General features: G+C 52.5%; 49 protein-coding genes, 8 tRNA genes, 3 rRNA genes and 1 pseudogene (2 of these 61 only partly in view). 16 read left to right on the forward strand and 45 right to left on the reverse strand.

Features of this window, described 5'->3' with window-relative positions; all coding sequences use genetic code 11:
* The 6 genes from ACK2JC_RS13010 to ACK2JC_RS13035 all read right to left on the reverse strand — a co-directional run.
* Positions 1 to 561: the beginning of a MalY/PatB family protein gene (locus ACK2JC_RS13010; protein ID WP_320938010.1), read on the reverse strand. It extends 621 nt beyond the left edge of the window; only the first 561 of its 1182 coding nucleotides appear in the window; the start codon lies at positions 559 to 561; its stop codon lies beyond the left edge, outside the window.
* 36 nt (positions 562 to 597) lie between these two features.
* Positions 598 to 2016, reverse strand: a complete 1419-nt coding sequence (locus ACK2JC_RS13015; protein ID WP_320938011.1) for a TIGR00366 family protein — start codon at positions 2014 to 2016, stop codon at positions 598 to 600.
* An 11-nt stretch (positions 2017 to 2027) separates the two neighbouring features.
* Positions 2028 to 3197 carry a M20 family metallopeptidase gene (locus ACK2JC_RS13020; RefSeq protein ID WP_092362979.1) on the reverse strand — a complete coding sequence of 390 codons (1170 nt, stop codon included), beginning with the start codon at positions 3195 to 3197 and terminating at the stop codon, positions 2028 to 2030.
* 347 nt (positions 3198 to 3544) lie between these two features.
* A complete protein-coding gene (locus ACK2JC_RS13025; protein ID WP_227169753.1) occupies positions 3545 to 3973 on the reverse strand; it encodes a MarR family winged helix-turn-helix transcriptional regulator in 429 nt (142 codons plus the stop codon).
* A 130-nt stretch (positions 3974 to 4103) separates the two neighbouring features.
* Entirely contained in the window at positions 4104 to 4556 is a 453-nt protein-coding gene (gene def, locus ACK2JC_RS13030; RefSeq protein WP_368272132.1) for a peptide deformylase, read from the reverse strand.
* Positions 4531 to 4791, reverse strand: a complete 261-nt coding sequence (locus ACK2JC_RS13035) for a helix-turn-helix transcriptional regulator (RefSeq protein WP_092362985.1) — start codon at positions 4789 to 4791, stop codon at positions 4531 to 4533. The genes def and ACK2JC_RS13035 overlap by 26 nt, the downstream gene beginning before the upstream one ends.
* A gap of 213 nt (positions 4792 to 5004) precedes the next feature.
* On the opposite strand from ACK2JC_RS13035, the gene ACK2JC_RS13040 reads away from it, so the two are divergent.
* Positions 5005 to 6042: a PD-(D/E)XK nuclease family transposase gene (locus tag ACK2JC_RS13040; RefSeq protein WP_368272131.1), complete on the forward strand. Its 1038-nt coding sequence runs from the start codon at positions 5005 to 5007 to the stop codon at positions 6040 to 6042.
* Between the two features lie 71 nt (positions 6043 to 6113).
* Here the strand turns inward: ACK2JC_RS13040 and ACK2JC_RS13045 are convergent, their stop codons facing one another.
* The 11 genes from ACK2JC_RS13045 to ACK2JC_RS13095 form a co-directional block, all read right to left on the reverse strand.
* Positions 6114 to 7772 carry a DUF4153 domain-containing protein gene (locus ACK2JC_RS13045; RefSeq protein ID WP_368272130.1) on the reverse strand — a complete coding sequence of 553 codons (1659 nt, stop codon included), beginning with the start codon at positions 7770 to 7772 and terminating at the stop codon, positions 6114 to 6116.
* Entirely contained in the window at positions 7769 to 7999 is a 231-nt protein-coding gene (locus ACK2JC_RS13050) for a helix-turn-helix domain-containing protein (protein WP_024737817.1), read from the reverse strand. The genes ACK2JC_RS13045 and ACK2JC_RS13050 overlap by 4 nt, the downstream gene beginning before the upstream one ends.
* 14 nt (positions 8000 to 8013) lie before the next feature.
* Positions 8014 to 8460 carry a DUF2975 domain-containing protein gene (locus tag ACK2JC_RS13055; RefSeq protein WP_092362991.1) on the reverse strand — a complete coding sequence of 149 codons (447 nt, stop codon included), beginning with the start codon at positions 8458 to 8460 and terminating at the stop codon, positions 8014 to 8016.
* Between the two features lie 239 nt (positions 8461 to 8699).
* Positions 8700 to 10091 (reverse strand): group II intron reverse transcriptase/maturase, encoded by a 1392-nt coding sequence (ltrA, locus tag ACK2JC_RS13060; protein ID WP_411338496.1) that lies wholly within the window; start codon positions 10089 to 10091, stop codon positions 8700 to 8702.
* Positions 10051 to 10269: a hypothetical protein gene (locus ACK2JC_RS13065; protein WP_166434608.1), complete on the reverse strand. Its 219-nt coding sequence runs from the start codon at positions 10267 to 10269 to the stop codon at positions 10051 to 10053. The genes ltrA (ACK2JC_RS13060) and ACK2JC_RS13065 overlap by 41 nt, the downstream gene beginning before the upstream one ends.
* Before the next feature lie 328 nt (positions 10270 to 10597).
* Complete coding sequence (gene ltrA / locus ACK2JC_RS13070) at positions 10598 to 11989, reverse strand: group II intron reverse transcriptase/maturase (protein WP_411338489.1); 1392 nt, start codon at positions 11987 to 11989, stop codon at positions 10598 to 10600.
* Positions 11949 to 12167 (reverse strand): hypothetical protein, encoded by a 219-nt coding sequence (locus ACK2JC_RS13075; RefSeq protein ID WP_166434608.1) that lies wholly within the window; start codon positions 12165 to 12167, stop codon positions 11949 to 11951. The genes ltrA (ACK2JC_RS13070) and ACK2JC_RS13075 overlap by 41 nt, the downstream gene beginning before the upstream one ends.
* Before the next feature lie 300 nt (positions 12168 to 12467).
* Positions 12468 to 13343 (reverse strand): alpha/beta hydrolase, encoded by an 876-nt coding sequence (locus ACK2JC_RS13080; RefSeq protein ID WP_368271777.1) that lies wholly within the window; start codon positions 13341 to 13343, stop codon positions 12468 to 12470.
* Between the two features lie 25 nt (positions 13344 to 13368).
* Entirely contained in the window at positions 13369 to 14658 is a 1290-nt protein-coding gene (locus ACK2JC_RS13085) for an SLC13 family permease (protein ID WP_320936753.1), read from the reverse strand.
* 27 nt (positions 14659 to 14685) lie between these two features.
* Positions 14686 to 15861 (reverse strand): mandelate racemase/muconate lactonizing enzyme family protein, encoded by a 1176-nt coding sequence (locus ACK2JC_RS13090; protein ID WP_320936754.1) that lies wholly within the window; start codon positions 15859 to 15861, stop codon positions 14686 to 14688.
* 19 nt (positions 15862 to 15880) lie between these two features.
* Positions 15881 to 16957, reverse strand: coding sequence for a mandelate racemase/muconate lactonizing enzyme family protein (locus tag ACK2JC_RS13095; protein WP_320936755.1), 1077 nt, complete (start codon positions 16955 to 16957; stop codon positions 15881 to 15883).
* Between the two features lie 215 nt (positions 16958 to 17172).
* On the opposite strand from ACK2JC_RS13095, the gene ACK2JC_RS13100 reads away from it, so the two are divergent.
* A complete protein-coding gene (locus ACK2JC_RS13100) occupies positions 17173 to 18105 on the forward strand; it encodes a LysR family transcriptional regulator (RefSeq protein WP_024737815.1) in 933 nt (310 codons plus the stop codon).
* Positions 18106 to 18208: 103 nt separating this feature from the next.
* On the opposite strand, the gene malQ is transcribed toward ACK2JC_RS13100, so the two are convergent.
* From malQ to ACK2JC_RS13115, 3 genes are read right to left on the reverse strand one after another with little or no spacing between them, the layout of a single operon-like run.
* Complete coding sequence (gene malQ, locus ACK2JC_RS13105; protein WP_320936756.1) at positions 18209 to 19711, reverse strand: 4-alpha-glucanotransferase; 1503 nt, start codon at positions 19709 to 19711, stop codon at positions 18209 to 18211.
* A 1-nt stretch (position 19712) separates the two neighbouring features.
* Positions 19713 to 20666 (reverse strand): endonuclease/exonuclease/phosphatase family protein, encoded by a 954-nt coding sequence (locus tag ACK2JC_RS13110; protein ID WP_320936757.1) that lies wholly within the window; start codon positions 20664 to 20666, stop codon positions 19713 to 19715.
* Between the two features lie 9 nt (positions 20667 to 20675).
* Complete coding sequence (locus tag ACK2JC_RS13115) at positions 20676 to 22916, reverse strand: PTS transporter subunit IIBC (protein WP_320936758.1); 2241 nt, start codon at positions 22914 to 22916, stop codon at positions 20676 to 20678.
* A gap of 259 nt (positions 22917 to 23175) precedes the next feature.
* Here ACK2JC_RS13115 and ACK2JC_RS13120 point away from each other — a divergent pair, with 259 nt between their 5' ends.
* Together ACK2JC_RS13120 and ACK2JC_RS13125 are read left to right on the forward strand one after the other, a co-directional pair.
* Positions 23176 to 24213 carry a LacI family DNA-binding transcriptional regulator gene (locus ACK2JC_RS13120; protein WP_320936759.1) on the forward strand — a complete coding sequence of 346 codons (1038 nt, stop codon included), beginning with the start codon at positions 23176 to 23178 and terminating at the stop codon, positions 24211 to 24213.
* Complete coding sequence (locus ACK2JC_RS13125) at positions 24210 to 24671, forward strand: GyrI-like domain-containing protein (protein ID WP_007708340.1); 462 nt, start codon at positions 24210 to 24212, stop codon at positions 24669 to 24671. Before ACK2JC_RS13120 ends, ACK2JC_RS13125 begins: the two co-directional genes overlap by 4 nt.
* Before the next feature lie 57 nt (positions 24672 to 24728).
* On the opposite strand, the gene ACK2JC_RS13130 is transcribed toward ACK2JC_RS13125, so the two are convergent.
* Both ACK2JC_RS13130 and ACK2JC_RS13135 read right to left on the reverse strand, forming a co-directional pair.
* On the reverse strand, positions 24729 to 26162 hold the full coding sequence (locus ACK2JC_RS13130) for a sensor histidine kinase (protein ID WP_368271773.1): 1434 nt from the start codon (positions 26160 to 26162) through the stop codon (positions 24729 to 24731).
* A complete protein-coding gene (locus ACK2JC_RS13135; protein ID WP_273147934.1) occupies positions 26159 to 26860 on the reverse strand; it encodes a response regulator transcription factor in 702 nt (233 codons plus the stop codon). The genes ACK2JC_RS13130 and ACK2JC_RS13135 overlap by 4 nt, the downstream gene beginning before the upstream one ends.
* A gap of 168 nt (positions 26861 to 27028) precedes the next feature.
* Here ACK2JC_RS13135 and ACK2JC_RS13140 point away from each other — a divergent pair, with 168 nt between their 5' ends.
* Positions 27029 to 27511 (forward strand): hypothetical protein, encoded by a 483-nt coding sequence (locus ACK2JC_RS13140; protein ID WP_081734629.1) that lies wholly within the window; start codon positions 27029 to 27031, stop codon positions 27509 to 27511.
* 84 nt (positions 27512 to 27595) lie between these two features.
* Here ACK2JC_RS13140 and thrS read toward each other — a convergent pair whose 3' ends face one another.
* The 3 genes from thrS to ACK2JC_RS13155 form a co-directional block, all read right to left on the reverse strand.
* Positions 27596 to 29350, reverse strand: coding sequence for a threonine--tRNA ligase (gene thrS / locus ACK2JC_RS13145; protein ID WP_024737809.1), 1755 nt, complete (start codon positions 29348 to 29350; stop codon positions 27596 to 27598).
* A 407-nt stretch (positions 29351 to 29757) separates the two neighbouring features.
* Positions 29758 to 30867 carry a hypothetical protein gene (locus ACK2JC_RS13150; RefSeq protein ID WP_320936761.1) on the reverse strand — a complete coding sequence of 370 codons (1110 nt, stop codon included), beginning with the start codon at positions 30865 to 30867 and terminating at the stop codon, positions 29758 to 29760.
* Positions 30864 to 31409, reverse strand: coding sequence for an ECF transporter S component (locus ACK2JC_RS13155; protein ID WP_024737807.1), 546 nt, complete (start codon positions 31407 to 31409; stop codon positions 30864 to 30866). Before ACK2JC_RS13155 ends, ACK2JC_RS13150 begins: the two co-directional genes overlap by 4 nt.
* 472 nt (positions 31410 to 31881) lie before the next feature.
* Here ACK2JC_RS13155 and ACK2JC_RS13160 point away from each other — a divergent pair, with 472 nt between their 5' ends.
* The 3 genes from ACK2JC_RS13160 (at position 31882) to ACK2JC_RS13170 (ending at position 33644) form a co-directional block, all read left to right on the forward strand.
* Positions 31882 to 32304 carry a DUF3842 family protein gene (locus tag ACK2JC_RS13160; RefSeq protein WP_007708357.1) on the forward strand — a complete coding sequence of 141 codons (423 nt, stop codon included), beginning with the start codon at positions 31882 to 31884 and terminating at the stop codon, positions 32302 to 32304.
* Complete coding sequence (locus ACK2JC_RS13165) at positions 32292 to 32525, forward strand: hypothetical protein (protein WP_007708358.1); 234 nt, start codon at positions 32292 to 32294, stop codon at positions 32523 to 32525. The genes ACK2JC_RS13160 and ACK2JC_RS13165 overlap by 13 nt, the downstream gene beginning before the upstream one ends.
* 216 nt (positions 32526 to 32741) lie before the next feature.
* Complete coding sequence (locus ACK2JC_RS13170; protein ID WP_024737806.1) at positions 32742 to 33644, forward strand: helix-turn-helix transcriptional regulator; 903 nt, start codon at positions 32742 to 32744, stop codon at positions 33642 to 33644.
* Positions 33645 to 33666: 22 nt separating this feature from the next.
* On the opposite strand, the gene ACK2JC_RS13175 is transcribed toward ACK2JC_RS13170, so the two are convergent.
* Positions 33667 to 35505 (reverse strand): DUF5050 domain-containing protein, encoded by a 1839-nt coding sequence (locus ACK2JC_RS13175; protein ID WP_320936762.1) that lies wholly within the window; start codon positions 35503 to 35505, stop codon positions 33667 to 33669.
* A 163-nt stretch (positions 35506 to 35668) separates the two neighbouring features.
* Between ACK2JC_RS13175 and ACK2JC_RS13180 the strand changes: the two genes are divergently transcribed.
* Positions 35669 to 35857 (forward strand): hypothetical protein, encoded by a 189-nt coding sequence (locus ACK2JC_RS13180; RefSeq protein WP_034590592.1) that lies wholly within the window; start codon positions 35669 to 35671, stop codon positions 35855 to 35857.
* A gap of 255 nt (positions 35858 to 36112) precedes the next feature.
* On the opposite strand, the gene ACK2JC_RS13185 is transcribed toward ACK2JC_RS13180, so the two are convergent.
* Positions 36113 to 36196: transfer RNA gene (locus ACK2JC_RS13185), tRNA-Leu, on the reverse strand.
* Between the two features lie 94 nt (positions 36197 to 36290).
* The gene (locus ACK2JC_RS13190) at positions 36291 to 37880 is read right to left on the reverse strand and encodes a sensor domain-containing diguanylate cyclase (protein ID WP_024737804.1); all 1590 of its coding nucleotides are present in this window, start codon (positions 37878 to 37880) and stop codon (positions 36291 to 36293) included.
* A gap of 182 nt (positions 37881 to 38062) precedes the next feature.
* Between ACK2JC_RS13190 and ACK2JC_RS13195 the strand changes: the two are divergent.
* Together ACK2JC_RS13195 and ACK2JC_RS13200 are read left to right on the forward strand one after the other, a co-directional pair.
* Positions 38063 to 38296 (forward strand): annotated as a pseudogene (locus ACK2JC_RS13195) (transposase zinc-binding domain-containing protein); the annotation flags it as partial.
* A 144-nt stretch (positions 38297 to 38440) separates the two neighbouring features.
* Entirely contained in the window at positions 38441 to 39193 is a 753-nt protein-coding gene (locus ACK2JC_RS13200; protein WP_368275016.1) for a transposase, read from the forward strand.
* A gap of 206 nt (positions 39194 to 39399) precedes the next feature.
* Here ACK2JC_RS13200 and ACK2JC_RS13205 read toward each other — a convergent pair.
* The 10 genes from ACK2JC_RS13205 to ACK2JC_RS13250 all read right to left on the reverse strand — a co-directional run bounded on the left by ACK2JC_RS13205 (position 39400) and on the right by ACK2JC_RS13250 (position 45638).
* Positions 39400 to 39472 (reverse strand) — tRNA-Phe (locus ACK2JC_RS13205).
* A gap of 4 nt (positions 39473 to 39476) precedes the next feature.
* Positions 39477 to 39549: transfer RNA gene (locus ACK2JC_RS13210), tRNA-Lys, on the reverse strand.
* Positions 39550 to 39578: 29 nt separating this feature from the next.
* Positions 39579 to 39652, reverse strand: a tRNA-Met gene (locus ACK2JC_RS13215).
* Positions 39653 to 39704: 52 nt separating this feature from the next.
* Positions 39705 to 39786: transfer RNA gene (locus ACK2JC_RS13220), tRNA-Tyr, on the reverse strand.
* Positions 39787 to 39828: 42 nt separating this feature from the next.
* Positions 39829 to 39901, reverse strand: a tRNA-Val gene (locus tag ACK2JC_RS13225).
* 37 nt (positions 39902 to 39938) lie between these two features.
* Positions 39939 to 40012, reverse strand: a tRNA-Asp gene (locus ACK2JC_RS13230).
* Between the two features lie 74 nt (positions 40013 to 40086).
* Positions 40087 to 42976: ribosomal RNA gene (locus ACK2JC_RS13235) — 23S ribosomal RNA — on the reverse strand.
* Positions 42977 to 43350: 374 nt separating this feature from the next.
* Positions 43351 to 43468: ribosomal RNA gene (gene rrf / locus ACK2JC_RS13240) — 5S ribosomal RNA — on the reverse strand.
* 64 nt (positions 43469 to 43532) lie between these two features.
* Positions 43533 to 45062 (reverse strand): 16S ribosomal RNA (locus ACK2JC_RS13245).
* Together the 16S, 23S and 5S rRNA genes with 7 tRNA genes alongside form the textbook arrangement of a ribosomal RNA operon.
* Positions 45063 to 45550: 488 nt before the next feature.
* Positions 45551 to 45638 (reverse strand) — tRNA-Ser (locus ACK2JC_RS13250).
* Between the two features lie 360 nt (positions 45639 to 45998).
* On the opposite strand from ACK2JC_RS13250, the gene ACK2JC_RS13255 reads away from it, so the two are divergent.
* Positions 45999 to 46370 (forward strand): hypothetical protein, encoded by a 372-nt coding sequence (locus ACK2JC_RS13255; RefSeq protein ID WP_411338497.1) that lies wholly within the window; start codon positions 45999 to 46001, stop codon positions 46368 to 46370.
* Here ACK2JC_RS13255 and ACK2JC_RS13260 read toward each other — a convergent pair.
* From ACK2JC_RS13260 to dnaA, 7 genes are all read right to left on the reverse strand, one after another.
* Positions 46351 to 47064 (reverse strand): lysophospholipid acyltransferase family protein, encoded by a 714-nt coding sequence (locus ACK2JC_RS13260; RefSeq protein WP_007705113.1) that lies wholly within the window; start codon positions 47062 to 47064, stop codon positions 46351 to 46353. The two genes, ACK2JC_RS13255 and ACK2JC_RS13260, sit on opposite strands and share 20 nt — an antisense overlap.
* Before the next feature lie 94 nt (positions 47065 to 47158).
* Complete coding sequence (gene gyrA, locus ACK2JC_RS13265; RefSeq protein ID WP_007705114.1) at positions 47159 to 49711, reverse strand: DNA gyrase subunit A; 2553 nt, start codon at positions 49709 to 49711, stop codon at positions 47159 to 47161.
* A 46-nt stretch (positions 49712 to 49757) separates the two neighbouring features.
* The gene (gyrB, locus tag ACK2JC_RS13270; protein ID WP_007705115.1) at positions 49758 to 51674 is read right to left on the reverse strand and encodes a DNA topoisomerase (ATP-hydrolyzing) subunit B; all 1917 of its coding nucleotides are present in this window, start codon (positions 51672 to 51674) and stop codon (positions 49758 to 49760) included.
* A 32-nt stretch (positions 51675 to 51706) separates the two neighbouring features.
* Positions 51707 to 52792 (reverse strand): DNA replication/repair protein RecF, encoded by a 1086-nt coding sequence (recF, locus tag ACK2JC_RS13275; RefSeq protein WP_320938174.1) that lies wholly within the window; start codon positions 52790 to 52792, stop codon positions 51707 to 51709.
* Positions 52793 to 52807: 15 nt separating this feature from the next.
* Complete coding sequence (locus ACK2JC_RS13280; protein ID WP_320938173.1) at positions 52808 to 53017, reverse strand: RNA-binding S4 domain-containing protein; 210 nt, start codon at positions 53015 to 53017, stop codon at positions 52808 to 52810.
* A 12-nt stretch (positions 53018 to 53029) separates the two neighbouring features.
* Positions 53030 to 54151, reverse strand: coding sequence for a DNA polymerase III subunit beta (gene dnaN, locus ACK2JC_RS13285; protein ID WP_007705121.1), 1122 nt, complete (start codon positions 54149 to 54151; stop codon positions 53030 to 53032).
* 283 nt (positions 54152 to 54434) lie between these two features.
* Positions 54435 to 55805 (reverse strand): chromosomal replication initiator protein DnaA, encoded by a 1371-nt coding sequence (dnaA, locus tag ACK2JC_RS13290; protein ID WP_007705123.1) that lies wholly within the window; start codon positions 55803 to 55805, stop codon positions 54435 to 54437.
* 451 nt (positions 55806 to 56256) lie between these two features.
* Here dnaA and ACK2JC_RS13295 point away from each other — a divergent pair, with 451 nt between their 5' ends.
* The 4 genes from ACK2JC_RS13295 to yidD form a co-directional block, all read left to right on the forward strand.
* The gene (locus ACK2JC_RS13295; RefSeq protein WP_024736752.1) at positions 56257 to 56880 is read left to right on the forward strand and encodes an ECF transporter S component; all 624 of its coding nucleotides are present in this window, start codon (positions 56257 to 56259) and stop codon (positions 56878 to 56880) included.
* A 108-nt stretch (positions 56881 to 56988) separates the two neighbouring features.
* Positions 56989 to 57123: a 50S ribosomal protein L34 gene (gene rpmH, locus ACK2JC_RS13300; RefSeq protein WP_003503697.1), complete on the forward strand. Its 135-nt coding sequence runs from the start codon at positions 56989 to 56991 to the stop codon at positions 57121 to 57123.
* Between the two features lie 126 nt (positions 57124 to 57249).
* A complete protein-coding gene (rnpA, locus tag ACK2JC_RS13305; protein WP_092362405.1) occupies positions 57250 to 57594 on the forward strand; it encodes a ribonuclease P protein component in 345 nt (114 codons plus the stop codon).
* Between the two features lie 7 nt (positions 57595 to 57601).
* On the forward strand, positions 57602 to 57671 hold the beginning of the coding sequence (yidD, locus tag ACK2JC_RS13310) for a membrane protein insertion efficiency factor YidD (protein WP_007705129.1). It continues 146 nt past the right edge of the window; 70 of the gene's 216 nt are visible here — the first part of the coding sequence; the start codon lies at positions 57602 to 57604; the stop codon falls past the right edge of the window.

The raw sequence follows: 57671 nt of genomic DNA on the forward strand, positions 1-57671 counted from the left end.
CAGACGTCCCAGTTCCTCCACGGTCCACACCCGTCCAACCGGGTTGTGGGGGCTGCAGAGAATCATACCCTTGACCGCCTCGTCGGCGAACTTTTTCTCCAGGTCCTTATAATCCATGCGGTAGTCGCCATTCTCATAGATCAGGGAACTGTTGAAGATTTTCCTGTTATTTCCATTGATTTTGTTGGTAAAGGGATAATACACCGGTCTCTGGATAATGATCCCGTCCCCCTCGCTTGTCAGGGCCTGAAGCAGGAACGCCAGGGCCGGCACCACGCCGGGGCTGAAAAATACGTCCTCTTTAGCCACTTCCCAGCCGTATCTGCGCCTGAACCAGCCGGTCACGGCATGTTTTAAGTCCTCGTTGTCGTAGATGGTGTATCCGAAAATCTTCCGGTCAATGCGCTCGTGCAGCGCCCTGATAATGGGCTCGGCGCAGGCAAAATCCATATCCGCAACCCACACGGACAGCGCATCCGACGGCGCGCCCTCGGGCATCTGGTCCAGTTTGCAGGAGTAAGTGCCCTTCCGGTCCACAACCTCGTCAAAATTGTACTTCATAATCATTCAACCTCTTTTCTACAAAATCTCCATATTTTAGAATGCGGTCCAGCCGCTCTCTGTCAACACATACATTATAACAAACGAAATCAGGATAAACGCAATTACTTTCGGGAAAACCCATTTAAACCACTTCGGGAACGGCACGCCCGCCATCACGCAGGAGCCAACGGTCCAGCCCAGGAACGGGGAAACCATGTTGGTGAATCCGTCGCCGTACTGGAAGGCCTGCACCGCAACGTTTAAATCCATATTTAAGGTCTCCGCGATGGGTTTTAAGATCGGTACCAGGATCGCGGCCTTGGAGGTAGCGGAGGGGATCAGCAGGTTGACCACACAGATGATAGCGGTCATTCCAATACTGGATACCGCGCGGCTTAAATCCATCAGCGGCCTCGTCAGCACATAAACCATGGTGTGGATCACCATACCCTCGGCCAGCACCAGGGACATCACCTTGGCAAGACCGATTACAAAACCTACGAATACCAACCCCTGCAGGCCCTTTACAAACTCGTCGCCCACCTTGTCAAAGGAGAATCCGCCGATAAAGCCGCAGACAATGGCTACAAACAGCGCCAGCGCCGTCATCAAATGCTGGAGATAATTCCCGTCTCCGCCTAAAAGCGGGTAAGCCACCAGAATTCCGTACTGGCCCAGGAACAGGACCAGGATGGCGATGGTTCTGCCGGAAAGTTTGGTTCCCTGGCTCAGCTTCGCCTCCTCCTCGGCGGTCACCTTCATGTTGGCGGGGTTCCAGCCCTCGCTCCACATCAGGGACTTGGTGGGATCCTTGCGGATCTTTTTCACATAGCGCAGCAGCAGGAACAGTCCCAAAAGCATAAAGAAATTCATGCTGATAAACATAGTGAAGAAAGCGCCGTACACCGGCACGCCCATCATCAGCTGGGTGATAAACTGCTTGGTAGGTCCGGTTCCGAATCCCAGCAGCGTGGCGTAGCTGGAAACGCCGATGGCGCAGATGGGATCCAGCTTCAGTTTCTTTGTAAAGATCACGCCGATGGGCACCACCGCGATCAGGGCGTCCGTGCCGCCGAAGCCGCCCAGATAAACCATCAGCACGAACATGATCGTAATCAGAATATTTTCGCTCTTATCCTTTAACTTGTAAATAGCCCAGTTGAGCAGCTCGTCGATGGCGCCTGTAGCCATGACCACCGCTGTCATCGCGCCGGAGGTGAGAACCGTCCAGATCACCAGGCCGGAATCGCCAAGGCCCTGAAGAATCAACATGAACATCCGCCAGGGAGCCACCGGATTCTGGTGCCCCAGGTAGGAAAACTGGTCGCCCAGAATCTTTCCGTTCTCATCCACGGCAAACTCGCCTGCCGGGATTATGTAGGTCAACAGACATGCAAACAGCAGCAGTCCCATCATAATCCAAAACAGATGGGGCATCTTAAAACCTTTCTTCGCCTTTTCCCCTGTACTCATCTTTTTTCCCCCTATTCAGCATTTAAAAAATCAATGGCAAACCTCGCCATAAACTCGGAACCCTTGCGGAACGCCTTCTCATCCAGATCGAACTTGCAGTGGTGCTGGGGATAAACCGTGTCTCCCGCCTTTTCAGCGCCAAGCACCCCGTAAAAACCCTTATACTTCTCCAGAATATACCCGAAATTATCGCCCGCACAGATGGGATCCGTCTGCTTCGCCAGCTCAAGGCCGTCCACATCCTTCACCAGGCCCTTCGCCCGGCTGATCAACTCTGCGTTGTTGCTCACCGGCGGAACGCCTCCGTTGATCACCAGCTCGTAATCCACCCCGTACATGGCGCAGACGCCCCTGGCAATCTGGTGCATCTTCTCCAGAATCACTTTATCCCCGCCGGGCTTATACCAGCGGAAGCCGCCGTAGAGCTTCGCCTCCGAAGGGAACACATTGCCGATGGTTCCGGCCTCGATGCGCCCCACGTTGACCACGGAGTGATCCAGCACATCGTAGAAATTGCTGGGAATGGACGCGAACTTTAAAACCATCTCGCAGGCCGCCTTGATGGGATCCTTCACCAGATCCGGCCTTCCGCCGTGGCCGCCCTCGCCCTTCACCGTCAGGTCGTATCCCACGCCGCCCGCAAATACGGAATTGGGAATCAGCAGGATCTCTCCCTCCGGAAGCGTGCTCCAGATATGAAGTCCGATCACGCTGTCCACGCCGCCGATGGAGTCGAAATAGTCCAGCACTTCCTTGTAGCCGAAGCCCGTCTCCTCCGCCACCTGGAACACGCAGATCACAGTGCCCGCCAGCTCCTCCTTCACCTCGTTCAGCACCTTGGCCGCTCCCAGCATCATGGCGATGTGGGCGTCGTGGCCGCAGGCGTGCATCACGCCCTCGTTCTCAGAGGTAAATTCCAGCCCCGTCTCTTCTTTCACAGGAAGCGCGTCGATGTCAGCGCGGAGCGCGATGGTCTTCCCTTCCTTTCCGCCCTTGATGGTGGCGGCTACCCCGCAGTTGGGAGCCAGCACCTCAAAGGGAATCCCCATGCCCTGAAGCTCCTCCTGAATCTTGCGGGAAGTATTCTGTTCCTTCAGAGAGAGTTCCGGGTGCCTGTGAAACCATCTTCTCATCTCAATGATGTAAGCCTCATAGTCGTCGTACAATTTCTTTACATCCATGTTTGTGCCTCCTGTTAAGAAATCTGCTTAATTGATAATAAGCTTAATGTTTAAGCTACTTAACTGATGTAAACAGAATATCACTTATTGTTTAATCTGTCAATATATCTTTTAAAATTTTGCATTGACTTAACATTATTAACCATCATAGAGTCTTTTAATATATTTTATGTGGTAATATTTACTTTTTATTCAAGGAACGTCCCTGCTCAATTCGCGGGGTCCAGCCGGAACATTCCCTCTTTTTCAGAGGTGCAAAATATAAGCGGGATAAAATTCAAGCCGCCCCGCTGCCTTTGCAGTGGGACGGCCCTGCCGCCTGATCCCTGATCAAATTGTCCGGTCAATCACTTGCTGCTGTTGACCTGCAGCATCTTACTCTCCTCCACATCCAGTTTGAAGGATTCGTTGAGCTTCTTCTGAATCCGGATATAGGTCTCCAGCTCCTCCTCCGAGAACTCGTCCAACATCCGGGCCGAGCGCCTGTAACAGGCCTCCTCGAATTTAAGGTGGTAATTGTAGATCTTCTGCCCCTCCTCGGTGAGGTGCAGATTGTACTCCCGGTTGTTGTCGCTGTTTCTGGTCTGGATCAGCCAGCCCTTGTCCTTCATCCGCCGCATCAGCTGCGAGCAGGCGCTTCGGGTCTTGTCAAAATAGACCGCCAGCTCCGTGATGGTGATCCCCGGTTCCTGCCCAATCTTATGGATAAACTGAGATTCCGCCTGGTACATGACCACTCCATTGTAATCGTGCAACAGGGAGTTATAGTCGTTCACAAACTTACACCCCCGGTCAAACGAATCGATCAGTTCACAAAATAATGAAAATCTTTCTTCAGCCGTCATCTCTGCTCTTCACCCCTGTATCTGGTATTCCTGTTAAGATTACATGAAATATAAGGGTTTGTCAAGAATGCACCTCCACCGCCTTGTCCAAAAATACCTCCCCGTCCAAATGCTCCAGCTCGTGGCAGAAGCATTTGGCCATTTCGCCCTCGCCGGTGAGCAGAAGTTCTTCCCCATTCTCATCCAACGCCTGCACGGTCACGCTCTGGGGGCGGATGGTTTTGGCGATGCGCCCGGGAAAGCTCAAACACCCCTCCAGGCACTCCTGGACGCCGTCCCGCCCCACAATCACCGGGTTTACCAGCTTCAGCACATACCCGCAATAATCGATCACCACCAGACGTTTCAGAATTCCCACCTGGTTTGCGGCCAGGGCCGCGGCCCCGTCCGTGGCGTGCAGGGTATCCATCATATCGTCCAACAGAGCGCGGACGCGCTCATCCACTGTTTTCACTTCCTTGCAGCGCTTCCTCAGCGCCTCGTCCCCCTCAGTCCGTATGCTTCTGACCACCATTATTTTCCCTCCTGCTGCTCTCAGACCTGGATTTGCGCGCGCTCTCCCCGAACAAAAATACCTCCTCGATGGAGCAGCCGAACACTCTGGAAATGTCGTAGGCCAACCAGATGGACGGCTCAAACTTTTCCGTCTCAATGGCATTGATCGCCTGTCTGGACGTCCCCACCATCTCTCCCAGCTGTTCCTGGGTCATGCCCCGCCGCTCCCGCAGCTCTTTGATGCGGTTCTTCATGATCTGATTTTCCCTCCCTCTGTAAGGTTAACATTACAATCAGTATAAATCACGAGGAAAGTAAAGTCAACCTTACATTTTACCCAGTGGAGAGCGACGAAAAAACCGTTGAAAGCCGTTATTAAATATGTTAGAATCTTTTAACATTTCTTTGCAGAGTTCTTCTGCAAACATTCTAGTTCATCTAATTTCATATCCAGGAGGAAAATGTCTATGAAATTCACTCACACGCAGGAAATGTCAATTAACCGGAATCCGGCACAGATGGAGGCGGTTCGCTGGATGGAGCGGTTTCCGGATGTATTCGGGCCGCGCAGCACCAGGGAGGAGGTTCTGGCGGAATTAAAAACCGACGAAACGCTCTTTACTTTGTTCGACAAGCTTTCATGGGAGCTGAAGGAGGAATTTGTGAGCTTCTGCATGGGAGTGCGCGGGATGCGCATCACCTATGATCCCATGTTTAAATTTGTCTTTGACCCGGAACTTAAGCCGGAGCGTCTGGAAGAATTCCTAAGCCTCTGCCTGAAGGAAACGGTGCGGATTCTCCAGGTGATTCCCAATGAATCCAAACGTCTGACGGAGGAAAGTTCCCTGCTGGTCATGGATATTCTGGTCCGCCTAGCGTCTGGCGCTTTGGTTAATGTGGAAATCCAGCGGGTGGGCTATCTGTTTCCCGGCGCCCGCTGCGCCTGTTATTCCAGCGATCTGATCATGCGGCAGTATTCCCAGGTGCGCGAAAACAAACGGCAGTCCGGCCAACGCTTCTCCTACCAGGACATCAAACGCGTCTATACCATCGTACTGATTCAACAAAGCCCCTCTGAATTTCACCGGTTTCCGGACCAATACCTTCACTATTCCAGGCAGACGTTCAACACCGGCCTGGAGCTGGATTTGCTGCAGGAATACCTGTTGATCCCGCTTGACATTTTCCGGAAAAACCATCACAATATAAGTAGTAAGTTAGATGCGTGGCTCATGTTTATCGCGTCCGATCAGCCCCGGGATATCCGCGAGGTAATCGAGACATACCCGGAATTTCAGGAACTGTACCGCGAGGTATTTCATTTCCGCTATCACAAGAAGGAGTTGGTAAGTATGTTTTCAGAGGCACTTAGAATTCTGGACGCAAACACAACACAGTACATGATCGAAGTGCAGCAGGCGCAGATTGAGGCGCTGCAGGAGGAAAATCGCAGACATAAGGAAGAAATTGAACGCTTGCAGGAACTCCTGGCTCAGAAAGAATAATCAAATATACGCCTTCGGGCTGCAAACCAGAAAAAGTGCGGATTCCAAAAGGGGTCCGCACTTCACAATTTTTACCGTCTGCTTTGATCTAAAATCTCCAGGGCCTTCGCAAAAGAAACATTATACCTCCGAATCTCAACTCCCCAGCCGCAGTTTTTCTCATAATCAAATACATATTTTTCCAGCAGTCTCTGTTTCCCGTCCGACTCCCCCATCAACTCCGCAACCGCCGGGGCCGCGTCCGCGGACAGCCGGGTCAGATAATCCACTCCGTCACGGCTGTAATAATCACTCTGGTACACGTCCGTGATCACCGCGCCCTCACCGGCAGCCGCCAGGTTATACCGGGCGATCTGATAATCCGGCTTCATCCAGGCCAGAGCCAGATAGAACACCGAAATCACCGCCAGGCAATGCCAGAACAGCGGGAACCGGTTCCTAAAGATCAGCGCCACCACCCCAGCCATCAATACAGCCAGCATAGGCAGAAACCACAGCACCAGAAGGCGCAGATAGGTCAGGTGATACTGCTGCACATAAAGCACCATGCGGTAAAACGCCGAGGCGACCATCACATAGGTACACAGGCTGATCACCAGAAGCACACCATTTAAAACCGCGCTCCGCCGGAAATATTTCAGGCACATCAGAACCATCACCAGATTAAGAACCGCCACAAACAACAGCTGGAAAAATCCCTGTCTGGCGTACTCCGCATAGGTCAGCCCGTCGGGGAGCTGTCCCCTGCCCATAAAGAGATACACCACCTGAATTCCGCAAAACAACAGATAAATCGCCCCAATGAACGCCATAAAGGCGACGGCAATCAGCGGCTCCGCGTTCCGTTTGTCCTTTACCTCCTCCGTGATCTCCCCTGCCCAGGCGGAGCAGATCAGACAATACATGGAAATAATTCCAAAGAAAATCTGGAATACAATGGGGATTACGGTAAAGGGATTCAAAAATTCCGAAATTCCCTTACTCAGTACGGATTCAAACACCCGGTCCGCTGTGGCCAGCAAAATGGACAGAATAATCACAACTGGCACAGCCGCGCAGATTCCGGCAAGAACCCATACCACATTTTTGTATTTCCGGTTGTGGATGGATTTGAGGAACCGGGTTCCGTGTCGGAAGGGGCAGCCCAGAAATCCCAGGGCCCGGCAGAGAAAAAGCACAATCGCGGTCATATACTTTCCAATATTCCACTGGCCGTCCCGGTAGCGCTGGTGCAGCACAAACACGCAGAGCAACAGAAACAGCGCCAGCTTGTTGAGACCGTGGATCGTGGTATCTGCGGTCATACAGGTGGAAATGCCGATCAACAGCGATACCCCGATCAAAAACCAGGAACCGCGCTTCATGTGGATCCCCCTCCTGCGCAGAATCATCCAGCTGAATCCGTAAACCATGACCACAAACAGTGGAAATGTGATGCCGCTGGGATTTTTGTACAGAAAAAATGTCCCGATCAGACCAAACGCCAGGCAGAGCATCCCGATAAACCCAAAGTCCGCCTCCACAATCGCCAGGCGCTTCCTCTGGCGCTCCTCACGCCGCATTTCCTCGCTGGTGGCCTTCCAACCGGTGTTTTGAGAGACGTTTTGGGGCATCCCCGATTCTCCCGGCACATCCGTTAATTCCGGCATACCTGCTGTTTCCGCCGCCCCCGGCTCCTCGTTTTCAACCGGCTCCCCCGTGACTTCCGCTCCACAATACAGATCACTCATTCTGCCTCATCTCCTTTCCCGTCGTCCTTAACATAGCACAGAATATCGCCCGGCTGGCAGTCCAGCGCTTCGCAAATCGCCTCCAACGTGGAAAACCGCACGGCTTTTGCCTTATTATTCTTCAAAATGGACAGGTTTGCCATGGTGATGTCCACTTCCTGTGAAAGCTCCGTGAGGCCCTTCTTCCGTTTCGCCATCATCACATCAAGATTTACAATTATTCCCATTTCTCCCGTCCTCTCTATATGGTCAGATCATTTTCTTCCTTGTACTGGATTGCCTTCTCGAACACCTGGCAGAGCACAAAGCAGAAGAGTCCGGCAATGGAGAACACAATAATCACCACCGCCGTGGCCGGAGTCGGCGCCAGCGGCAGACGCACCACCGAGAGCAGCGCGATTAGAAAGCTGCACTTTCCCATCCGTTTTAGGGAAGCCGCGTTCTCCCACACAAAAGCCTGGTCCTTTAACACCGTGGCGAACATTTTCCGCAGCTCCGCCACAATCAGCAGCGCCAGCACGCCTGAAAGCATATAGAGCACGCACTGGATCAGGTAATACTTCCGAAACGCTTCAATATACCCTCCGATCACATAAAAAATCATGGGAATCCCCACCGTAATCCCAATTCCCACCACAAACATCACATCCAACAGCCATTTCGTAAAGCGAACCAACCGCATATTCATCCCTCACTCCGCCTTTCCACACATCATCCGCCTCTTTATCCCAGCGGTTCCTTTATCTGGAATATAGCACAACCCTTATCTTTTTTCAATATCTATTTATCGAAAATCAATAAATTAATATTGTTATATGATAATTCTTAATAAAATATTCAAATTTATGCCATTATAATCGAGTAGGAGGGAGTGATTAACTCCCGTCCTCTCACACCACCGTGCGTACCGTTCGGTACACGGCGGTTTCAATAGTTGACGTGCACGGACTGATAGGCAGTAGCTAAATCATAAAAGCCACTGTTTATCAGTCTTTCTTGTGTTAATGCTCTGTTGACCGATCCCATTCCCGTTACATACCAGTATTTCCTGCGGCTGTTTGCCGCCTGATGTGCAAAATATTCAGGTATCCCGAGTTTTATAAGGTTTCTTTTCCTTGTTTTGGGTAACTTCCATTGTTTCCATATGCACATTCGAATACGGTGATACAGCCATGAGTTTAGTTCGTCTATCCTGTTCTTCATATCCGCAATCCCATAATAATTCAGCCATCCACGCATGAATACTTTTATCTTTTCCAATGAAGGACGTATACTCTGACAAGACCTTCGGGAACTGAGCTCTTTCAGTTTTGTCCTCATCTTCTTCCATGACTTCCCATGAACCCGGACATATATGCCCTTCCCGTTCTTTCCCAATGTGAAGCCAAGAAACTTAAAATTTCGGATTGCAAACACACTTACCACACGACTTTTCTTTTGATTCACTTTCAGTTTCAGTGTTTTCTCCAGATATTTCGTGCTGGATTCCAGTAATCTCTTTGCGGCTCTCTCACTTTTAGCTAACAGCACAATATCGTCTGCATAGCGTACAAATGCCACTCCCCGCTTCTCAAACTCCTGGTCGAACTCGTTCAGATAGATATTTGCCAACAGTGGCGAGATGTTTCCGCCCTGCGGCGATCCTTCTTCTGTTTCCATGACTATACCGTTTTCCATGACACCACTCTTTAAGTATCTCTTAATCCACTGGATTACCCTTTCGTCCTTTATATTCCTTCGCAAGATATTCAGGAGCATTTCGTGGTTAAGTGTATCAAAGTATTTCGACAGGTCTAATGTCACTGCATGGGTATATCCCTGTTCTGCATACTCCTTCACTTTCAGAATGGCGTCTTTTGCGCTTCTCCCCGGTCGATAACCATAGCTGTTTTCCGAGAATGACGGCTCATAGACCGGCATGAGCTGTTGTGTTATGGCTTGCTGGAAAATACGGTCTTTGACGGTTGGAATACCAAGCTTTCGTATTCCACCGTCTGGCTTTGGGATTTCCACTCGTCTTACCGGGTCGGGAGTATATTTCCCCCTTTTGATTCTCCCGATAAGCTCTTTCTGGTTCTCCCGAAGGTATGCTCCGGCTTCCTCCACGGTCATTCCGTCGATTCCCGGCGCACCCTTGTTTGCCTTTACTCTTTTGAACGCTCTGTTCAGGTTGTCCTTATCCAGTATCTTCTCTAAGAGCTCCGGTTGTGCACTGTCCCATTCTTTCCATATCCGACGGAAAGAACGGTGCGCTCTCACATACCCTTCACGTTCCGCGCTATCTCTTTGCAAGCAGCTTTCTCTGTTTTCTGCACCCAATGTTCTTTCCTCCTTTCCCGGTTGTACTAAGGACTCCTATTGATTCGGTCCTTCGCCTCTCGGCTACTATGACCTCGGCTGACTTCTGTACGTTCAGCATTATCTCACGATGATGGTTATCCCTTTCAGGACATATCGTACAGACCTCCCCGGGTACCACACGTTTCTTTCTCTCCATCTATCTGCCACATTTACCATACATGATTCCGTGTAGTTATTGGGCTTCAACTTGTGGGGCAGTCTTACCCTCATGCATAGCCTGATGTGATTTCTGTTCGTCAGACCAGAGATTTGCCCATGGGTTAGTATGTTCCCCATATCCGGCTTCCTTCAGATTCCACCTCACGATGGACACCCTTGCCTTCGGCTATATCCTTCCCACTACCGGGCGGATTCCGGACTTGCACCGGTTAGAAACGTGCGCCGCCGGGCGCAATCGAGTAGGAGGGAGTGATTAACTCCCGTCCTCTCACACCACCGTGCGTACCGTTCGGTACACGGCGGTTTCAATAGTTGACGTGCACGGACTGATAGGCAGTAGCTAAATCATAAAAGCCACTGTTTATCAGTCTTTCTTGTGTTAATGCTCTGTTGACCGCTCCCATTCCCGTTACATACCAGTATTTCCTGCGGCTGTTTGCCGCCTGATGTGCAAAATATTCAGGTATCCCGAGTTTTATAAGGTTTCTTTTCCTTGTTTTGGGTAACTTCCATTGTTTCCATATGCACATTCGAATACGGTGATACAGCCATGAGTTTAGTTCGTCTATCCTGTTCTTCATATCCGCAATCCCATAATAATTCAGCCATCCACGCATGAATACTTTTATCTTTTCCAATGAAGGACGTATACTCTGACAAGACCTTCGGGAACTGAGCTCTTTCAGTTTTGTCTTCATCTTCTTCCATGACTTCCCATGAACCCGGACATATATGCCCTTCCCGTTCTTTCCCAATGTGAAGCCAAGAAACTTAAAATTTCGGATTGCAAACACACTTACCACACGACTTTTCTTTTGATTCACTTTCAGTTTCAGTGTTTTCTCCAGATATTTCGTGCTGGATTCCAGTAATCTCTTTGCGGCTCTCTCACTTTTAGCTAACAGCACAATATCGTCTGCATAGCGTACAAATGCCACTCCCCGCTTCTCAAACTCCTGGTCGAACTCGTTCAGATAGATATTTGCCAACAGTGGCGAGATGTTTCCGCCCTGCGGCGATCCTTCTTCTGTTTCCATGACTATACCGTTTTCCATGACACCACTCTTTAAGTATCTCTTAATCCACTGGATTACCCTTTCGTCCTTTATATTCCTTCGCAAGATATTCAGGAGCATTTCGTGGTTAAGTGTATCAAAGTATTTCGACAGGTCTAATGTCACTGCATGGGTATATCCCTGTTCTGCATACTCCTTCACTTTCAGAATGGCGTCTTTTGCGCTTCTCCCCGGTCGATAACCATAGCTGTTTTCCGAGAATGACGGCTCATAGACCGGCATGAGCTGTTGTGTTATGGCTTGCTGGAAAATACGGTCTTTGACGGTTGGAATACCAAGCTTTCGTATTCCACCGTCTGGCTTTGGGATTTCCACTCGTCTTACCGGGTCGGGAGTATATTTCCCCCTTTTGATTCTCCCGATAAGCTCTTTCTGGTTCTCCCGAAGGTATGCTCCGGCTTCCTCCACGGTCATTCCGTCGATTCCCGGCGCACCCTTGTTTGCCTTTACTCTTTTGAACGCTCTGTTCAGGTTGTCCTTATCCAGTATCTTCTCTAAGAGCTCCGGTTGTGCACTGTCCCATTCTTTCCATATCCGACGGAAAGAACGGTGCGCTCTCACATACCCTTCACGTTCCGCGCTATCTCTTTGCAAGCAGCTTTCTCTGTTTTCTGCACCCAATGTTCTTTCCTCCTTTCCCGGTTGTACTAAGGACTCCTATTGATTCGGTCCTTCGCCTCTCGGCTACTATGACCTCGGCTGACTTCTGTACGTTCAGCATTATCTCACGATGATGGTTATCCCTTTCAGGACATATCGTACAGACCTCCCCGGGTACCACACGTTTCTTTCTCTCCATCTATCTGCCACATTTACCATACATGATTCCGTGTAGTTATTGGGCTTCAACTTGTGGGGCAGTCTTACCCTCATGCATAGCCTGATGTGATTTCTGTTCGTCAGACCAGAGATTTGCCCATGGGTTAGTATGTTCCCCATATCCGGCTTCCTTCAGATTCCACCTCACGATGGACACCCTTGCCTTCGGCTATATCCTTCCCACTACCGGGCGGATTCCGGACTTGCACCGGTTAGAAACGTGCGCCGCCGGGCGCACCCCCAAAAGCGCCGCCCCTCCCGGAACGGCGCTTTCTCGCCTCTAACTCACATGTTGTTTTATAAACCTTACAATCAGCGCCTCTGCCGCCTCCCACTCACACCTGCGGTTGATGACAAATCCGTGAAGGCTGTCGGTAAACCGTCTCAGCGTCACCGTAACGCCGCTGCGAGCCAGCCTCAATGCAAACTCCTCATCCTCCACACACAAGCTGTCCTCACCGGCTGAAATTACCAGCGTATCCGGCAGCCCTGCGAGCATACGCTCCGGCGCGTACACCGGACTGGCGTAGGGTTCTCTGCTGCGCTCCGGCGGGATATATTGCCGGTTATATTCCCGTACACGCTCTACGGTCATATCACAGCTGGTTCGCTCCTTTTCCGCCGGGTCCGTGGCCAGATCCATCGGCGGATAATCCAAAACCAGACAGGCAGGGCGAAACAATCCCGATTCTCCCAGCCGCATGCCGACTCCCGCCGCCAGATTTCCTCCCGCGCTGTGCCCGATCAATACAATCTTCCCAGGATCAAATCCCAGCCTTTCCCTCTGTTCCCAACACCATCGAACCACTTCCCAGGATTCTTCCACAGCAGCGGGATACGGATACTCCGGAGCCAGATGGTAGTCAAGATCCACCACAACCGCTCCCAGCAGATTCGCCATTTTCCGGCAAAACAGTTCGTCCCGGCGGTTTCTCCCCTTAACAAACCCACCTCCGTGGAAATTGATAACCAACGGACGCTCCGTCGAAAAATCACAGTTTTCATAAACATAAACCGCCGTACTTCCCAGAGATGTTTCAATCCTGATTTCCGCCTCTTTTGCCGGGTAACGATCCAATTCCAGCTCCGTCACCTCCCCCATCTTCCCCCGGCCAATCATTTCCCTGAACGCAGCGCGCTGTTCCTCTGTCATCATACCCTTTTCCTCTCCACAAACCACATTACCCCAGTGGGAACACCGTCATAATCCATCCCACCGAGACAACGCAACAGATAATTGCAAACAACCAGGACTGTTTAAACATGGATCTCTGGTCATAACCTCCGCACTCCATCATATACGGAATCGCAGCCGTGGCCATCGGAGTCATGAACGCAGACAGACACGCCGCCTGGATCAGGATCATTAATCCCACCGGATTCGCCCCAATAGACGCACAGGTCGCAATGGCTATAGGATGGAAAATCAACATCGTTCCACGATTCTGCATCACCTGCGTCATGACAAACGGAATGATAAAGAAGATAAAACCTATGATATAGGAATTTCCATTTACGGAATCCACAATCCCCGCAATGTGTCCGCCAATCAAATCTCCTGCGCCGGTAGAGCTTAACGCCCCCGACATGGCCAACGCTCCCACAATCAGCAGCAGCATACTCACGGGCATAGACGCCGTGGCCTCCCTCGGCTTTAGAACGCCGCACAAAACCATTGCCAGCGCGCCGATCACTGTGATTTCCCAGTTCTGCATACCGATCTGTTTGGCGCACATCAGAGCCACGGCATCGGCAAAAAAGATGAAGATACCCGCATACTCCTGAAACGGCTTCAAGGCTACCCGCCCGGCGCCCTGTTTCACTTCCGTGATGGATTTCACAATGGGCTCGTCCGGCGCGAATTTCGTAGCAAAGAACGAACAGTAGATCACACAGATCACCAACAACGGCAGACGCCCGACCATGGGGTCCAGAATTCCTACCATATGATCCAGATAACCGTAACTCTCCAGATAGCCGTTTAACTCAGCGGCAACCGTAGCTCCCGCTCCCACCGGAAGGGTACAGCAGGTCACCACCGTGGCCACTCCCAGCGGAAATACTACCTTGCTGGATTTAAGCCCCATGCTCTCAGCCGATGCCAGCAGCATTGGTGTCACAATTCCCATGGCCACAATCGGGCTTTGGATAAACTGGCTCAGCAGCATACCGATCAAAACATATCCAAACATCATTTTGTTCAGACTGCCCTTTGAAACCCTGGAAATGCCGTTGGCTACATTGGTACAAAATTGCGTGCGGTTAAATCCGGCCGCCACAACGCACATACCGGCAATCATAATCACATTATTGTTGGAAAAATAGGTCAGCGCAGCCTTGGCGTCCATACATCCGGTCAGGACCAGTGCCATCATGGAAACCAGCGAAATCGTAGCCAGACTGTATTTGCCGCTGCAAAAGCCAATGACCATCAACGCAAATATAATCAGACAAATTGTTAAGGGACTCATATGTATACCTCCTCTGATTGACAAACTCTACTGATCACAGATGGAACCGTCCAGGTTCAGCCGTGTCAGGATTTTATGGGGGCGGAAGGGAAAACACTCTTCCAGATCCGGGACCAATTCAATGCCGATTCCATTTTCCTCCGGCACAGGCAGATACCCATTCTTCATTTCAGGAATATGGTCCACCATATCGCACTGACGCAGCTTTACGCCGCTGACGGTCAGGTGGTCCGCGGTGGATGCCGCGTAAGGATTCGGATACTCGCAGATCGCCACATTGTCGGTGGCAGCTGCAAAATTCAGCACCGCGTTGGTCATCACCGGGCTCAACGGATTATGGGGCACCAGGCTTACATGGTGGGATTCCGCAACCGCCGCAATCTTTTTGGCGCCGGTAAATCCGCCGCAGACTCCCATGGAAACGCGCACATAACTGCACGCTTCCCGCGCTAACAGCATCTCGAACTCGTGGGACGTGTGAATGCGTTCCCCTGTGGCAATGGGAATCCGGCATTTGCGCGCAACCTCCCCCATAGCGTCGAAATTATCCGGCCGTATGGGATCCTCCAGAAACATGGGGTTATATGGTTCCAGCCGGGCGCTAAGCTGCACGGCCAGTCCAGGCTCCAGACGCCGGTGAAGTTCCAGGCAAAGATCGATTTCCTCTCCCACCGCCTCCCTGATCCTGGCAATTCTGCGCTCCGCCTTGTAGAGCATCGCCGTATTTCCATCCCCATAGGGCTGAGTCCGCGGTTCGTCCAGATAGGGATTTAAATGGCCCAGGGCCGTATACCCCTCCTCCACTCCCTTTTTCGCGTTCTCAATCAGCTCCTCCTCAGTCCGGCCGGCCGTGTGGTTGTAAACACGGACCTGTTCCCGGCATTTTCCGCCCAGAAGGCGGTATACCGGCACATGGTAGTATTTTCCCGCCAGATCCCAGAGCGCGATATCAATAGCGGACAGCGCTCCCATGACAGCCGCTCCGCGGAAATGCGAAAACCGGTAAAGATACTGCCAATGGTGCTCGATATTCAGGGGATCCCGCCCCACCAGATATTCCTTCATTACCAAAATCGCCCGTGCGGAGGCTTCCAGAAATCCCCAGGTCCCGCTCTCGCCCAAACCTGAAATTCCTTCGTCCGTTTCAATCCGGCAGAACACACTGCGGTTTGCGCATATCACCCGAACATCTGTTATTTTCATAGACATTCCCCCCTTCCCTTTACTGGATGCGATACGGAGCCAACAGTTCCCGGTTGATATCCAGACCCGCTCCGGGAGCCTGGCTGGGGCTGACTGTCCCGTCTTTATTGAAAACCACGGGGTTGACAAATGCCTCATACACCTTGGCGTCATACTGGGGAGGATAAAATTCCGCCAGGTTGACATTCGGAGCCGCACAGTCCAAATGCACATGCAGCTGCTGTTGTCCGTGGGGGCTCATCACCAGCCCGTTGGCGTCCGCGTAACCCGCGATCTTCATAAACTCCGTTACCCCGCCCAGGCTTGCCGCATCGGGGTTTAAAATGCTGACGGCCTGTGTGTTGATCAGATCCCTGAATCCGAAACGGGTCACCTCGTTTTCCCCCGCGGCAATGGGAATATTGCTCTTGGCCGCCACCTTCCGGTATCCATCGTAGTCGTCGGCATCCACCGGCTCCTCCAGCCAGTAAGGGTGGTATTCCTCCACCATCCGCGAGAACTCGATCGCTTCAAAAAACCGGTATGCGCAGTTAGCGTCAAGCATCAGCTTCACATCGTCTCCCAGGACCTGCCGCACAGCCTGAACCCGTCTGGCGTCCTCTTTCAGGGACAGCGCCCCCACCTTCATCTTAACCGCCCGGATGCCCCAGCTTACATACTCCTCCATCTCCTTTTGCAGCTGTGTAATCCCCTTATTCTCAGCATAATACCCACCGGCCACATAGCAGGGAATCCGTTCCCGGAATCCGCCTAACAGCCGGTACAGCGGCATTCCCGCCACCTTTGCCTTGATGTCCCAAAGTGCAATATCGATAGCTGAAACCGTCTTACAGCTGGTCCCCCGCCGTCCGATAAATTTGGGAACATAAATCTTCTGCCAAAGCCGCTCATGGTTCAGCGGATCTTCGCCGATAATCGCCTTCCCCATGCTCTCCGCAAATTCAATCGCCCAGCTGCAGCCATACCCGCTCACGCCCGCATCCGTGTCGATAATTAATAAATTGAGCTCATTGTGCGTATATACATGCTTTCCGTTGGCAATGGGCTTTTCCTTAGGCCACCGGTAACGCTCCACGCGCACGTCCGTTATTTTCATGCGTTCCCTCCATCTTTATCAATTTGTTAATCCCATGCTAACACGTGGTTCCGGCACCGTCCAATATTGATTCCTCATCAGAATATTAAGGTTTTTAATGCCATAAATTTTTTTTATGGGAACTGGGGAAGGTCATTTACTTTTCGTGTAAAGGTACTTATAATGGGAACTGAAACCTGTACAGATTGACGAGGAAATGTGAAAGGTAGATTTGCATGTTATATGAAAAATTAAACTACATTATTGCCATCGCGGAGGAGCGGAACCTGACTCAGGCCGCAAAACGCCTGTATATCTCACAGCCCACGCTGACCCTTTACTTAAACCGTCTGGAAAATGAACTGGGCGTAAAACTGTTCGACCGCAGCAAATCCCCCGTCACGCTGACCGACGCTGGCGCGTACTATCTTGAAAAAATGAAGAAAATCTATGCCTCGGAACAAGCGCTGCGCAGCCAGATCCACTTTATCGCCAACCCCACCCAGACGCTGCTGGTGGGAATCGGCCAGGTACGCGGCCACCACTGGCTCCCCCTGTTTCTGCCAACCTTCTGCTCCATCCATCCGGATATCAACGTCCAGATCGTCCAGGAAACAGAGCAGCAGATGTATGAAGATCTTCAAAAGCAAAAACTCGACGTGGGCATCGGAGTATTTCCCGCTTCCACGGACATTGAGATGGTGGAGATTATGGAAGAAACGCTGTTTTTCGCCGCCCACCGCAAATTCGGTCTGATACCCGACCACCTTCGCGGTAAACATGATATGAAAAATCCCTATATCGTGCAGCCGGACCAGTTGAACGGCCTGCCCTTCATCATCCCCCAGGTATCCAACGGACTCTACGACACCTACGAAACGATTCTTCAAAATAACCAGATTCATCCATCCCGCACAATCTCCATCAACAATCTCAGCACGGGCCTGCTGCTAAACGTAAAGGGCCTGGGCGTACAGCTGCTCTCCGGCTCTGTCGTGTACTTCAGCCACGAACCCGGCGTTAACCAGCTCGATTTGTTTCTACTGGAAAACATGCCGGAAACCCGAAAATGCACGGCCATCTACCAGGGCGGCAATATCAAACAAAAGCTGATACAGGATCTGATCCGCACTCTGAAAAATGAGGTCCTGCCCTGGTGTCCATTCTAACAATCGCCCGCAAACTGCGCCGGCGGCCCATTGCATTCAAAAAGCGGGATACTCCGCCATATCAGGCGTTGTATCCCGCAGTATTCTTATATTCTTACATTTGTTACTCCCAGTTCCACCTCCCATACCTCCTCGTCACCATCCCAATCTCCTCTATCACAGCCTCCGACACCTGTCCCGGAACCAACCTCCATCTCCAGTTCTCCCCCACCGTGGAAGGCGTGTTGATCCGGCAGTCATTTCCCAGCCCCAGATAATCCTGCAGCGGAATCATACACATCCTGGCCTGGCTTCGCATAAGCAAGCTGATAAACGGCAGGTGCAGCTCCTCCACCGGCGTATAGTGGTCGCAGAGATAATCCCTGGCCAATTTCTGCTCCTCCGGCTTAATCGATTCAAACCATCCGGCAATGGTCTCATTATCATGTGTTCCCGTATAAGCCACGCAATTTTCCGGGTAATTGTGGGGCAGATAATCGCTGGCGCACCCGGAATCCCGGGAATCAAATGCGAACTCCAGTACCTTCATACCCGGATATCCCGTCTCCGCCACCAGGCGGCGCACCGAGTCCGTCACATAACCCAGATCCTCCGCGATAATCTCCTTTTCCCCCAGCGCTTCCTTCACCCTGCAGAACAAATCGATGCCCGGCCCCTGCTCCCAGTGTCCGCCCACCGCATTTTCCGCCCCGGCCGGGATACTGAAATACTGGTCAAATCCCCGGAAATGGTCGATGCGCACCACATCGTACAGCCGGTAGCAGTAAGACAGCCGTTTAATCCACCACTCATACCCCGTTTGCCGGTGGTAATCCCACCGGTAAAGAGGATTTCCCCAGAGCTGCCCCGTCGCGGAAAATCCATCCGGCGGACAGCCCGCCACGGCCTTGGGCACATTATTTTCATCCAGCTGGAACAGCTCGGGACTTGCCCAGGCGTCCGCGCTGTCCAGGGCCACGTAAATAGGAATATCCCCCACAATGCGGATTCCCCTGCTGTTGGCGTACGCCTTCAGCCTGTTCCACTGGTTCATAAACAAATATTGCAGGTACTGATGAAACTCAATGTCAAAATACAACTCACGCCGGTAATAATCCAACGCGTTCTGCCACCGCAGCCGGATGTCCTCCGCCCACTGCGTCCAGGCCGTCTGATCAAACCGCGCCTTCACCGCCATGTACAGGGCGTAGTCGTCCAGCCACCAGGCATTTTCCGCCTTAAACCGCAAAAACTCCGGGTCTTTTCCCGCTTTGCTGCGCTCATAGGCTTTGCGCAGCAACGGGAAACGGTTCTCATACAGCTTCTCATAATCCACCAGCCCGGCATCCGCTCCCAGATCCGCCGCCTCGCACTCCTCCCTGGTCAGAAGCCCCTCGTCCACCAATGCCTCCAGGCTGATATAGTATGGATTTCCCGCAAATGTGGAAAAGGACTGGTAGGGCGAATCCCCGTAACTGGTAGGCCCCAGAGGCAGAATCTGCCAGTAGGACTGTCCCGCCGCCTTTAGCTGGTCCACGAACTCGTAGGCCTCTTTTGAAAAACAGCCGATCCCGTACCGCGACGGCAGGCTGGCAACCGACAGCAAAATCCCGCTCTCTCGTCTCATATCACAATCTCCCTCTGCCCGGACATTTTTCCGGCTCGCACTCAATCATCACACCGTAATGATCCGAAACCACCGGGCCGTTTATTCCATTACAAATCACCTGAGACCTCAGAACCGGTATCTCCCGGTTGACCCAGATATAGTCGATGCGCATTCCATTTTCATGCGCGCCCTCCGCGCCCGGCGCCGGACCGTCAGCGTTTTGCGGACTGTCCCTCCAGCCATCGATGACGCCGCCAACCGTGACCCCGTTGTCCTTCGCCGCGGCCAGCCCGTAAGTGTCCAGCCAGCCGGAACCGCTCACCAGCTGCCATCCCTCACCCTGTATTCCGGCCGGTGAGTTAAAATCTCCCATCAAAAAGCACAAATCCCCGGACTCGTTTTTCAGATAGCCGGAAAGCCGCTCCCACTGACCGGCAAAAGGCTCTTCCCCGTCCTTCCACCAGCCCATATGAAGGCTGAAAAAGCGGCAGCGTTTTCCGTGAAAATCCAGAATCATTTCCAGAGCCTTACGGGTTTTCCAATTTTTGTAATCCCGGCTTCCCGTCAAATAAATCCATCCCGTCTGCGCTACGGGAAGGCGCGAAAACAGCGCCGTCCCCTCGTCATATCTGCCATAGCCGATCTTGGCCGGAACCCAGGTCCAGAAATAAGGCGCTCCGCCTTCCGCCAGCAGCCCGGCCAGCCGGTAAGCGTGATTGTCCGCCCGGACAGGAATTACCGCGCCCCGCGCCCCGGCTTCAACCTTCGACTCATTTCCGCGCTCCTCGCACTCCACAAACCCCAGCGCCCCCAGCCGCTCCTGCCCCACCGCCGGTTCTCCCATACTCTGGTTGACCTCCTGCAGCGCGACCACATCCGGCCGCTCCCGGAGTACCGCCTCCGCAAACAATTTCAGCTTATTCTCATAATCCGCTTCCACCAGACTGTGTGTGTTCAACGTAATCAGCTTCATAGCAGCTCCTTACAATAGATCGTTGATATCGGATTTCAGCACGTCGGCCTTGGGACCGTATACCGCCTGAATCCCCTCGTCCTTCTTAATCAGCCCCATGGCTCCCTCTGCCTTCCAGGCGGTAAGCTCCGCCACCTTGGACACATCCTTCACCGTAACCCGCAACCGGGTCATACAGGCGTCCACAAAGGAGATATTCTCCCGGCCGCCCAAGAGGCCGATGATCCGCTCCGCCTGGCTGTCCTTCCCAACCGCGCTGCCATTCCCATTTCCCGCCGCCGGACTCTCATCCCCAGCGCCGTCATCTGTGTAATTGCCCAAACGCCCAGGCGTCGCAAAATGGAACTTTCCAATCATAAAATACGCCACCGCGTATCCCACGGCAAAGAACACCGCCACACAGATCACAAAATTGATCAGATCGCCCGTAAGCCCCGCCTTCACAGACATGGGAATTCTGGTCAGAAACTCCAGATTTCCAAAGGAATGCAGCCGCAGGTGAATCAGTCCCGCCATGGCAAACGCGCATCCCTGAAGCACCGCGTAGACCACATACAGCGGCAGCGCACAGAACATAAACATAAACTCCAGCGGCTCCGTAACGCCGGTCAAAAACACCGCCAGCACAGTGGAAACAAACATGGAACGGTACTTCTGGCGCTTGTCGGCGTCCACTCTCCGGTACATCGCCAGAGCGATTCCCAATAACAGGCCCGTAGCCCCGATCATCTGTCCCACCTTAAACCGCGCGGGCGTCACAGTAGTCAAAAGCTGCTGATAACCGGCCATATCCCCTGCGCCCTTCAAATTAATCAAATCCGTTGCCCATGCCAGCCACAGCGGGTCCTGACCAAACACCTGCGCCCCCGCGTTTGCCCCGGTAAGCATCGTATAAGTTCCGCCGAAGGACGTATAATTCATCGGAATGGTCAGCATATGGTGCAGACCAAAAGGAAGCAGCATCCGCTCTAAAGTCCCGTAGATAAACGGAGCCAGCACCGGTGAGGTATCCGAGGAATTGGCAATCCACACGCCGAAGCTGTTGATCCCGGACTGCACCACCGGCCACACCACGGCCAGCACCACGGAAATGATCACGGACCACAGAATCACCACCATGGGCACAAAACGCTTGCCGTTAAAAAACGCCAGCGCGTCCGGCAGCCTGCGGTAATTATAATACTTATTATAAATGGTACCGCCCACAAATCCGGAAATAATTCCCACAAACACGCCCATATTCAGAGCCGGCGCTCCCAGCACCGAGGTGAAATACCCGTTCACCAGTATTTCCTTTCCAAACAGCGTGTGGGTCACCGCCGCCGGATCAGCCAGATCCGCGCTGCTGACCCCAAAGATCGCTCCCGTGACCACGTTGATCAGGATAAATGCAATCACAGCCGCAAACGCGCCGCCCGCCTTCTCCTTCGCCCAGGAGCCGCCGATGGCTACCGCGAATAAAATGTGCAGATTATTGATCACCGCCCAGCCGATGGTCTCCATTGTGCTTCCAACGGTCATGACCACGCCCATATCCGCCCCGGCCATCTGCACCAGCTTACCCACGCTGATCATCAGCCCGGCCGCCGGCATAACGGCGATCACCGTCATCAGCACCTTACCCAGTTTTTGTAAGAAATCGAAATTGATCATGGATTTTTTCTTTTTCTTCTCTGTCTGGTTCCCGGCCTTTCCGTCACGACCGTCTCCCGCTGCGCTTCCTCCACCGGCCGTTTCAGCTCCCGTCCCCGCGCTCTCCTCAACGCCGCACTCATCCAGCAACGTAATAATGGTCGTCTCTCCAGCCTTCACCGCGCCCAACTCTGCATTCATGGCACGCCCTTCCATACCACCGCAAATCAGCACCGGCGTAATGGTCTCCACCTGTCTCTCCTTCAGCCCTTCCAGATCCGCCTCTGCGACCAGATCCCCAGCCTTCACCTGGTCCCCGACCTTCACATGACATTTAAAATACTCCCCTTTGAGCGCCACCGTCTCCAACCCGAAATGCACCAGCACCTCAACGCCTTCCCGGCTGCGAAACCCATACGCGTGCAGCGTCTCCGCCACAGACACCACCTCGCCGTCCACCGGGCTTACAATCCTGCCGTCCTCCGGCGCCACGGCGACCCCGTCCCCGATAATCTTCTGGGAAAACACCGGATCCGGCACCTGATCCACCGGCACCGCGTTTCCCGTCACCGGCGAGACAATGCGGATTCCCTCGCAGCCATCCATTCTCTGTTTCATATCCATCCTCCTGAAATTCATTTGTGCAACTTTGTGCAACCGCTTGCATTAAATATAGAATAGCCGCTCAATAAATTCAACTATTTTTTCCAACATTTTCGCTTTTCTACCTTTTATCCAAAAACACCGCTCTCTTTTTGTGCATTTTTATAACGCAAACCAACGCTACAACTTATGCAAACAATGCAAATCCATTTGACAAATTTTGCATAACCCGATAAAATAGAACTAAATCAAAAGTCCAATCAGGAGGCCGCCTATGCCCGTAACCATAAAAGATGTCGCCGCCCTTGCCGGCGTATCCCCCTCAACCGTATCCCGCACCTGCAAGGATCACCCGTCCATCAGCCGCCAGACCAAGGAAAAAGTACGCCTGGCCATGGAGCAGCTGGGATACGAGCCGAATTTCCAGGCCAGCAGCCTGGCCACCCAGAACTCCCGCACCATCGGCATCATTCTCCCCCCGTCCCAGAAGGAAGCCTACGAGAACTCCTTCTATCTGGAAGTAATCCGTGGAATCAGCCAGCACTGCAACCAAAAGCAGTACATCAACACCGTGATTACCGGACAGAACGAGGAGGAAATCCTGGACGCCGTCAAGATTATGGCAAAAAAAGGCCAGGCCGAGGGCCACATCGTGCTCTACTCAAAAGAACAGGACCCGGTAATCGATTATCTCTATGACGATGGCCTTTTATACGTGCTCATCGGAAAAGCCTACCGGAACGTCAATCAGACCATCTATGTGGACAACGACAACGTACTGGCTGGCAGGGAAGCCGCGGACTACCTGTTTGGGCTGGGCCACCGCCGGATCGCCTACCTGTCCGGGGACCACTCCCTGCTCTTCAACAACGACCGGAAGTCCGGCTACCTGCTGTCACTGGCGGAGCACCAGGTCCCCTTCCGCCCCGATCTGTGCATTGAGGCGCCCGAAGTACCCGAGGAACGAAATTTGGCCCTGGAAACCCTTCTGACCGCCAAAGACCGCCCCACCGCGGTTCTGGTCAGCGACGACATTCTGGCCATGGCCCTGGAAAAGACCTGCGCCGAACTGGGAATCTCCATCCCGGGAGACCTATCCATCATCTCCTTCAACAACTCCCTCTTCGCCCGCCTGACCTACCCGCCCCTTACAAGCGTGGACATCAACTCCTTCCAGCTGGGCATCGAGGCGGCCGCCCAGATGATCAGCCATATCGAGACCCCGGATCTGATGGCCACCAAAACCATCGTCCCCCACCACATCGTGGCGCGGGAGAGCTGCAAAGCCGTAATCGGAGAAACATGCGTATGAAAATAGAACGGTATGAAAAAGGATCCTTCGCCGTAATCGGAAAAGAAGGATCCACCACAGACGGAACTGGATTTATTCAGCGGTTATGGGAGGATGCCAATTCCCATTTCGAAGAAATTCAACACCTGGCCAAGAAGGGCAGAGACGGAACGATCGCCGGCATATGGGGCGCAATGTCTGATTTTTCCCGTACGTTCAATCCCTGGGAGGATTTCAGCCGGGGACTTTATCTCGCGGGAGTCGAATGCGAACTTGACGCCGAAGCCCCCGACGGATGGACAAAATGGATCGTTCCCGGCTACGAATATATATCCGCGGCGTGTGAGACCGAACACACCTTTTCCGATACGATTCAATATTTACACGAACACAATCTGACGCTGGCAGGCGCTGTCCAGGACTTCACCTGCCCGCAGACCGGAATCAATTATATGCTCTTTCCCATCCGGAAGCTGTAGACTCACGCTCTGCGGCTTCCGTTTTAATTCCCCCTTTTCGTCGGATGCCTCTGCCCATTATTTTCTCTTCAGCGGCAGCCACAAAACAAACACCGCCCCATGCCCCGGAGCCGTCCGGTTGTACGCTTCCACCCTTCCCCCCTGATATTCCATCGCCGTGCGCGCGATGGACAGCCCGATGCCGAAATTGCCTCCCTGCCCTTTATAAAACCGCTCAAAAACATGGGGTAAATCTTGCTCCGGGAAACCGGGCCCGTCGTCCCCGATTGTGACCGCGGCCCACCCGTCCCGCACCTCAGCCTTCACCTCCACCAGACCCGCGGCATAGCGCACGCAGTTGGATATCACGTTGCGGAACGCCCGTTCCAGCAGCTCCCGGTCGGCCAACGCCATTACCGGTTCCAATCCCTCCCGCATCTGAAACTGAATCTGCTCCGCAACCTCCATCCCCTTCAGGGAAGTCAGCTCATCCCGGATAAACCCGGCCAGGTCCATTTCCCGGCAATTTAACTCCACCCTTCCCCCGTCCAGCTTCGACATCGTAAGAATTCCGTCCACCAGCTCCTTCATCCGCATGGCCTCCTCCAGAATAATCCCTGCGGCCTCCTGATGATCCGGGAATACACCGCACTGTATCCCCTGAGCGTAACCGCAGATGGACATAAGCGGCGTGCGCAGCTCGTGGGACGCGTTCTGGAAAAATGCCGTCTGCTGCCGGTTTAGCTGTTCCAGCTCCCCGGCCATCCGGTTAAAATCCCGTCTCAGCTCCTCAATCTCCCGGATGGAACACGGCCGTTCCATCCGTGTAAACCGCCCCTTTCCAATACTCCGCGTGTGGCAGCACAACGCCTGAAGCGGCTTTGCGATGCTCCCGGCGACCACCCAGGCCGCGGCCAGCGCCAAAAGGACCAGCGCGCCGGCGATCAGCAGCAAAAGCGCTCCGGTGTAAGAGAGCAGCGCCTTCGTATCCGGGACCGCCACATAACAGAACAGATACTTCCCCCGGATATTGGTATGGCTCTCCGTCTCATACAGGCTGATCAGATAACGCCCATCCCCTACTCTGGCTTCCTGTATGTCCTCCCAACCCTCCTTCCCCTGTTCACGGCTCAGGATCATTTCCCGGCAGACCTCATAGATGGCCTGGGTATCCGGCTGGTAGTCCCCTGTCTTGGGGTAAGTCAGCTTCAACCGCGAATTGACGGCCAGAAGCTGGGCCCTGGGCCTGTCCTTGCGGATAAACGCCCTGATCTGGCTCAAAAAATCCTTGGACAGCTCCTTCTCCTCATCCATTGACAGCTCCTCATCCCCGCTGTAAAGCCGGTCCCCCATACTCCGTATCTGGCCCATCATCGCCTCCAGACTCTGTCTGGAAAGCCGGTTCATATACCAGTCCGAAGCGGACGAAAAAATCCCCCAGGACAGCAGGGGAAACAATAAAATCAGAAACAGCATTGGAATGAAAATGCGCATGCGTATGCGGGAAATCATGTTTCACCCTCCTTCCCGCCCTCCAGGCGGAACCCGAACCCCCAAACCGTCTTAACTGATGCGCTGCAGCCCGACTCCTTCAGCTTTCGGCGCAGCCGTTTCACCAGATCGTCCGCCACCCGCGTGTCCAGCTCATAATCCGGCAGCTTCCAGATCTCTCGCATCAGCTCCTGCTTGGACACAGCCTGACCGGCGCGCTCCAACAGATAGGAAAGAAAATCGAACTCCGTTGGCGTGACCGAAAACGCTTCCCCGCCCACCGTAATGGTCCGCGCCCCCTGCTCCAGCAGAAGATTCCCGCATTTAAACGCCGCGGGAGCCTCCGTCTGGCTGTACTCCGCCCGCCTGAACAGGGCCTTGACCCTGGCCACCAGCTCCAGCGGCAAAAACGGCTTCACCATATAATCGTCGCTTCCCAGGGTAATTCCCGTCACCCGGTCCAGCGGACTGTCCTTGGCGGATACAATCATGATCGGCACCCGGCTCTCCCCGCGGATTCTGGCGCACAGGCTCAGGCCGTCCGTGCCCGGCATCATGATATCCAGTATGATCAGATCAGGACAGCGCTCACTAAACGCCTGAAACAGGCTGTCTCCATCCGCAAACGTCCTCACTTCATACCCCTCGTTGGCCAGAAACGTCTGGATCAGGTTGCGTATATGCAGTTCATCGTCCGCCACGTAAATGGATTTCGCCATATTTCCCTCCACAAATTCGTATTTATGGCTATCTTACCATCCAGTCAGGAATTCGTAAACCGCTGCCACAATTTTGCCACAGCTTGAAACTGTTATAGCCGCCATGTACTATGCTATTATATCATTGTAGAACAGATACCATTCTAAATTGCCCAGGAGGAATCACAGATGAAACTGAAAAAGACAGCTACGCTGCTCTGCACGGCCGCCCTGGCCTGCACCATGAGTTTCCCCGCATTTGCAGCCCAGACGAAAGCCGAGTACCGGGACGAGTCGGCCCAGACCCGCCAGGAGCTGGAGACCACGGGGAACGAGATCTCGCGCATCAAAGACGAGAACAAGACCGCCTCCACCCAGTGCCGGGAAATCCGCAAAGCCCAGAAGGAAGCCGGACAGTTGAAGGAGAACAAGGACGCCTGGAAACAGGTAAAAGAGCTGAAAAACGACATCACCGGAATCCAGGTATCCTACACGGATGCGTCCGGACAGGTCAGGCTCTTAAAGGCCCAGGCCAGAGCGGACGCCGCCGAGGGACGCTACGACGAAGCCCTCGCCAAGCTGGACCAGGCCCTTGACCAGAAAAAAGAAGCCCTGAACTATATGGAACAGATTCAGGACATCTGGGATCAGATCGACCAGCTGATCCAATAAAATAAAACCATCGGCCGCAGATAAAATCCCCCGGGCCGCAACAGACGTTCCTCTGCCGCACCCCGGGGGCTTTCATTCATCTATTTACATCTCTTTCGTCTCAATCATCCGCTTCACATCGCCGATAAACGCCTCAAGCTGCGCCGCGCCCAAATCGCCCTTGTCCCGGCTGCGGACTGTAATCGCGCCCTCTGCCGCTTCCTTCTCGCCCAGAACCAGCATAAAGGGAACCTTCTCCAGCTGAGCCTGGCGGATCTTGTAGCCCACCTTCTCGTCCTTGTGATCCAGCTCGGTACGGATGCCCGCCGCCTTCAGCTTCTCGTAAACTCCCGTAGCGTAATCCATGGACTTCTCGGACACCGGAATCACCTTCACCTGCACCGGAGCCAGCCATACCGGGAACTTGCCCGCGAAATGCTCGATCAGGATGCCGATAAAACGCTCAATGGACCCAAAGCATACCCTGTGAATCATGATGGGACGCTTTTTATTGCCGTCCTCCGCCGTGTACTCCAGATCAAACCGCTGCGGCATCTGGAAATCCAGCTGAATGGTTCCGCACTGCCAGGTTCTTCCCAGAGAATCCCGCAGGTGGAAATCGATCTTGGGGCCGTAGAACGCGCCGTCGCCCTCGTTGACGATATAATCCAGGCCCATGTCCTCCAAAGCCTTTCTCAGGCCGTTTGTGGCCATCTCCCAGTCCTCGTCGGACCCCATGGAATCCTCCGGCCGGGTGGACAGCTCCACAAAATACTCAAAGCCGAACTGGCTGTAAACCTCGTTGATCAGCCGGGTAACGCCCTTGATCTCGTCCTCGATCTGGTCATCCCGCATGAAAATATGCGCGTCGTCCTGGGTAAAGCAGCGCACCCGCATCAGGCCGTGAAGCTGTCCGCTCTTCTCATGGCGGTGTACCAGTCCCAGCTCGCCCACCCGCAGGGGCAGCTCCCGGTAGGAGTGGGGCGTATTCTTGTATACCAGCATGCCTCCGGGGCAGTTCATGGGCTTAACCGCAAAATCCTCCTCGTCGATCACCGTGGTATACATATTGTCCTTGTAGTGATCCCAATGACCGGAATTCTCCCACAGCTTGCGGCTCAGGATAATGGGCGTGGAAACCTCCTGATACCCCTCTCTCAGATGGATTTCCCTCCAGTAGTCGATCAGCGTGTTTTTCAGAGTCATGCCCTTGGGCAGGAAAAACGGGAATCCCGGCCCCTCGTCCGCGAACATAAACAGGCCCAGCTCCTTGCCCAGCTTGCGGTGGTCGCGCTTCTTGGCCTCCTCCATCATGGTCAGGTACTGCTCCAGATCCGCTTTATTGGCGAATGCCGTTCCGTAAATTCTGGTCAGCATCTTGTTCTTCTCGCTGCCTCTCCAGTAAGCCCCCGCGATGCTGGTCAGCTTAAAGGCCTTCACGCCCTTGGTGTACATGATATGGGGGCCTGCGCACAGGTCCGTGAACTCGCCCTGGGTATAAAAGCTGATGGTCTCCTCATCCGGAAGATCTTCAATCAGCTCCACCTTGTAAGGCTCGCCCTTTTCCTCCATAAACTTAATGGCCTCGTCCCTGGGCAGCACAAAGGGCTTCACCGGAAGATTTTCCTTGACAATCTTGGTCATCTCCCCTTCCAGCTTCTCCAGATCCTCAGGGGTAAATCCGCCCTCGCGGTCGAAATCATAGTAAAATCCGTCGTCAATGGCCGGTCCGATGGCCAGCTTGGTCTCCGGGTACAGGCGCTTCACAGCCTGAGCCAGCACATGGGAGGCGGTGTGGCGGATCGCCCGCAGCTCGTCCTCCGCTTCCTGAACGCTTCCGTCCGGTAAAATAATCTTCATTGTACAAATCTCCTTTCATCCGTTTGGATTCTTGTCCGTGAAATGCCTCCGGCCGCATCTCAGCGTTGTTCAAAACGCGGCAGGCCCGCCGGAATCAAGCCGCTTTCGCGGCCTGGGCCTTCGCGCAAAATGTGTTCCCGGCGGTCCGCTTCATTCAACAAAAAAACCCCTGGACACATTCCTGTATCCAAGGGTGCATGCACACGGTTCCACCTTGATCTTTCACTCATTATCCCTTAACGCGGGGGCACGGCGCCATTTCAACCGGAATCTGCCTGCGGTCTCCCTGGCACGGCTCAGGACTGGTTTTCATCAGCCTTCTGCATACGGGCCTTCCACCGACTGCGCCCGCTCTCTGGATACATCCCGCTGATTACTGGTTCCTTCAAAGCCTTTGTCTGGTTCGATTATAGCATTTGATCCCGGTTTGTCAAGACCATTTGGCTGTTTTCCCGGATATTACAAGCCGTAAAATAGGCGTTTTCCATAGGAATCCATTCCTCCTCAAAGCGTCTCAGCATAAATTCCCCGTTGCGCCTGCGGATGCGTTCTCTCTGCTCGTCCTCCCCCACCTCCAGAAACACCCGCAGATCATAACAATTTCCAAAATAAGGGTGCTGACTGTAGGAACCCTCGATCACATTGAAGGCCCGCCGGGGAGCGCGCACCGTTTTCGAAAGCCGCTGCGCGCCGCAGTCATAGACCTGGTATTCCACTCCCTGCGGGCTGTCCAGACAATCGATGACCTGGGTTTTAAAGCGCTCGTAATCCACATTGCCCCCAGGCTCACGGAAACGCTCAGGAACCCGCTGAAAGGGCTGAAGGAAGAAGTCGTCCATATGAAACACATTACAGCCGTATAGGCCCGTTAAAAGCTTTGCAAGCGTGCTCTTTCCGCTGCCGCTCATGCCGTCCACCGCGATGTTTACAGTGCGGCCGCCGGCCTCGCCAAGCAGGCGGTCGATGCGCACAAACAGCGGAAGAAACCGCCCGTACATGGCGTTCACAATCCGGTACGACGGATGATAGGCTTCCCGGTACGCCGGACTGTGGCTCACCGCCGGGTATCCCTCGCCCTCATACGCGCGGATATAAGCCCGCGCCGCTTCCCGGTCCAGTGAAATCTCCGTTCCGCACAGGCCAAGAAGCTCCCCAAGCCCTGCCTTCAGCCCGCTGACGCTGCCCTTTACCTCCACCGCCGAGCGGACAAACATGCGGTTCAGCGTTACCGCCTCAAGCCCCAGATCCAAAGCCGCCAGCTTGATGCGGCACATCCCGCCCCCAGCCGGTTCCACATACTTCCATCCATCCGGACCGGACGCCGCCAACGCTCCGTTCTGCGCCCCTGCCGCTCCCCATTCCCGGGCCTCATATTCCGCCTGCAGCCGCCTCAGGCTCTCCCCCGGATCCCGGATCAGATGCCCGCCGCCAAACTCCGACTGATAAATCAGTTTTACCAGATCCTGCGCTTCCATCCTGGGATAATGTTCCCAGTGCCTGATCAATATCTCTCTCATTTCCCCTGTATCTCCATCACATTGGCCCGTTCGAGCGCAATCACAATCAGCGGAATCATCACAATCTGCAAAATGATACCCGGCACCGCGTTCAAAAATGCACCGGCCACAAACGCCTGCCAGCCAAAGCCCTTACCGGAGATGCCCAGAATGGGAATCTGTACGATTCCCCAGACGATGCGCCCTCCAACCATAGCCGTCAGCAGGCTCACATACACGGACTTCGTTCCCCTGGGCAGCCTCTCGTACATCAGGCCGCAGATCGCCCCGTAAGCGGCCATCTCAAACGCCATGGCCGTGGCCGAGGGGAACAGCGGCGGCATCGTAAAGGTCACGCTGCGCAGCAGGGGCGTGAGAAGCCCCACGATCAGCCCGTATTTCCAACCGCAGACAAACCCGCAGACCAGCACCGGTATGTGCATGGGCAGAAGCATGCTCCCGATCTCCGGAATCTGCGCCGTGAAAAAGGGCAGAATCATACCCAGAGCCAAAAACAGCGCCGCCAGCACCAGCCGATGCGATTTAAAACGATTTTTTTCCATTTTTTTACTACCTCCTGTATTCTCCGATTACCGTCACCCCGCCGCGCGTTTCCCCAAACATAAAAAACCAGAAAGCGCCGGTTCTTCTGAACCCGTCCGCCTTCTGGCAAGATTGATCACACTCTGTAAGCGGCCCTGTAAAACATCGCCGCACAGTATAAAACGCGCTTCTCACTGACTCCGGGCCTTCTGCCCGCCCTGATTCCGGCTTCTGCCGGTGGTCAGTTTTATTATATCCACATTTATCGGACCGGTCAACCGCTTTTTCCACAATCCCCACTGTGTTTTCCCCGATGTTTTCCCCCGGTTCGCAAAAACAACCCCTTATTTACATTCCCCGCGCCATCTGCTACAATCAAGGAAACATAATGCTTATCATCAGCCTGGCGGCTGGTGACAAAGTACAATATCTAATACAGATTACCGCCTCAAGGGCATTCACGGTAAAGACACGACAGGGGGAACGCAAGCAATGAAAATCGTAATCATCGACGGCCAGGGCGGCAGAATGGGCCGTTCCGTCATCGAGCAGTTAAAAAAATCCTACCCGGACCTGGAGCTGTACGCCATTGGCACCAACAGCATCGCCACCTCCGCCATGATCAAAGCGGGGGCGAGCCACGCGGCCACCGGCGAAAACCCGGCCATCGTCAACTCACAGGATGCGGACATCATCATCGGCCCCATCGGCATCGTCATGGCCAACTCCCTGCTGGGCGAGATCACCCCCGCCATGGCCACGGCCATCGGCTCCAGCAAGGCTTACAAGATCCTGATTCCGGTCAACCGCTGCAATCATTACATCGTTGGCTGCCAGAACAACACCCTGTCCGACTATATCAACATGGTCTGCGAGGAAGTGGGAAAGGAAGTGAGATCCCGATGCGAACAGTAGAATTCAAGATGGAGCGTCAGGGCCTGGTGAACGTGGGCGACCGGGTAAAGGTCATCGAGCGCGAGGGCACCAGCAGCTACAGCTATATCATCGACCCCGCGGTGGCCATGTCCGGCTGCTTCGCCGCCAGAGACCGCATCAAAAATGAATACGGCGTCATAAAAGACATCCGCGAAAATTCCCGGGGCTTCTACGTTGTGGTGGAATTCGACGAGGATTAAGACTTGCAGAAAAACCGCGGACAGCGGTTTTTCTCTTTTGTGGTCCCCATGCGGCTCCCTGCCGGCACAGCCCGCGCCCAAACCGGCCAATCTTCGCTTATTTCCGGCATTTGCCACGAAGCGTAGCAGAAAACAGCGCCGCTGCAAACGCGGGTTGCTTGTTTTGTAATCCCCCGGTTGCTATACTCAGGACATCAAAAACAGGAGGAACAATCAATGCTTTCAGAAACAATCAAAACACTGCGCAAGCAGGCCGGGATGTCCCAGGAGCAGTTAGCCGGGCGGCTGAACGTATCGCGCCAGGCCGTCACCAAATGGGAGACAGCCGCCGGGACCCCGGACGTCGAAAACCTCCGGGCCATCTCAGCGCTCTTCCAGATTTCCCTGGACGACCTGCTGGAAAACCGCTCTCCCATCCCCCCGGAACAGGAATTCCGGTTTCACAGCGTAACAGAATACGACATCGACAGCATAAAGGACTTTGACATCACCTTCTCCGGCGCCAACGGCGTGGTAATGACCGGTTATGAGGGCGAAAAGCTTCAGGTGCTGCTGGGCTCCGACCAGATCGCAAACCTGGACAGCGCATTTAAAGTGAAAATCGACGATATTAAAAAGAGAATTGACGTGGATGTGCGCCGCTTTGCCGGAATGACCGAGTCCAACGCCAAGGAAAGCCTTCATATTCTCATCCGTCTTCCCCAGCAGTACGTGGGGAAAATCGAGCTGTCCGGGAACACGCAGAGCCTGGAGCTTCAGAACGTCCGCGCGGAAAATGCAGAATTCTCGGGCAAAGTCTCCCGCACCCTGTTAAACGGCTTTTCCGGCCGCCTGGAGCTGAACAGCAACACGGACATGGAAATTACCTGCCACGACTTAAACGGCCCGCTGGACGTCAACCAGGTTTCCGCCACCTCCCGGCTGACTCTGCCCCAGGGTCTCCCGTTCTGCACAGTCACCCGCGGCATATTAAACAGCATCCACTACCAGCAAGACGGGGAAACGGCAAAAGATTTCTCCCTCCGGGGCGAGGACGCCGGACACTGTGACAACGTGATCGAGCTGAACGGCATTAAAAGCGAGTTGATTATCAACGCTTCCTCGCACAAAATTCCTTAGAAATAAACGACAGCCGGTGAACTCAATCCACCGGCTTAATAATAACCTCGTCCTGTGCCGGCGCCGTCGTGGCGGGCGGTACTGCTGGAGTCGTGGGCTTGTCCGCATCCGGCGATGCCGCCGGCATGGTCGGTTTATCCGCGTTGGGGTCAACTCCGGGATTGGGAGCTGCGCCGGGGTTAGCGGCCGTAGGCTTATCCGCATCCGGGGCAGCCGTGGGCTCTCCCCCGATGGGGCGGATCACCACACCGTCCTGCGCATCCGTCTGAGCCTCGGTCTCCTCCTCAGGTGGCAGGCTCTGGCCGGTCTCCAAAAGCGTCCGGTCCGATTTCTTTATCTGAACGGCCTTGTCCCACAGCGTGCTGGTAATCCCCGTAGAACGGTTCCAAACCACATCGTGCCACAGACAGGTAACCGTATCCCCATCCACCATCACCAGCTCCAGCATATCGTTGTCTGACACGCTCTGTCCCGTTCTGGCAGCCTCGTCGTTGATGGTGTAGATCGTCCCATCAAGTCCGATGGACACAATCCTGCCATAGGCCCGGTTCCAAATCTCCGGGTGGTATTCCCCGTAAATCTCCCCGGCATTCTCATAGTAATACATCGTCCCGATCATTCCCGGGAAACGCCCGCTGACCTCCTCTTTCCCGCTTCCGTCCAGTGCGGTCTTAAACAACTGGCTGTACCAGACGCCGCTGCCGTCCTTCTCCACATAGGCGCTGTAGTAAATCTTCTGGCCTGCAATACAGTAGCTCTGTACGCCGTACGGCTCCTGCACAATCACCGATGCGCCTCCGCTGTCCTTGCGGAAAATTCCCTGATACTGTCCGGAAACCGTATCCGTATAGTAGGAAGCGCCGCCGATCTGCTCCTGCGCGCGTTTCACATACTTGATCTTACCTTGGTCGTTCTCAATCCGGTAAATCCGATCCCCGATCTCCAGAACGCCGCTGCTGTCCGGCCGGACCGGCTGGTTCATACCATCCACCATAAAACAGCTGCCGTCCTTCACAATCACGCGGTACTGCTTCTCACCCACTGCGATTTTCGTCCCGGAAGAGGCGGATTTGACCGTGCCGCCCTGGGAATAATAGATCACATTGTCCAGAAGCAGATAGCCGCCTACGTGCTCCGCGATCAGCTCCTTCTCCCCGCTTCCCGGAATCATGCGGAACAGGCTGTCGCACAGCCTCAGCTCCTCGTCCGTAAGGCCGGCTGCCTGACCGCTCTTCACCTTTGGAAGATAATACACGTAATCCCCATAAGCTCTCATGGAATTTCTGGTGGTGCGCTCCGGCGCGCTCTCGCCTCCCAGGGTCATCACCTTAGTCTCCGTGGCTTTGCGGTACATAATGGGCTTAAACGGCCCGTCCGCCTCCCCAAGGTAGCAGAAGAACGCATTGGCCTTCACCAGGCTGTCCAGATTCTCCCCTGTGCTCTCCGGCTGCCAGGAAAGGTCAGCCTGGATATCCTTTAAATATCCCTTGTCCGAAAATGTAAATTTCTGCCCCTCCTGGGATAATTCCCCGGTGGACATGATGCCATTTTCATCAAAATGATACAAAAGGCCGTCAACCAACTTCCAGGTGTCCGTCACATAGGTCTCATCCTCATTGACATACCGATAACCGTCATCTGTCAGCTGCCATCCGGTCACCACGCCGTTCTCAATGGCGATGGTCTCGCCCGGGGTCTCGGAGGAGGAAATGGATTGTTCCAGATTTTCATAATCCTTGCTGATCTTCCGGTAAACCGACATCACCACCGATACGGCGCACACCATGATAACAACAGCGATCAACGCCAAAAACACCGCCTTAACCGGCGATTCCTTTTTCCGTCTCTTTCTGCTTGCCATATACTTGTCCTTTTTTATGTGAATTTATGTACTTAAATAATCCTACCAAAATTTTACCTCATTTACAACGAAAGAAATCTTACAAAACATGGCATTTGCATCGCGCATATCTTTTGCGGCAGCGCACATCCTAATACCAAAGAATTCAGAACGGAGGTCCAATATGATCAACTATATTGACAACGACGAACTCCCCATCGGCTTCACCATGGAGCTGGCCCTACACAGCGACATCCTGAACAAATTCGCCCATATGGACAAAACGCGCCAGGAACAGATCGTAAACGGCGCCCGAACGGTGAACAGCCGGGATGAGATGCGCAACTATGTGGAGAGCATCGCCAAAATGTAAATCTATCCGCGAAAGGAGCTACGCCATGTACCAATCCCCAACCAGACAGGAACCCTTAGAAACCCCCTGAAAAAACAGCACTTACGGGGACGGCGACATTCCGGAGATCGATCTGCCCTCATCGGACAACGCCTCCCCGGAAATTCCCCAGGAATTCCCCCAACGCCAGACAAAGATCGGCTAATCCCGCAAAAATGCACCGCACGACTAAAAAAGCTCTCTGACCGCCTGCGATCAAAGAGCTTTTCTTCTGCCTGCAGAAGATGGGAGTCGAACCCACAAGGTATTACTACCACACGGACCTGAACCGTGCGCGTCTGCCAATTCCGCCACTTCTGCATTTGCTGCGCCGAATTTCTCCTGCACAACGAAAATAATTATACCGGACAATCCACATTTTGTCAATATACATTTTGCAAATTTTTACGATTTTTTACGAAATACCGTAAATACAGTATTTCCCCCTGCCGCTCTCCTTTGCCTGGTAGAGCGCCGCGTCGCTCTGTTGAATCAACAGGTCGATATCCCTATCCGGAGCGCCGTTCTGGACAATGCCGATGCTGGCCGACAGGCTGTCCATATTCTCCGTGCTGCCAAAGACATCCGAAAGCTGGTCCAGAAGCTGCTGCGCCTTGGACTCCAACGCCTCCCGCTGCGCCTCGCCCAGCTGCACAATCAGGAACTCATCTCCGCCGATTCTGGCGATAAATTCATTTTTAAAGCATTCCCTCAGGACCTTTGCCGTCAAAATCAGCGCATCATCCCCGACCTTATGTCCATAGGTATCGTTCACATGCTTGAAATAATCCAAATCCACATAGAGCAGGTTAAGCAGGCGGCCGTTCCGGTTATTATGCAGGTACTGGTACAGGCTTCTGCGGTTGTACAGGCCGGTCAAAAAATCCGTATTGGAGTTGCGCAGAATCTGCTCTTCCAGCTGCCGCTCCATGGTGACGTCCCGGAAAATGCTGAGTTTCCCGACCACATTCTCGAAGATATCGTAGATATTGTTCTCATGGATCTCAAGAGTCCGCCCGGCCTCGCCGTTTAAGCACACCTTGGACTCCACAAATCCCTCGGAATTGATGGAGTGTTCCTCAAAAAAAGCCCGGGATATCCATCCCTCGTACTCTTTCCCCAGAACCTCCTCCCTCCGGACTTCAAAATATTGCTCAAACGGTTTATTCACATTCAGAATACGCCCTTCGTTGTCCCTGAGCAGGATCGCGTAGGGCATACTGCTGAGCAGAATCTCAACCTCCGTGTTCAGATTGACCAGATCCGTCACATCATGTCCGATTCCCACGGTTCCCAAAATTGTGACGCCGTCCGAATCAAACAGCGGCGATTTGTAGGTGCGAAACTGTCTCAAAGAGCCGTGGCTCTTGACCATCTCCGTAAACTGAAGGGTTTTACGCTCCTTAATCACCGCGTCCTCAGTCTCCTTGCAGACGCCCTCTCCCCGCTCGAAATCCTCCCTCGACACATCCCAGATATAACAGTGATCCCGCCCGGTAACGTCCTCCCGCGACTTTCCCACGGTGCTGCAGAACGCCTTGTTTACCTTCACATGGGTCCCGTCCAACGCCTTGAACCACACCATGTCCGGAATACTGTCGATGGCCGTATCCAGATAAGAGCGGTACAAATGCAGGTCCCGTTCCAGCTTGATCTGCTTAAGCAGGCGTTCCAGGCGCTGCCGCGCGCATCTGAAATTCAGAGGCAGCTCCCATATTTCATCCGCCTCCCCGATCTCATCCCCGCCGCCGCAGTCCAGCCAGTGGCGGTCCGCGCAGTATACCAGAACCGTATCCGGCCCGCAGATTTCCCGCAGCGCTCCGGGCGACATCCCGTCCCCCAGATTCCAGATTAAAAGTCCAAAATTTTCCACGGCTGTCAGCTCCTTCGCCGAACGCCGCTCTACCGCATGTTCAAAGCGCTCCAGCGGTTCAATCTGCCGTACCATCTCCGCCAGATCCGGTTTTTCATCAAATACCGCAATACGCAACCTGCAATGATACATACTTGTCCCCCCGTCAGTCGCCGCGCACCCCATTGTTATTTCTTATTATACCTCTTTTAAAGCGTAAAAGCCAGCACAGATACAAGAACAAAGTGCCTTCGGCACTCTCAACTCCCCTGCCCCTCACTCATGAGGGGTTTTAGGGGATTTCCTTTTTTGCTGCTTTATTGTAAAATGTTCTTATGCATAAGAACATCCTCCAAACTATTTTTTCTGACCACTTTGAATATATCCAATATGTTATTCGACCTGATAAAAATGTTTTGGATAACATCAACCGGATGATCCTCTGCCATGATCCTTCTTATGGCGGAGCTTTCTTTGGCTGTCCTCATTGTGGTAACCTTAAATTTGTTCCCTTTTCCTGTAAAAGCCGGTTCTGTCCCTCATGCGGCAACGTCTATAACCAGAAACGTGCTTTTCGTATGTCTTGTAAACTCGTTTCCTGTATCCACAGACACTGTGTCTTTACCATTCCTGAGGAACTGCGCATCTTCTTTCTTAAGGACCACTCACTCCTTAACTGCCTGTTCCATTCTGTCAGGGATGTCGTCCTACGCATGTTCTTCAAGATGAATAAGTCCGAACTCTTTACTCCTGGTTTTATCTGCGTCCTTCATACCTTCGGTAGAGATTTAAAGTGGAATCCTCACATCCATGCCCTGATTTCGGAAGGCGGTGCTGGCAACATTACTCCCTGGCGACCCAATCCCCATTTTGATTATGATTTCCTGCGCCTGGCTTTTCGGAAAGTCCTTTTGGATCAGCTCTCTCTTAAACTGGGGCCGCCTTTTAAGAAGCTTAAAAATCAAATCTACAAAGACCATCCCGAAGGCTTTTATGTGAGAGCCAAACCTAATTTGTGTTCTCCTGATATCACCATTAAATACATCAGCAGATACCTTGGACGGCCTGTCATTGCCACTTCCAGGATGGATGCCTATGACGGGGATTCTGTGACGTTCCATTATCAGCGACATGAGGACCATAAAACGATCACAGAATGCATCCCCGCCATTGACTTTATCAAACGCCTGATCCTGCATATCCCTGACAAGCATTTTAAAATGGTCCGCTACTACGGCATTTATGCAAAGCACCACAAACAGGAAAAAAATCTCCGGAAATGTTTATCCAAGCAGAAGCAGCATTATCTTTCTAAGCTCCTAGATTGGCGGAATTTGATTCTTCTGACCTTTGGCTATGATCCGCTCAGATGCCCGGAGTGTGGCACTTCTATGTTGGTTTTAGAAGTTTACCACAAAAAAACTGCACTATTTGAACGCTATCGAAAGGTTATGGGATATGGATAGTTCCATATGCCCTATTCTTTCTCTACCGTCAGATAGTGCAGCCTAAACCAAAAACAAAAAATACATAGACAACGTCATGGCGAAGTCACACCTTCGCTCTTTTGCTATGCCTTTTTTATTTCCAATCTATTATACACCATCTTCGCTGATTTGAGAAGTTTCCTATAAAGCAAAAAAGCACCTATCATCTCTGATAAGTGCTTTCGTGCCCAGAGCCGGAATCGAACCAGCGACACGAGGATTTTCAGTCCTCTGCTCTACCAACTGAGCTATCTGGGCTAAATGAGCGTGCGGGGGCTCGAACCCCGGACAACTTGATTAAAAGTCAAGTGCTCTACCACCTGAGCTACACGCCCATTTAGGTTTTGTCCTTAGACAAAAAAAATTGCGGGGGCAGGATTTGAACCTACGACCTTCGGGTTATGAGCCCGACGAGCTTCCAGACTGCTCCACCCCGCGCTAATATGATATTATAAAACATTTTCAACGCTTTGTCAACAAAACATTGAAATGGATGGAGGTGGATTCGAACCACCGAAGCAATTTGCAGCAGATTTACAGTCTGTCCCCTTTGGCCACTCGGGAATCCATCCATATTCTTATTGTATGCACTTTCCGGCAAATCATACGATGAGTGGGGCCTACAGGGCTCGAACCTGTGACCCTCTGCTTGTAAGGCAGATGCTCTCCCAGCTGAGCTAAGACCCCAAATGGTATGTCTACCAACAAAAATACAAAAGAAAAACGACCCGGAACGGGTTCGAACCGTCGACCTCCGCCGTGACAGGGCGGCGCTCTAACCAGCTGAGCCACCGGGCCATTTCAAGTACATAGTACTGAAACTATATACCTTCAAAACCACATATTGAATGATGTTTAAAACCTATACCGTTTTGGTTAAGCCCTCGACCGATTAGTATTAGTCAGCTCCATACATTACTGCACTTCCACCTCTAACCTATCTACCTCGTCGTCTTCAAGGGGTCTTACTAGCTTGCGCTATGGGATATCTCATCTTGAGGGGGGCTTCACGCTTAGATGCCTTCAGCGTTTATCCCGTCCAGACTTGGCTACTCTGCCATGGGCTTGGTACCCAACAGATACACCAGCGGTCCGTCCATCCCGGTCCTCTCGTACTAAGGACAGCTCCTCTCAAATATCCTACGCCCGCGCCGGATAGGGACCGAACTGTCTCACGACGTTCTGAACCCAGCTCGCGTACCGCTTTAATGGGCGAACAGCCCAACCCTTGGGACCTGCTACAGCCCCAGGATGCGATGAGCCGACATCGAGGTGCCAAACCACTCCGTCGATGTGAACTCTTGGGAGTGATAAGCCTGTTATCCCCAGGGTAGCTTTTATCCGTTGAGCGATGGCAATCCCACTTTCTACCACCGGATCACTAAGTCCTACTTTCGTACCTGCTCGACCCGTCGGTCTCGCAGTCAAGCTCCCTTATGCCTTTGCACTCTGCGAATGGTTTCCAACCATTCTGAGGGAACCTTTGAGCGCCTCCGATACCCTTTCGGAGGCGACCGCCCCAGTCAAACTCCCCACCTGACATTGTCCCCCAGCCGGGTCACGGCTGCAGGTTAGAAACCCAATATCGCAAGGGTGGTATCCCAACATTGGCTCCAGTAAGACTGGCGTCCTACCTTCAAAGCCTCCCACCTATCCTGTACATGCAATACCGAATCCCAGTATCAAGCTGGAGTAAAGCTCCATGGGGTCTTTCCGTCCTGGCGCAGGTAACCAGCATCTTCACTGGTATTTCAATTTCACCGGGTGCATTGTTGAGACAGCGCTCAAATCATTACGCCTTTCGTGCGGGTCGGAACTTACCCGACAAGGAATTTCGCTACCTTAGGACCGTTATAGTTACGGCCGCCGTTTACTGGGGCTTAAATTCAAAGCTTCGCTTGCGCTAACCTCTCCTCTTAACCTTCCAGCACCGGGCAGGCGTCAGCCCATATACCTCACCTTTCGGTTTTGCATAGACCTGTGTTTTTGCTAAACAGTTGCTTGAGCCTATTCTCTGCGGCCAGATCTCTCTGGCACCCTTTATCCCGAAGTTACAGGGTCATTTTGCCGAGTTCCTTAACAATGCTTCTCCCGCCGGCCTTAGGATTCTCTCCTCATCTACCTGTGTCGGTTTACGGTACGGGCACGTATTACACAATAGCGGCTTTTCTTGGCAGCTGGAATCACACACTTCGCTACTTATAGTTCGCTACGCGTCACGTCTTCGGATTGTACGGCGGATTTGCCAACCATACTCCTACCTCGCTTGCCCCGGTCTTCCCATTCCCGGGTTGTGTTGTCCTTCTGCGTCCCCACAGTTCTGATAATACGCGGTACAGGAATTTCAACCTGTTGTCCATCGACTACGCTTTTCAGCCTCGCCTTAGGCCCCGACTTACCCAGAGCAGATCAGCTTTACTCTGGAAACCTTGGATATTCGGCCTGGAGGATTCTCACCTCCATCTCGCTACTCATTCCGGCATTCTCTCTTCTTAAAAGTCCACAGCTCCTTGTCGGTACTGCTTCGTTCCTTTAAGAATGCTCCTCTACCAATGTCTTACGACATTCCTAAGCTTCGGTGTTGTGTTTTAGCCCCGGACATTTTCGGCGCAGGACCTCTCGACTAGTGAGCTATTACGCACTCTTTGAATGTGTGGCTGCTTCTAAGCCAACATCCTAGTTGTCTCTGAAATCCCACATCCTTTTCCACTTAACACACACTTTGGGACCTTAGCTGTAGGTCTGGGCTCTTTCCCTTTTGACTACCCAACTTATCTCGTGCAGTCTGACTCCCATACATCATCTATACGGCATTCGGAGTTTGATATCCCTTGGTAAGCTTTGACGCCCCCTTAGGAATTCAGTGCTCTACCTCCGCTAGACTAATATGAGGCTAGCCCTAAAGCTATTTCGAGGAGAACCAGCTATCTCCGGGTTCGATTGGAATTTCTCCCCTATCCACACCTCATTCCCACCCTTTTCAACGGATGTGGATCCGGTCCTCCACGGAATTTTACTTCCGCTTCAACCTGGACATGGATAGGTCACCCGGTTTCGGGTCTGCCTGTACTGACTTTACGCCCATTTGAGACTTGGTTTCCCTTCGGCTCCGTGGCTTAACCACTTAACCTTGCCAGTACCGGCAACTCGCCGGACCGTTCTACAAAAAGTACGCGGTCGCACCTTAACGTGCTTCCACAGCTTGTAAACACAGGGTTTCAGGTTCTTTTTCACTCCCCTCCCGGGGTCCTTTTCACCTTTCCTTCACAGTACTATGCGCTATCGGTCACTAAGGAGTATTTAGCCTTGGAGGGTGGTCCCTCCGACTTCCCACAAGGTTTCACGTGTCTCGTGGTACTCTGGATCCTGCCGCTGCCTATCGTTTTCGTGTACGAGACTTTCACTCTCTTTGGTCTGACTTCCCAGACAGTTCCACTAACGAATCAGCTAGCTTTCCGCAGTCCATAACCCCAGCGTGCACGCACGCTGGTTTGGGCTCTTCCCATTTCGCTCGCCGCTACTTTGGGAATCGATTTTTCTTTCTCTTCCTCCGGCTACTTAGATGTTTCAGTTCACCGGGTTCCCAGCGTATGGCTATGTATTCACCATACGTCGACTGAGGGTTGCTCAGCCAGGTTTCCCCATTCAGATATCTCCGGATCAAAGGATATTTGCTCCTCCCCGAAGCTTTTCGCAGCTTATCACGTCTTTCATCGGCTCTTAGTGCCAAGGCATCCACCCTGCGCTCTTTATAGCTTAACCAAAATGACTCGTCGGTGCGGGTTGCTCCGACTCATCGACAATCCATAGCGTTGGATCGTTTGGTCTTAGGTTTGTTACATTTGATACATCTTTCGATGTATCCCTCGGATGTCTTGATTATTCTATAGAATATTCAATTCATTTTCATTCAATATGCGGTTTTCAAGGTACATAGAGACTGAAGTTTATCAGTCATTAGCGAACTCAATCAACTTGAATTCACTAATCACTGGTAAAAACCAGTTATAAGGAACAGCACTTCCCTGCTGACGTAGGTTAACACATTCTTTAACACAGGCTTCGCTTTTACCTCCACCCATTGGAACGTGTCTGTTCTATATAAAACACTCTTTAAGAGTGAGTTTTTTAAAGGAATCCGGCAGCCACCTGCTCTCCCATGCCGTCACCAGCATAGTACCATCGGCCGCTTGAGTCTTAACCATCGTGTTCGGGATGGGAACGGGTGTTTCCCCCAAGCGCATCGCCACCGGAAATTTTTTACCTTGGCAAATCCAAGATTCAACAGTATATAAAACCCTTACTTCTTCTTCCTTAGAAAGGAGGTGATCCAGCCGCACCTTCCGATACGGCTACCTTGTTACGACTTCACCCCAGTTACCTGCCCCGCCTTCGGCAGCTCCCTCCTTTCGGTTGGGTCACTGACTTCGGGCGTTGCTGACTCCCATGGTGTGACGGGCGGTGTGTACAAGACCCGGGAACGTATTCACCGCGACATTCTGATTCGCGATTACTAGCGATTCCAGCTTCGTGTAGTCGGGTTGCAGACTACAGTCCGAACTGGGACGTTATTTTTGAGATTTGCTCACCTTCGCAGGGTCGCTTCCCTTTGTTTACGCCATTGTAGCACGTGTGTAGCCCAAATCATAAGGGGCATGATGATTTGACGTCATCCCCACCTTCCTCCAGGTTGTCCCTGGCAGTCTCCCTAGAGTGCCCATCTCACTGCTGGCTACTAAGGATAAGGGTTGCGCTCGTTGCGGGACTTAACCCAACATCTCACGACACGAGCTGACGACAACCATGCACCACCTGTCTCTCTTGTCCCGAAGGAAAGGCGCCGTTACACGCCGGTCAAGAGGATGTCAAGACTTGGTAAGGTTCTTCGCGTTGCTTCGAATTAAACCACATGCTCCACCGCTTGTGCGGGTCCCCGTCAATTCCTTTGAGTTTCATTCTTGCGAACGTACTCCCCAGGTGGAGTGCTTATTGCGTTTGCGACGGCACCGAAGGGCTTTGCCCCCCAACACCTAGCACTCATCGTTTACGGCGTGGACTACCAGGGTATCTAATCCTGTTTGCTCCCCACGCTTTCGAGCCTCAACGTCAGTTACAGTCCAGTAAGCCGCCTTCGCCACTGGTGTTCCTCCTAATATCTACGCATTTCACCGCTACACTAGGAATTCCACTTACCTCTCCTGCACTCTAGCTTGACAGTTTCCAAAGCAGTCCCAGGGTTGAGCCCTGGGTTTTCACTTCAGACTTGCCATGCCGTCTACGCTCCCTTTACACCCAGTAAATCCGGATAACGCTTGCCCCCTACGTATTACCGCGGCTGCTGGCACGTAGTTAGCCGGGGCTTCTTAGTCAGGTACCGTCATTATCTTCCCTGCTGATAGAGCTTTACATACCGAAATACTTCTTCACTCACGCGGCGTCGCTGCATCAGGCTTTCGCCCATTGTGCAATATTCCCCACTGCTGCCTCCCGTAGGAGTTTGGGCCGTGTCTCAGTCCCAATGTGGCCGGTCACCCTCTCAGGTCGGCTACTGATCGTCGCTTTGGTGGGCCGTTACCCCGCCAACTGGCTAATCAGACGCGGATCCATCTCACACCACCGGAGTTTTTCACACTGTACCATGCGGTACTGTGCGCTTATGCGGTATTAGCAGTCATTTCTAACTGTTGTCCCCCAGTGTGAGGCAGGTTATCCACGTGTTACTCACCCGTCCGCCACTCAGTCATCTCAGAATCCATCCGAAAACTTCAGCTGAAATGCTTCGTTCGACTTGCATGTGTTAGGCACGCCGCCAGCGTTCATCCTGAGCCAGGATCAAACTCTCAAATTAAAAGTTGATTCTTGGTCTTAGACTACTTAGCTTGGCTAGTTATCTTTAACCTTCATTACTTGGTTTTGTTCTGAATTTTCTCAAATCCAAAGGTCTAAACCAGACCTTTTTCTTTAGAATTTTCAGGGTTTTACATACTGTTCAATCTTTGATTTTCAAGGTTCTCTGTTGTTGTTCTTCGTTAGCAGCAACTTTTATATCTTAGCACACTCGCTAGCGTTTGTCAACAACTTTTTTAAAAACTTTTTTGTTTTGTTGTTGATCTCTCAACAGCAGCTTTACTATGTTACCACAGTGGCTTTCGTTTGTCAACAACTTTTTTCATTTTCTTTTCAGCCGGTTGGCTTGAACGTCCAATGTGTCCGCCAGGTTTTTACCCCCAGCGGATATTAATCATATCACGCTTGTCGAATCTTGTCAACCGCTTTTTATGATTAATTTTTATTTTTCTACGGAAGTGTAAAAAAATAATCATTTGGAAAAAAGAGCGGAGAAAGAGGGATTTGAACCCTCGCGCCGGTTTCCCGACCTACACCCTTAGCAGGGGCGCCTCTTCGGCCTCTTGAGTATTTCTCCGAATTCACAATTTCCATATGATTGGTCCTGCGACATTTCTGTCCTCAGACGCATTGATCATTATACTAGATCAACTCGTCCTTGTCAACCCATTTTTGACGACATTTTGCGACTATTTGCGATATCGCCTTTTAGGGACCGGATGCGAAGGCCAAACATCAGGATATCATTGAAAAGTGAGTCCATTTCAATTATGATTTATCGATCCTATTATCATATCGTAACCAAAAAAACAGATTCTATGCCTCATGGCGGAAAAGGATATTGTGATGAATAACTGCTCAGGACCATCAAGTGCTATTATATAGTAGATGAGGCAGACCGCCGGGTGATCTGTGGGAATTCCGGCTGAATCAGTCTTTGCGGGCCGGAAATCATGGAGCTGCCATTCCAAGAAGCGTTGAAGGGCTCCCCCTTCTGAACCTGTTTGTGCAGGAAATGTCCGGCTCCTTAAACTGGGCACTGGCCCTTGAAGGCACGGAAAACTATCTGCTGGTGCCAAACCGATGGGTGGAACGAAACTGTTCCCCTGATTATCCGGATCTGGCAGCAGACCAGATCCTGGAAATGATCCGGGAGAGCAACCGCGCATACGGCATTCCTCCGTGCGGGATTGCGGTTGGAACCGCCCTGCACGAACCCGGACAAGGCTTTGCGGACCTTGAGAAGCTGGCCGACGACAGAATGTATGTTTGTAAAATGCAGATGAAAGCTACCGGATATTCCGATTAATTTCCTCCTGAATCCGGTCATGGACGATCTGCGCGATCTCCACCGTCTTCATCCCCGCATACTGATCCGGATAAATGGGCTCCAGATAATGGATCTCCACCCGCTCGCGCCGGAGAGAGCGGATGTCAAAGGGCCGGTAGCTGTTAATCAGCGCTACGGGCACGATGGGACATCCCGCCTTTACGGCGCTTTTAAAGGTGCCGCTCTTGAATTCCAGAATTTCATTTCCATTGCGGCTGCGGTGGCCCTCGGGGAATATCACAAAATTATCTCCCTGCTTCACCCGCCTGGTCACCTCGCCGATCACGCGCACCTGATCTTTGATGTCGTCCCGGTCCATGGACAGGCTTCGCATCGCTCCCAGGACCTGTTTTACCAGCACCAGCTCAGCCGCTTCCTTCTTAATCACAACCGAAAACGGCCGCGGACAGGTGGCAAACAGTGCCAGCACGTCAAACAGCCCCTGATGGTTGGGAAACATAATAAACCCGTCCCGCTTTGGAATCAGGTCCGCACCGGTGCACACCAGATCCACACGCCCCCTGCGGATGATCCGTTTGTCCATCTTTGCAATATATTCATATCGTTCTTCTTTGGTGTGCCTGTCCTCAGGCCGCCCCATACGGCCGATTTTATAAAGCCATATGGGAGCATGAAACAGGTTCATAAGTACCATATAGATGATCCGCCACATAACTGCCTACCCCTTATGTTAAATTTCCGGCTCCATAATTTCACAAAGGGCCTCCCGTTGCTGCGGGAAGCCCTTTACTCATTCTTGTTCCGTATTACGCTTCGCTGCCGGATTCGTCCCCTTCAGTCTCCTCGGATTCCTCCTCCGAATCGCTGTTCTCGTCCTCTATATACTCTTCGTTGTAGACATTGCTGTCCTTGGTCACGCTCTCGCGCACTTTTGCGATGCTTGCAACCTTGATATCGGAATCATGGTCAATCGCCATCAGCTTCACGCCCGAGGTATTTCGCCCAATCACGGAAATATCGTCCACCACCATGCGGATCACAATCCCCTCGGTGGTGATCATCATGATCTCACGGCCGTCGTCCACCAGCTTGGCTCCAATGAGGCAGCCGGTCTTCTCCGTGATCTTGTAGCAGATCACGCCCTTGCCGCCGCGGTTCTGAGCGCTGAATTCGTTGATCACCGTACGTTTGCCCATACCGTTCTCGGACACCACAAGCAGGGAGTCGCCCTGGCTGGCCATCTGCATGCCGATCACCTCGTCCCCATCCTCAAATCGCATACCGATCACACCCATAGAAACGCGGCCGGTCACCCGGACGTCTGTCTCATGGAACCGGATACACATGCCGTTCTTGGTGATCAGGAAAATGTCCTCCTGATTGTCCGTTGCCTTAACCTCGATCAGCTCGTCGTTCTCCCGCAGCACAATGGCCTGCAAGCCGTTCTTGCGCACGTTCTCGTACTCGCACATGGGCGTTTTCTTCACCATTCCGCCCTTGGTGGCCATGAACAGGTATTTGTCCTCATTGTACTCCCGCATGGGAATGATCGCCGTGATCTTCTCCTCCGGCTGAAGCTGGAGTAGGTTCACGATGGCCGTTCCCCTGGCCGTACGGCCCGCCTCGGGAATCTCGTATGCCTTCAGGCGGTAAACCCGGCCCGTGTTGGTAAAGCACATCACATAATGGTGGTTGGTGGTCATCAGAAGGTCCTCAATGTAGTCCTCCTCGATGGTCTGCATCCCCTTGATGCCCTTTCCGCCGCGGTTCTGGGACCGGAAATTGTCCACGTCCATGCGCTTGATGTAACCTAAATGAGTCATGGCGATCACCGTGTCCTCATCGGGAATCAGGTCTTCCATGGACATGTCGTCGTCATAACCGATGGCCGTGCGTCGGTCGTCGCCGTATTTGTCGGCAATTACGGTAATCTCATCTTTGATCACAGTTAAAAGCTTTTTCTCGTCCGCAAGAATCGCCTTCAACTCGCTGATTCTCGCCTGGAGCTCCTTGTACTCATTTTCAATTTTCTCACGCTCCAAACCGGTCAGAGCGCGCAGACGCATGTCCACGATGGCCTGGGCCTGAGCATCGGAGAGCCCGAATCGCTCCGTCAAAAGCCGCTTGGCCTCCGACACGTTGGCGGAACCGCGAATAATGCTGATCACCTCGTCGATGTGATCCAGGGCGATGAGCAGACCTTCCAAAATATGGGCGCGCTCCTCCGCCTTGTTTAAGTCGTACTGGGTCCTTCTGCGGACCACGTCCTCCTGGTGCTTTAAGTAGTAATCCAACATCTGATGCAGATTCAGCACCTTGGGCTGGCTGTCCACCAGTGCCAGCATAATCACGCCGAAAGTGTCCTGCAGCTGGGTGTGTTTTAACAGCTGGTTTAAAATCACGTTGGCGTTCACATCCCGGCGCAGCTCTATGTTGATGCGCATGCCCTCGCGGTTGGACTCGTCACCGATGTAGGTGATCCCGTCGATCTTTTTCTCCTTCACCAGGTCGGCGATCTTCTCGATAAGCCGGGCCTTGTTGACCATATAGGGCAGCTCGGAGACAATTATTCTGGATTTGCCGTTGGCCATGGTCTCAATGTTGGTCACGGCCCGCACTTTGATCTTGGAACGGCCGGTGCGGTAGGCCTGCTCGATGGCCCTGCGGCCCAAAATAGTGGCTCCGGTGGGGAAGTCGGGACCCTTGACGATCTCCATGAGCTCTTCCATGGTAGTCTCCCGGTCTTCCTGGACCCGGTTGTCGATCATTTTCACCACAGCGCCCACCACCTCGCGCAGGTTGTGGGGCGGAATATTGGTGGCCATACCCACGGCGATACCGGATGCGCCGTTGACCAGCAGGTTGGGGTACCGGGAGGGAAGCACAACCGGCTCCCGCTCGGTTTCGTCGAAGTTGGGCACAAAATTGACGGTGTCTTTATTGATGTCCGCCAGCATTTCCATGGAAATCTTGCTCAGACGGGCTTCCGTGTATCGCATAGCCGCAGCGCCGTCGCCGTCCACGGAACCGAAGTTGCCGTGTCCGTCCACCAGCGGGTAACGGGTAGACCACTCCTGGGCCATGTTGACCAGAGCGCCGTAAATAGAGCTGTCGCCGTGGGGGTGATATTTACCCATGGTATCGCCGACGATACGGGCGCATTTACGGTGGGGTTTATCCGGACCGTTGTTCAGCTCGATCATGGAGAACAGGACGCGTCTCTGAACCGGCTTAAGGCCGTCTCTTACATCGGGCAGCGCCCTGGCGCTGATTACACTCATGGCGTAGTCGATGTACGACTGCTCCATAGTCTTTTTAAGGTCTACCTCGTGAACCTTGTCAAATACATTTGGTTCCATATTCAATCTCCTTTATATTTGCAATGTAACAGCTGATGCGAGTTTATTAAATGTCCAGATTCTGTACGCGCTTGGCGTTGGACTCGATAAATTCTCTTCTCGGCTCAACCTGGTCGCCCATGAGGGTGGTGAAGGTCAAATCCAGCTCGGACTGGGTCTCGTCGTCCATGGTCACCCGCAGAAGGATTCTGCGCTCGGGATCCATGGTGGTCTCCCAGAGCTGCTCCGCGTCCATCTCTCCCAGACCTTTGTAACGCTGGATCTTGTTATTGCCGTCGCGGCCGACATCCGTCAGGATAGAGTTTAACTCCTCGTCGCTGTAGGCGTACCAGATGCGTTTGTTTTTCTCAACCTTGTATAACGGCGGCTGGGCCAGGTACACGTATCCCTGTTTGATCAGCTCCGGCATAAACCGGTAAAGGAAGGTCAGAAGCAGGGTGCTGATGTGGGCTCCGTCCACATCGGCATCGGTCATGATAATGATCTTGTGGTAGCGCAGCTTTGTGATATCGAAATCTTCATGGATTCCGGTTCCGAAGGCGGTGATCATGGCCTTGATCTCAGCGTTGCCGTAGATACGGTCCATTCTGGCCTTTTCCACGTTTAAAATCTTTCCGCGCAGGGGCAGGATTGCCTGGGTTGCACGGGATCTGGCGGTCTTTGCGGAGCCGCCGGCGGAATCTCCCTCTACGATGTAAATCTCGCAGTTTACCGGATTCTTGTCGGAACAGTCCGCCAGCTTTCCGGGCAGGGCCACTCCGTCCAGAGCGGATTTACGGCGCGTCAAATCCCTGGCCTTGCGGGCAGCCGCGCGGGCGCGCTGGGCCAGAATGGATTTCTCACAGATGCTCTTGGCCACCGAAGGATTCTGCTCCAGGAAATAGGTCAGCTGCTCGCTGACTACATTGTCCACCGCGGTTCTGGCTTCGCTGTTGCCCAGCTTCTGCTTGGTCTGCCCCTCAAACTGGGGATCCTCGATCTTTACGCTGATGATAGCGGTTAACCCCTCCCGGATATCCTCGCCGGACAGACTGTCCTCATTTTCCTTGAGAAGCTTGTTCTTGCGGGCGTAATCGTTGAAGGTCTTGGTCAGGGCGTTCTTAAATCCGGTCAGATGGGTGCCGCCCTCGGGGGTGTTGATATTGTTTACAAAGGTGTAAATCCCCTCGGTATAGGAGTCGTTGTGCTGCAAGGAAACCTCCACGTACACGCCTTCCCGTGTTCCCTCGCAGTAGATCACCTGCTCGTATAAGGGGGTTTTTCCCTTGTTGAGATAAGCCACAAACTCGCGGATACCGCCCTCGTAATGGAAGGTTTTCTCTTTCACTTCCTCCTCGCGGTCGTCCCGCAGAGTGATTTTTAAATTCTTGGTCAGGAAGGCGGTCTCGCGCAGACGGATCTTCAAGGTATCATAGTCGAACTCCGTCTCCTCGAAAATTTCCTTGTCGGGAAGGAATCTAACATGGGTGCCGTGCTCGTGGGGTTCGCATTTGCCTACGATCTTCAGGGGATACATCACCTTCCCCCGCTCATAGCGCTGCTGGTAAATGTTCCCATCCAGATAGACCTGAACCTCCAGCCACTCGGAGAGAGCGTTTACAACGGATGCGCCAACGCCATGGAGGCCGCCGGACACCTTGTAGCCGCCGTTGCCGAACTTTCCGCCGGCGTGAAGGATGGTAAACACCACCTCAACTGCGGGCAGACCCGCTTTTTTCTGTATGCCAACCGGGATTCCGCGGCCGTCGTCGATTACGGTGATGGAATTGTCCTCATTGATGGTCACTTCAATGGAATCACAATATCCCGCCAATGCCTCGTCCACCGCATTATCTACAATCTCATATACCAGATGATGAAGACCTCTGGCGCTTGTACTGCCGATGTACATGCCCGGCCGCTTTCTGACGGCCTCAAGCCCCTCCAAAATCTGAATCTGATCTGCTCCGTATTGCTCTCCCATGCTTCTATCTTCCTTTCTTGTTCTTGGCGGGATCAGTTTTCACTGACCACGGCGCCGTCGATGACTTTAAATATCTTGTCTATTTTAAACCGATTGTTTACAAAATCGTCCAATCCCGTGCAGGTGATGATGGTCTGAATGTCGTTGATCGCGTTTAACAGATGGTTCTGCCTGCCGGCGTCCAACTCAGACAGCACGTCGTCCAGCAGCAGAATCGGCCGGTCGTGGATCAACTGCTTGACCAGCTCCAGCTCAGACAGCTTTAAGGACAGAGCCGCCGTGCGCTGCTGTCCCTGGGAACCGAATTTGCGAATATCGATGCCGTTGACAAAAAAACTGATGTCGTCCCGGTGCGGGCCGCACAGCGTCGTCTTCTGCTTCATATCCTGGGGTCTGCTCCGCTTTAACGCCTCCTCAAACTGGACGGCGTCGGTGTCCGGCTCGTAACAGATCTTTAAATCTTCCCTCTGGCCGGATAACCTGGCGTGGATCCCGTGAATCATCTCATTCAGCCGGCAGACAAAGTCCCCGCGGTACTCCATCACTTCTTTTCCATAATTTACCAGTTGCATATCCCATACATCCAACGTCTCCCCGTAGTCCGGCCGGAAAGCCAGCTCCTTTAACAGCTTGTTGCGCTGGACCAGCACTTTGTTGTACTGGACAAGGGAGTGGACGTACAGTTTATTCAACTGGCACAGTTCCATATCGATAAATCTTCTGCGTTCGGAGGGGCCGTTTTTGATGATGTTCAGATCTTCCGGCGAGAAACACACCACATTGGCGATACCGAAAAGTTCGCTGGCCCTGCGAATTGGCATCCCATTGATCGCGATCCCCTTGGGCTTGTTTTTCTTCAGATGCATGTCGATGCGATAGGGAACATCGTTCTTTCGGATCTGCATCTTGATGTGGGACTCATCCTGGTCGAACCGGATAATATCCCGGTCCTTTGCGTTTTTATGGGATTTTGAGGTGCAGCAGACGTATACCGCTTCCAGGATATTGGTCTTTCCCTGGGCGTTGTCGCCGTACAGAATGTTCGTTCCCTCATTTAATTCCATATGTAATTCTTCGTAGTTCCGATAATTTTTCAGCTCTATGGATTCAATGATCATGGAACATTCCTTTTTCTACTTCACAATTTTGATGATCTCGCCTTTGTAGGCGACCACGTCGCCGTCCACCAGCTTTTTGCCCCGCTGGGTGGCTACCTCGCCGTTGACTTTGACGTTTCCGTCCTCAACGGCGTATTTTGCCTCCACTCCGGACTCGACCAGGCCAGCGGCTTTTAACGCCTGGCCCAGTTTGATATACTCGTCTCTCAGTTTGATTGTTTCCATAAGGTCCTCCGCTTAAACCGACGCAGCGTTGAAATTCACCGGCAGAATCAGATAGATGTAGTTTTCCTCGTCATCCTTGATGAAGCAGGGGGACTTGGGATTCATCATGTAAAGGTTGATTTCCTCGTCGTCAATGGCGCGCAGGGCGTCGATGAGGAATTTGGGGTTAAAGCCGATCATAATATCCTTGCCGTTCTTGTGGATCAGCAGGTCCGCATTCATGGAACCGAAGCTGGAATTCAATTTCAGCTGCATGGAATTGTCGGTGATGTTGATGATCAGCGGCTTTTTGTCGTTCTCCCGGATCAGGATCGTGGCGCGCTCGATGCAGTCCAAAAACTCCTTTTTGTTGACGGAAACCTTTGTCTCGTAATCGCTGGAGAGCATCTGGCTGATGCGAAAATACTCGCCCTCGATCAGGCGGGAGACCACGATGGTACTGTCAAACTCAAACAGGATATGGTTGGCGCTGAAGTAGATCAGCACCTCCTTTTCGTTGTCGCCGTTTAAAATTTTGCTGACCTCGCCCAGAGTCTTGCCGGGCACGATCACCTTGATATCGTCGTAATGGTCTTTTAAGCGGACCTTGCGGATGGAGATACGGTGTCCGTCCAGGGAAACCACCTGGAGCTGGTTCTCATTGACCTCGAAGAGCTCACCGGACATCATCTTGTTGCTATCGTTGGGCGAGATGGAGAAAATAGTCTGCTGGATCACCTCTTTTAAGGTGAACTGGGACAGACAGATGTATTTATCGCGCTCAATATAGGGAAGGTAGGCAAATTCCTCGCCGTCACGGCCCTGGATGTTGAATACGGAGTTCTCGCATCGGATGGTGGTGTTGAACCGCTCGTCGCTCTCAATGGAGACAACGGCGGAGCTTTCGCTGGAAACCCTTCTGGTGATCTCGGAGAAGAGCTTCGCATCCAGAGCGATTTTGCCGTGTTCCAGGATTTCCCCGGCTACCGTAGTCTCGATTCCCAGTTCCATGTCGTTGCCGGTGAGTTTGATTTCGCTCCCGCTGGCATCGATGAGGATACATTCCAATATAGACATGGTGGTTTTTGAGGGAACTGCCTTCAGTACAATATTAATTCCGTTGACAAGCGCATCTTTTTGAAATCTCAGCTTCATAATTGTTGATAACTTCCTTTCTGACTTGGTGTGAATCTTGGTTGCCTTTACGATATAAAATAAAGAGTAATTTTTCGTCGAAACCGTAGTAGGGGTTGTGGGTTTGTGTAAAAGTACCTGAACCCCTTAAAATATATGGACAAGCAGGTGTGAACCGGGCTGTGGAAATCTCGGTTTTTTTGGAAGGATAACTTGAGGTTTATCCACAAGGCCTTCAAAATGGTTTTTAAGGTTAAAATGCTCGCATCTCGCATCCACAGCTCGTCCACATGGTTTTCACAGGTTATTGTGGATTGATTTTCTTCTTTAGGATCTCGATCGTATTCTTCAGCGTCTCGTCTTTCAAGAGGTCCGCTGTGATTTTATCGGCTCCGTGTATGACGGTGGTGTGGTCGCGCCCGCCAAGAAACCGGCCAATGGTCTGAAGGGGAGTGGCCGTCATATTGCGGCAGAGATACATAACGATCTGCCGGGGATAGACGATTTCCTTGTTGCGCTTCTGGGAGGAAATGTCCAGGGGGGCCAGTCCGAAGTGGTCGGAGACCACCTGGATGATCAGGTCCGGTGTCACTTCCCGCTGGGCTCCGGGGGAGATAATGTCCTTTAGGGCCTCCTCGGCCAGTTCCAGGGTGATGTCGCACTTGTTCAGCCGGGAAAGGGCCACGATCTTGGTGAGTGCGCCTTCCAGTTCCCGGATATTGGACTTGATATTGGTGGCAATGTACTTGATCACTTCATTGTCAATATTATAACCTTCCAGCTCTTCTTTTTTCTGCAGAATCGCCATCCGCGTCTCGTAGTCCGGGGACTGGATGTCCACAGTCAGGCCCCACTCAAAGCGGGAGCGCAGACGTTCTTCCAGCGTCTCGATCTCCTTGGGCGGTTTATCGGAGCTGATAATGATCTGTTTTTTCGACTCGTACAGGGTGTTGAAGGTGTGGAAGAATTCTTCCTGGGTACTTTCCTTGCCGATGATAAACTGGATATCATCGATGAGCAGCACGTCGTTGTTGCGGTATTTCTCGCGGAACTCCGTGGTGGTGATGTTATTTTTGTTCCGAATCGCATCGATCAGTTCATTGGTAAAGGTCTCCGAGCTGACATAGAGGATCTTGGAGGTCGGAGTGTTCTTTAATATGAAGTGGGCGATTGCGTGCATCAGGTGGGTTTTCCCCAATCCCACGCCTCCGTAGATAAACAGGGGATTGTAAATCTCACCCGGCGACTCAGCCACGGCCAGGGCAGCGGCGTGGGCCAGGTTGTTGTTGGAGCCCACCACAAAGGTGTCGAAGGTGTACTTGGGATTCAAGTTTGCGCTCTGAATCACGTCCGGGCTGACGGAGGTATTGTTTTTCTCGATCAGCTGCGGCTCTGTGGAAAGGTTGGCCTCAGCCAGCTGATCTTCCAGCTTGAATTCAATTTCACACTCCACTCCGAGGAATTCGGAGATTGCGACCTTCATGAGCAGGCTGTATCTGCGCTTTACATAGGCTAAAAAGGTCTGTTCCGGGACAATGATGGTCACGGTATTGTTCTTAAATGAGTACGGCTTTAAGGGTAACAGCCACGTCTTAAAGGAGATATCGCTTATCTCATGTTCTTCTTTCAGATTTAATAGGATCTGCTCCCAATTTTTCTCAATTATATCGATCATTTTCAGTCTCCTAAACCTCTATTGCAAAATAGCCCAATCTAAAACCATTGTATACTAAAGAAAGAATATTTTCAATGAAAAAATACAAATGCTGTGGATAAGTCGGAGTATTTGGAAATAAATAGGTGCATTTCTGTGGATAACTCTGTGAATCGGTTGGGGAATTTTTGTTGGCAGGCTGTGGATGGAAGGTTTGTCCACAAAGATGCGAATTGGATAAACAGGAGTTTTACACAGCGGGGAAAACTTTGGAAAATCTGGGATTTCAGATGCGCGATGTGGAAATATTCAGATGCAATCCACAGTTATCCACATGTTATCCACAAATTGTGGATAATATTATGTAAATTAACAAAAATCCATTGACTGAGCGGTAGATTACCTTTATAATCAGGGCGTGATATTGCATTGTATCTTATTAATTAAGAACAGTAGCAAGGAGGAAAAAAAATTGAATAAGAGAAAAAAAGACACCCGCTGGCTTGCAAGTGTCGCACTTATGATGGCGGTGGTCATCCTGTTGGCGAATACGCCCCTGGGAATGATCCAGCTGCCGGTAATCAAGGCGACAACCGTGCACATCCCTGTCATTTTAGGCGCCATACTGCTGGGGCCGTTGGCAGGCTGTATCCTGGGGGCGACCTTTGGCGTTTGCTCGTTAATCAGCAACACCATGGCGCCGACCTTGTTATCCTTCGCCTTTTCTCCGTTTTTGAGCATGACCGGAATCCCCGGGGCGCTGAAAGCGGTGTGGGTATCCGTGGGCTGCCGGATTATGATCGGTTTGGTGGCCGGATGGCTCTGGATTCTGCTCAAAAAGGTGAAGCTGAATCCGGTTATCGCGCTGCCAATTACTGGATTTGTGGGAGCTCTGACCAATACGGCATTTGTGATGGGGAGTATCTACAAGCTGTTTATCAATGAGTACGCGCAGGTGAAGGAAGTTGCCATTGACGCGGTTTGGGGCCTCATTATGGCGACCGTGACCGCATCCGGGATTCCGGAGGCGATTGTGGCGGCAATTCTGGTGGCAATAATCGGAAAAGTGCTGATAAATATCGTAAAAATCGCTTGACGTAGCGCGGTTTCTTCTATATAATTGAGAAGATGTTTAATTATACTAGTCTAAATGTGTGTTTTCACATTGCCAGATAAGTTGATTGATAGGAGGTGCATGGGACTCATGAAGATGACATTTCAGCCTAAGAAAAGACAGAGAGCTAAAGTTCACGGTTTCAGAGCGAGAATGAGCAGCGCAGGCGGCAGAAAAGTGTTAGCTGCCAGAAGAGCAAAAGGCAGAGCCAGACTGAGCGCATAATTGAAAGCATTGAGACATAGGCCACAGAATCTTGTGGCCTTTTATTGAATGTAATGGAAATGGCCCGCTGGCGGGCCATTGCGCGTTACGGGCAAAGTTTTAACATTCAGATGCGAGGAGTTTCATATGAAACGATTTCCGTCCGTGAAAAAGAACGGCGAGTTCCAGAAAATTTACAGGGGAGGAACTTCGCATGCAAACCGTTTACTGGTCATGTATGTGATGAAGAATGGGGAAGAATCGAACCGGATTGGCATCTCGGTGAGCAAGAAAGTGGGCAACAGCGTTGTCCGCCATCATATCACAAGACTGTTGCGGGAGATATTTCGTTTGAATGAAGACAGGATTCAGACTGGGTTAAACATCGTTGTGGTAGCCAGAGTGGCTGCTAAGGATTCGGATTACAAACATTTGGAGAGTGCGTATCTGCACCTGTGCGGACTGCATAACATTAAAAAAGAATCGAAGTGAACTTATTATGGTAGCAAAGCTGCTGATTTTTCTTGTGCGGGTGTACCAGAAGTACCTCTCGCCTCTGAAAATAAGAA

Origin of the sequence: Enterocloster lavalensis, from assembly GCF_046603895.1 — a bacterium.
Taxonomy (GTDB): domain Bacteria; phylum Bacillota; class Clostridia; order Lachnospirales; family Lachnospiraceae; genus Enterocloster; species Enterocloster lavalensis.

Coding starts and splice junctions, on each gene's coding strand:
- ACK2JC_RS13015 (WP_320938011.1), bottom strand. CDS start 2,016: ATGAGTACAGGGGAAAAGGCGAAGAAAGGTTTTAAGATGCCCCATCTG.
- ACK2JC_RS13020 (WP_092362979.1), bottom strand. CDS start 3,197: ATGGATGTAAAGAAATTGTACGACGACTATGAGGCTTACATCATTGAG.
- def (WP_368272132.1), bottom strand. CDS start 4,556: ATGGTGGTCAGAAGCATACGGACTGAGGGGGACGAGGCGCTGAGGAAG.
- ACK2JC_RS13035 (WP_092362985.1), bottom strand. CDS start 4,791: ATGAAGAACCGCATCAAAGAGCTGCGGGAGCGGCGGGGCATGACCCAG.
- ACK2JC_RS13040 (WP_368272131.1), top strand. CDS start 5,005: ATGAAATTCACTCACACGCAGGAAATGTCAATTAACCGGAATCCGGCA.
- ACK2JC_RS13045 (WP_368272130.1), bottom strand. CDS start 7,772: ATGAGTGATCTGTATTGTGGAGCGGAAGTCACGGGGGAGCCGGTTGAA.
- ACK2JC_RS13050 (WP_024737817.1), bottom strand. CDS start 7,999: ATGGGAATAATTGTAAATCTTGATGTGATGATGGCGAAACGGAAGAAG.
- ACK2JC_RS13055 (WP_092362991.1), bottom strand. CDS start 8,460: ATGAATATGCGGTTGGTTCGCTTTACGAAATGGCTGTTGGATGTGATG.
- ACK2JC_RS13065 (WP_166434608.1), bottom strand. CDS start 10,269: ATGGAGAGAAAGAAACGTGTGGTACCCGGGGAGGTCTGTACGATATGT.
- ACK2JC_RS13075 (WP_166434608.1), bottom strand. CDS start 12,167: ATGGAGAGAAAGAAACGTGTGGTACCCGGGGAGGTCTGTACGATATGT.
- ACK2JC_RS13080 (WP_368271777.1), bottom strand. CDS start 13,343: ATGATGACAGAGGAACAGCGCGCTGCGTTCAGGGAAATGATTGGCCGG.
- ACK2JC_RS13085 (WP_320936753.1), bottom strand. CDS start 14,658: ATGAGTCCCTTAACAATTTGTCTGATTATATTTGCGTTGATGGTCATT.
- ACK2JC_RS13090 (WP_320936754.1), bottom strand. CDS start 15,861: ATGAAAATAACAGATGTTCGGGTGATATGCGCAAACCGCAGTGTGTTC.
- ACK2JC_RS13095 (WP_320936755.1), bottom strand. CDS start 16,957: ATGAAAATAACGGACGTGCGCGTGGAGCGTTACCGGTGGCCTAAGGAA.
- ACK2JC_RS13100 (WP_024737815.1), top strand. CDS start 17,173: ATGTTATATGAAAAATTAAACTACATTATTGCCATCGCGGAGGAGCGG.
- malQ (WP_320936756.1), bottom strand. CDS start 19,711: ATGAGACGAGAGAGCGGGATTTTGCTGTCGGTTGCCAGCCTGCCGTCG.
- ACK2JC_RS13110 (WP_320936757.1), bottom strand. CDS start 20,666: ATGAAGCTGATTACGTTGAACACACACAGTCTGGTGGAAGCGGATTAT.
- ACK2JC_RS13115 (WP_320936758.1), bottom strand. CDS start 22,916: ATGAAACAGAGAATGGATGGCTGCGAGGGAATCCGCATTGTCTCGCCG.
- ACK2JC_RS13120 (WP_320936759.1), top strand. CDS start 23,176: ATGCCCGTAACCATAAAAGATGTCGCCGCCCTTGCCGGCGTATCCCCC.
- ACK2JC_RS13125 (WP_007708340.1), top strand. CDS start 24,210: ATGAAAATAGAACGGTATGAAAAAGGATCCTTCGCCGTAATCGGAAAA.
- ACK2JC_RS13130 (WP_368271773.1), bottom strand. CDS start 26,162: ATGATTTCCCGCATACGCATGCGCATTTTCATTCCAATGCTGTTTCTG.
- ACK2JC_RS13135 (WP_273147934.1), bottom strand. CDS start 26,860: ATGGCGAAATCCATTTACGTGGCGGACGATGAACTGCATATACGCAAC.
- ACK2JC_RS13140 (WP_081734629.1), top strand. CDS start 27,029: ATGAAACTGAAAAAGACAGCTACGCTGCTCTGCACGGCCGCCCTGGCC.
- thrS (WP_024737809.1), bottom strand. CDS start 29,350: ATGAAGATTATTTTACCGGACGGAAGCGTTCAGGAAGCGGAGGACGAG.
- ACK2JC_RS13150 (WP_320936761.1), bottom strand. CDS start 30,867: ATGAGAGAGATATTGATCAGGCACTGGGAACATTATCCCAGGATGGAA.
- ACK2JC_RS13155 (WP_024737807.1), bottom strand. CDS start 31,409: ATGGAAAAAAATCGTTTTAAATCGCATCGGCTGGTGCTGGCGGCGCTG.
- ACK2JC_RS13160 (WP_007708357.1), top strand. CDS start 31,882: ATGAAAATCGTAATCATCGACGGCCAGGGCGGCAGAATGGGCCGTTCC.
- ACK2JC_RS13165 (WP_007708358.1), top strand. CDS start 32,292: ATGCGAACAGTAGAATTCAAGATGGAGCGTCAGGGCCTGGTGAACGTG.
- ACK2JC_RS13170 (WP_024737806.1), top strand. CDS start 32,742: ATGCTTTCAGAAACAATCAAAACACTGCGCAAGCAGGCCGGGATGTCC.
- ACK2JC_RS13175 (WP_320936762.1), bottom strand. CDS start 35,505: ATGGCAAGCAGAAAGAGACGGAAAAAGGAATCGCCGGTTAAGGCGGTG.
- ACK2JC_RS13180 (WP_034590592.1), top strand. CDS start 35,669: ATGATCAACTATATTGACAACGACGAACTCCCCATCGGCTTCACCATG.
- ACK2JC_RS13190 (WP_024737804.1), bottom strand. CDS start 37,880: ATGTATCATTGCAGGTTGCGTATTGCGGTATTTGATGAAAAACCGGAT.
- ACK2JC_RS13200 (WP_368275016.1), top strand. CDS start 38,441: ATGTTCTTCAAGATGAATAAGTCCGAACTCTTTACTCCTGGTTTTATC.
- ACK2JC_RS13260 (WP_007705113.1), bottom strand. CDS start 47,064: ATGTGGCGGATCATCTATATGGTACTTATGAACCTGTTTCATGCTCCC.
- gyrA (WP_007705114.1), bottom strand. CDS start 49,711: ATGGAACCAAATGTATTTGACAAGGTTCACGAGGTAGACCTTAAAAAG.
- gyrB (WP_007705115.1), bottom strand. CDS start 51,674: ATGGGAGAGCAATACGGAGCAGATCAGATTCAGATTTTGGAGGGGCTT.
- recF (WP_320938174.1), bottom strand. CDS start 52,792: ATGATCATTGAATCCATAGAGCTGAAAAATTATCGGAACTACGAAGAA.
- ACK2JC_RS13280 (WP_320938173.1), bottom strand. CDS start 53,017: ATGGAAACAATCAAACTGAGAGACGAGTATATCAAACTGGGCCAGGCG.
- dnaN (WP_007705121.1), bottom strand. CDS start 54,151: ATGAAGCTGAGATTTCAAAAAGATGCGCTTGTCAACGGAATTAATATT.
- dnaA (WP_007705123.1), bottom strand. CDS start 55,805: ATGATCGATATAATTGAGAAAAATTGGGAGCAGATCCTATTAAATCTG.
- rpmH (WP_003503697.1), top strand. CDS start 56,989: ATGAAGATGACATTTCAGCCTAAGAAAAGACAGAGAGCTAAAGTTCAC.
- rnpA (WP_092362405.1), top strand. CDS start 57,250: ATGAAACGATTTCCGTCCGTGAAAAAGAACGGCGAGTTCCAGAAAATT.